The organism is Micromonospora sp. NPDC048169, from assembly GCF_040652815.1.
Lineage (GTDB): Bacteria > Actinomycetota > Actinomycetes > Mycobacteriales > Micromonosporaceae > Micromonospora.
The window spans coordinates 1-47678 of sequence record NZ_JBEZMS010000038.1; the positions used below are offsets into that span (position 1 = coordinate 1).

A 47678-nucleotide genomic window follows, 5' to 3' on the forward strand; every position below is an offset into this window, starting at 1 on the left:
CAGTTAGCCAGGGTCCCGTCGTTGATCCCCAGGTCACGCGCCACCTGAGCGATCGACTTACCCGTCTCCCGCACGATGCGCACCGCGCCCGCCCGAAACTCCGGATCGAACCGACGTCTCGTCTCAGCCATGAACCTCTATCCCTCAAGCTCCGGCCTCCACGCTACGAGGGGAACCGCAGCCCGAGTGTTAACAAGGGGCCCTTCCTCTGCCTGAGGCGTTAAGAAGGGGCCCTTCCTTCCCCCCGCCGGGGGCGGTGGATCAGCACGGCGGCGAGCACCGCGCCGGCGAGCAGCAGCCCCGCGCACCACGCCAACGCCCCCCGGTACGCGCCAGCGAGCGCCCCCTTCTGCTCGTACCCGGTGCCCGAGAGCCCGACCAGCAGCGGCAGCGCGGCCACCGCGAGCAGCCCACCGGCCCGGGAGGCGGCGTTGTTGAAGCCGCTCGCCACCCCGGCGAACCGGTCCGAGACCGCGCCCAGCACCGACGTGGTCAGCGGCGCCACCACGAGCGTGAGCCCGGCGCCGAACAGCGCCACGCCCGGCAGCACGTCCACCCAGTACGACGCACCCGGCCCGACCCGGCGCAGCAGCAGCAGGCCCACAGCGGCGATCACCGGGCCGACGGTGAGCGGCAGCCGGGGGCCGATGCGGGCCGACAGCGCGCCCGCGCGTGGCGAGCCGACGAGCAGCAGCACCGTCATCGGCACTGTGGCCAGGCCGGTGAGAAGCGCCGACCAGCCGACCACGTTCTGCAGGTAGACGGCGAGGAAGAAGGTGAACCCGCCGAGCGCCGCGTACACCACCACCGTGAAGACGTTCAGCACGGAGAACAACCGGCTGGAGAACAGCCCGGTGGGCAGCATCGCGGCGTCCCCGCGCCGCCGCTCGACCAGTACGAAGACCACCACGGCGACCACTCCGAGCACCGCCGAGACCAGCACCGCCGGGGAGTCCAGGCCGCGCGCCGGGGCGTCGATCAGCGCGTACGTGACACCGCCGAGCGCCAGCGCGCCGAGCAGCGCGCCCGCCACGTCGAACCGTCGCCCGCCTCCGGTACGCGACACCTGCTCGTCGCGGCTCTCCGGCACCCAGCGCAGCGCGGCGAGCACCACGCCGACGGCCAGCGGCAGGTTGACGAAGAAGATCCATCGCCAGGAGAGGGTGTCGATGAGCCAGCCGCCGAGCAGCGGACCGAGCGCGGTGGACACTCCGGACAGACCGGACCAGGTGCCGATGGCCCGGCCCCTGTCGTCCGGGTGGAAGCTGGCCTGGAGCACCGACAGCGACCCGGGGGTGAGCAGCGCCCCGCCGGCGCCCTGGAGGAACCGGGCGGCGACGAGCCAGCCGGTGTCCTGCGCCAGCCCGCAGAGCACCGACGCCGCCGCGAACCAGACCACGCCGAGCAGGAAGACCCGCCGCCGCCCGAACCGGTCCCCGAGCGCGCCGCCGAGCAGCACGAACGCGGCGAGCATGAGCAGATAGCCGTTCACGGTCCACTGCAGACCGGCGACCGTGGCGTCCAGCTCGGCGCCGAGGCGCGGCAGCGCGACGTTGACGACAGTGCTGTCCAGGAACACCATGCCGGAGGCGAGGATCGCGGCGAGCAGCGTGCCGCGACCGGCGGCGGTGCCGGTACGCAACGCGGGAGCGGGTGCTGTCACGTCTCACCACTCTGCCCGCCGCCCACCGTCGACGCCACGAATCGCGGAAACCGCCGCCGGGTACTGTGCGGACTCGCCCGGAGCACGCAAGCTGGAGAGGTGTCGTCTGTGCGTACGAGATCAGGAGCCCGAGCCGGACTGGCCGCCGCGCTGAGCGCGGTGCTCGCCCTCGGCGTGGCCGGCTGCGACGTGTCGGTCAGCGAGCCGGAGGCGCCGCCGAGCGCCTCCGGGAACGTGAACAAGCAGCTCGGTGAGCTGACAGTGGCCACCGCCGGGTCGATGAAGGGCTACAGTCGCTCCCGCTTCCCGCACTGGCGGAACACCGGCAAGAACTGCGACGTACGCGACAGCGTGCTGCAACGCGACGGCGAGGGCATCAAGCTGTCCGGCTGCAACGTGGTGGGTGGCCGGTGGGAGAGCGTCTACGACGGTGTGGTCCTGAACGATCCGTCGGGCGTGGACATCGACCACACCGTGCCGCTGGCCGCCGCGTGGCGCTCCGGCGCGGACGAGTGGGACGACTCGAAGCGCGGCGACTTCGCGAACGACCTGACCCGGCCACAGCTCATCGCGGTTTCGGCGCGGTCCAACCGGGCAAAGGGTGACCAGGATCCGTCCCAGTGGAAGCCGCCGAACAGGTCGTCCTGGTGTCAGTACGCGGCGGACTGGGTGACGGTCAAGCACTACTGGAAGCTGACTGTGACAAGCGCCGAGAAGGCCGCTCTCACCGACATGCTGGAGGGCTGCACATGGGCGAGCAAGCCGTGACGGGGCCGGACGCCACACCGACCCCGCAGACGGGTACGGAACCCGCCGGCCCGGCCTCGGCCGGGATGACGGCGGACGGCCGGCAGCCCGAACCCGCCGACGTCTCCGGGGCGGGCATGGCCGCCGACGCGGTGCCTGGTGCGCCGGCCGGCGGCGCGCCGGGCGGACCTGCGGAACGCACCACTGACATCACCCCCGGTCTGGGCGGGGTGATGACCGACGAGGTCGGCGTGGTGACCGGCGAGTTGACGCTGCGCACCGAGCACGCCGACGGCCGGGTGACGCTGCGGGTGCAGTACAAGGACGCCGACGAGTGGTACGCGGTCACCGGCGGGTCAGCGCCGCTGGCCGACCCGGCCGCGCTGGACGCGGTGCACACGATCGCGGTGGGTCTGCTCGACCGCCCCGAGGGCTGAGTCCGGCGGACGCGTCGGCCCTCCGATCGAATGGGCCGACGCGTCCACGCGTCACGGGGTGGGGATGAGTTCGCCGGTCTCGCCCGGTGCCGCCCCGTCGTCCGGCCGGACCAGTTCCGGCTCGACCTCGTGCGGCCGGATCCGGCCGTCGGCGATGTCCTCCGCGTAGTGGCAGGCGACCCGGTGCCCGTCGAGCACCTCGCGCAGCGCGGGCCGCTCCTCGGCGCAGCGGGTGGGCTGGGCCCACGGGCAGCGGGTGTGGAACCGGCAGCCGGCCGGCGGGTTCGCCGGTGACGGGAGGTCGCCGGCGAGCAGGATCCGTTCCCGGCGGTCCTCCACCTGCGGGTCGGGCACCGGCACCGCCGACATGAGCGCCCGGGTGTACGGGTGCATCGGCGCCCGGTAGAGGTCGTCGCTGGACGCCTCCTCGACCAGGCCGCCGAGGTACATCACCCCGACCGTGTCCGCGATGTGCCGGACCACCGCCAGGTCGTGCGCGATGATCAGGTACGTGAGACCGCGCTCCTCCTGCAACTCGTCGAGCAGGTTGAGCACCTGGGCCTGAATCGACACGTCCAGCGCGGAGACCGGCTCGTCGGCGACGATCAGGTCCGGTTCGAGCACGAGCGCGCGGGCGATACCGATGCGCTGGCGCTGGCCGCCGGAGAACTCGTGCGGATACTTGCTCAGCGCCGACGCCGGCAGACCGACAGCGGAGAGCGCCTCGCGGAGCCGCTTGCCGACGGCCGCCTTGTCCTTCGCCAGGCCGTGCGCCTTGAGCCCTTCGACCAGCAGCGACTCCACCGACTGTCGGGGGTCGAGGCTGGACAGCGGATCCTGGAAGATCATCTGGATCCGGCGGCGGATCCGGCGCATCGGCTCGTCCTTGAGTGAGCGGAGGTCCGTACCGTCGAAGACGATCTCGCCGTCGGTCGGCTCGACCAGCCGCAGCAGGCCCCGGCCGAGCGTGGACTTTCCGCAACCCGACTCGCCCACCAGCCCGTACGTCTCGCCCCGATTGATGGTGAGCGAGACTCCGTCGACGGCGTAGACCTGCCCGATCGTGCGGTCGAACAGGACGCCGCTCTTGATCGGGAAGTGGACCTTGACGTCGCGCAGTTCGACCAGAGGTCCGGTCGACTCGGTCGGCTCGGTCACGGAACCGCCACCTCCTCGGAAACGGGGTTGTTGCAGCGCAGGTCGCCGCCGTTCGCGGTGGGCTCCAGCGGCGGGGTCCCGTCCAGGCAGGCGTCCACCACGTTGTCGCACCGGGGAGCGAACGCGCAGCCCTCGACCCACGGAATGTTGTCGGCCACCGAACCACGGATGGCGTGCAGCCGCTCGCCGCGGGGCGAGTCGAGCCTCGGCACGGAGTTGAGCAGCCCGTGGGTGTACGGGTGCCGCGGCCGGGCGAACAACTCGTGCCGCTCCGCCCGCTCGACGATCTTGCCGCCGTAGAGGACGTTCACCGTGTCGCAGAGGCCGGCCACCACGCCCAGGTCGTGCGTGATCATGATCAGCGCGGTGCCGGTCTCGTCGACCAGCTGCTTGAGCAACGTGAGGATCTGCGCCTGGATCGTCACGTCCAGCGCGGTGGTCGGCTCGTCCGCGATCAGCAGCCGTGGCTTGCAGGCCAGCGCGATGGCGATCAGCGCGCGCTGGCGCATGCCGCCGGAGATCTGGTGCGGGTATTCCTTCAGTCGCCGCATCGGGTCCGGGATGCCGACCGCGTCGAGCAGTTCCCGGGCCTCCTTGAGCGCCACCTTGTGGTCCATGCCACGGTGCCGTTCGAGCACCTCGGCCACCTGGATGCCGATCGGGATCACCGGGTTCAGTGAGGAGAGCGGATCCTGGAAGATCATGCCGATGTCCCGGCCACGCCGGTCCCGCAGGTCCTCCGGCCGCAGCTTCAGCAGGTCGGCGCCGTCGAAGTTGACCTCGCCGGTGACCTTGTTGCCGCGCTTCGGCAGCAGGCCCATGATCGCCAGGCTGGTGACGCTCTTGCCGCAGCCGGACTCGCCCACCAGGCCGACCGTCTGCCCCGGCTCCACGCTGAAGCTGACCTCGTCGACGGCGGTGAACGGCCGCTCACCCTTGCGCTGGAACACGACGCTCAGGTCGCGTACGTCGAGCAGGCTCATCGGGTCACTTCCTCACCGTGCCGCACATATGTCCACATCGCCGTCACCGCCGGCTCTTCGGGTCGATCGCCTCGCGCATGCCCTCGCCCAACAGGGTGAAGCCGAGCGCCACCACGATGATCGCGGCGGCCGGGAAGTAGGCCAGCTCGGGCCGGACCTCGAAGTAGCGCTGACCGTCCACACCGAGCATCAGGCCCCACTCCGCGCGGTTGATGTCGGGGTCACCGAGGCCGAGGAAGGACAGCGACGCGGCTTCCAGGATCGCGGTGGAGAGCGTCAGCGTCGCCTGCACGATCACCGCCGTCATCGCGTTCGGCAGCATGTGCCGCAGCACGATCGCCCCACGCTTGACGCCCAGTGCCCGGGCAGCCAGCACGTGGTCGCTCTCCCGCTGGGCGAGCATCGAGCCGCGTAGCAGCCGGGCGAAGATCGGCACGTTGACGATGGCCACCGCGAGGATGACAGTCCATTGGCTGGACCGGCTGGCCAGGGCCACCAGGCTGATCGCCAGCAGCAGGGCGGGCAGGGCCAGCATCACGTCGGTGAAGCGCATGAGGATGTTGTCGACCCAGCCGCCGAACGCGCCGGCGATCGCACCCACCAGCACACCCAGGATCAGCCCGATCAGCGTGGCGAGCACGCCGACGAACAGTGTCTGCCGGCTGCCGTGGATCATCCGGGACAGGAAGTCCCGGCCGAGCGGGTCGGAGCCGAGCGGGAAATCGCTGCTGGCCCCGGGGATGTTGTCGACGGTCAGGTTCTTGGTCAGCTCGTCGAAGCGCTGCGCCGGGTCGTGTGGTGCGAGCAGCGGCGCGAAGATCGCGACGAGCACGAAGAGCGCCACGATCGCCGCGCCGACCATCGCGGTCGGGTTGCGGCGCAGCCGGCGGAGCGCGTCCCGGACCAGGCTCACCCCGCCCTTTTCGGCGGTGGCCTGAGCCAGCTGCTCCAGCCGGGCGCGCTTGCGCTCGCCGAGCCGGTCCAAGCCGCGGGGCAGGCTGCCCTCGGGCTTCTCGGTGACGGCCGACGGGTCCACGCTCTCGCGCGGGGTGCCCACGACGGGCCGGGTGATCGGATCGCTCATCGCACACGCACCCTGGGGTCGATGAAGGCGTAGGAGAGGTCGACCAGGAGGTTGACCAGCACGAATACCAGCGCGGCCAGCAGGATCAGCGCCTGCAGCACCGGGTAGTCGCGGCCGCCGCTGATCGAGTCGTAGATCAGCGTGCCGAGCCCGCCCCAGTTGTAGACCCGCTCGGTGAGCACCGCGCCGGAGAGCAGCGCACCGGTCTGCAGGCCGATGGTGGTGACCACCGGCAGCAGCGCGTTGCGCAGGATGTGCCGGCCCCGGATCGTACGGTGCCGCAGACCCTTCGCCTCGGCGGTGCGGACGAAGTCCTCGTTGAGCACGTCGAGCACGCTGGCCCGGGTGATCCGGACGACGACCGCGAGCGGGATGGTGGCCAGCGTGATCGCCGGCAGGATCAGGTGCCACAGCGCGTCGCCGGCGGCGTCGAACTCCCGGGTGAGCAGGCCGTCCAGCACGAAGAAGCCGGTCACGTCGGTGTTGTCCAACCCGGTGCTGATCCGGCCCGACGGCGGGAACATGTGCATGTTCTGGGTGAACACGTCCTTGAGCAGATAGCCCAGGAAGAAGATCGGGATCGAGATGCCGAGCAGGGTGCCGCCGATGCTCAGGTTGTCGAGCAGCCGGCCGCGGTGGCGGGCGGCGAGGTAGCCGAGCGGCACACCGAGCCCGATCGCGATGATCATGGCGGCGGCGGCCAGCTCGACGGTCGCCGGGAAGGCACGGCCGATCACCTCGGTGACCGGGTCACCGCTCCGGATCGAGTTGCCGAAGTCGCCGGTGATCAACCGCTGCATGAACTTCGCGTACTGCACCAGGACCGGCTGGTCGTAGCCCAGCGCCTTGATCAGCAGCGCGCGGCGCTCCGGCGTGGCCCGCTCACCGAGCAGCGCCTCGACCGGGCCACCGGGCAGATTCCGCAGCCAGACGAAGACCAGAGCGGACAGCCCTATCAGGGTCACCACCAGCTGGAGCAGGCGGCGAACTATGACTCGCAACATCTCTCACACACCAGATTCTCGGTTGAACAGCGGGTCGGCCCGGGCCGGGAGCGAGCGCCCGGCCCGGGCCGATTCCGCGTGGAACGTCAGCGGTGGATGTCGCGTCAGCCGACGCTGACGGTGTTGAACCGCTCGTCGGTCAGCGGGCTGGCGACGAGACCCTTGACGTCCTTGGTGACCACGATGGCCGGCGGGGCGTGCCAGACCGGCACGGCCGGCAGCCACTTGGCGGCGATGTCGCGGTTGACCTGCTCCCAGGCCGCCTTCTTGGCGGTCTCGTCGACCGTGCCGTCGGCCTTGGCGATGGCCTCGAACATGTCGGTCATGCCCGCGGCGCCGAACTCGACCTTCGCGCGGCCGAAGAACGTGCCGACGAAGTTGCCCGGGTCGTTGTAGTCACCGGTCCAGCCGAGCAGGTGCAGGTCGTGCTTGCCGAACTGCTGCACGTCGTCCTTGTAGCCACCGTTCCACGGGCGGGCCACACCGTTGACCGTGATGCCGACGGCCTTCAGGTCGTTGGCGAGCACGGTGAAGATCTCCTGCGGGTTCGGCATGTACGGCCGGGACACGTCGGTCGGGTAGTAGAAGTTGAGCGTCAACTTCTCCGCGCCGGCCTCCTTGAGCAGCTGCTTGGCCTTCTCCGGGTTGTAGTCGTACTTCTGCACGTCCGGCGCGTAGCCGAGCACGCTCTCCGGCATGAACTCGTCGGCGACCTTGGTGCCACCCGGGCCCTTGGTCTGGACGAGCTGCTGACGGTTGAGGGCGTGGGCGATCGCCTGCCGCACCCGCAGGTCCTTCAGCTTCGGGTTCTTCTGGTTGAAGCCGAGGTAGAGGATGTTGAACGCCGGGCGGTCGAGGACCTGGAAGCCCTCGCCGGCCAGCGCCTTGCGGTCGGCCGGGGCCGGGAAGTCGATGCCCTGGACGGTGCCCGCCCGCAGTTCCTGCTTGCGGGTGTTCTCGTCCTTGATGACCTTGATGATCAGCTTGTCGACCTTGGCCTTCTCGCCCCAGTAGTCGGCGTTGCGCTCCAGGGTGATCTCACCCTTGCTCTTGTCCCAGCCCACGAACTTGAACGGGCCGGTACCGACCGGGTGCTCGCTGGCGAACGCGCTGTACTCGAAGGAGTCGCCGTTCTGCTTGACCGTGTCGGCGTCGTACTTCTTCAGCGCGTCAGGGCTGGCGATCGAGAGCGCGGTGAGCGCGAAGGCGCCCGGGAAGGCACCCTTGTACTTGTTCATCGTGACGACGGCGGTGCCCTCGTCCTTCGCCTCGCACTTGTTGTAGATCGGGTCGCCGGTACCCTCGGCCTCGTTCTTGGCGAAGCCGCCGAAGACGTCCGAGTAGTAGATCATCTGCGACTGGGCGGCAGCGCCCTTCATGTTGAACCAGCGGTCGAAGTTGAAGCAGACCGCCGCGGCGTTGAAGTCGGTGCCGTCGTGGAACTTCACTCCCTTGCGGAGCTTGAAGGTCCAGACCTTGCCCTCCGGGTCGTGTTCCCAGCTCTCCGCCAGGGCACCCTGCAGATCGGCGGTGCCGGGCTTGTTCTGCACGAGGGTGTCGTACATCTGGCGGATCGGCCGGAAGGTCTCGCCGTCGTCGTTGAAGATCGGGTCGAAGTTCTTCGGGTCCCCGGCACCGGCGAAGACGAAGGTGCCGCCGCTCTTGGCCTCCCCACCGCCTTCTTCCCGGTCGCTCTTGGCGCAGCCGGACGCACCGACCGCCAGGGCGGCCGCGGCCGCGAGGGCCACGGCCGTTTTCAGCCTGCTCGCCTGCATCTCTCACCTCTGTGTATGCGCATGTGTACACGCCGAGCTGTGACTCAGTCCGTGTGCGGGAGGTTATGGCATGTCACAGAGAAGAGGAACGGGCGAGGGGCAATCGCTATCAAGCCGACACCTTCGCATGGTTTCCTCACCGGACGGTGCGGGGTATCGACCGGCGCTCATCGGCACGGGAGCGGTAGCCCGGTGGTGGGAGGAGACGCCGCCCACCACCAGGCCACGGCATCAGACCGCGCGGCGCCCCTCGAAGGCCCGGCCCAACGTGATCTCGTCGGCGTACTCCAGATCGCCGCCGACCGGCAGTCCACTCGCGAGCCGGGTCACCGCAATCCCCATCGGCTTGACCATCAGCGCCAGGTAGGTGGCGGTCGCCTCGCCCTCGGTGTTCGGGTCGGTGGCGAGGATCAGCTCGCGGACCGTCCCGCTGCCGAGGCGGGTCATCAGCTCACGGATCCGCAGGTTGTCCGGCCCGATGCCCTCCAGCGGATTGATCGCGCCGCCGAGCACGTGGTAGCGCCCGCGGAACTCGCCGGTCCGCTCGATCGCCACCACGTCCTTCGGTTCCTCGACCACGCAGAGCACCTCGTCGGAGCGCCGTGGGTCGCGGCAGATCCGGCACTGCTCCGACTCCGCCACGTTGTAGCAGGTCGTGCAGAACCGGACCAGGTCCTTGACCTTGCGCAGCGCGCCGGCCAGACGGTTGACGTCGGCCGGATCCGCCGACAGCACGTGGAACGCGATCCGCTGGGCACTCTTCGGGCCCACGCCCGGAAGCCGGCCCAGCTCGTCGATCAGATCCTGGATGGCACCCTCGTACATCTGCCGGCTCAGAACCCGGACAGGCCGAGGCCGCCCATGCCGCCCGCGACCGGGCCCATCTTCTTCTCGGTCAGCTCGCGGGCCGCCTCGGCGGCGTTGTGCACCGCGGCGACCACCAGGTCCTCCAGCGTCTCGACGTCCTCCGGGTCGACCGCCTTCGGGTCGATCCTGATCGCCTTCAGCTCACCGGTGCCGGCGACCGTCGCGGTGACCAGGCCGCCGCCGGCGGTGCCGGTCAGCTCCGCCTCGGCCAGCTCGGCCTGGGCCTTGGCGATCTGCTGCTGCATCTTCTGCGCCTGCTTCAGCATCTGCTGCATGTTCGGCTGTCCACCTGGGCGCACGGACCGCTCCTTCTTCCACTCGTCTGCTCGGCCGCGCCCAGCCTAGTCGGGCCACGGCACCGCTGAATCGCGGTCGACGCGCGCTCAGCGCGCGTCCACCTCGTCGATCTTCTCCGCGCCGAACGTCTCGCGCAGCAGCTGCACCGCCTGCTCCTCGCTCGACTGCCGTGCCGTCCGCTCGTCGATCACTTCGTCAAGCGGCTCGTCACCCGGATCGAAACCCTCGTAGGCGGGCGCCGCCACCGCCGCGCCACCGCCCCGCACCGGGCCGTCGAAGTCCGGGTCGTAGGGCGGCTCGCCCGCCCACTCGGCATCGGCCGTCTTCCGCGCCGGCTGCGCCGCGCGCGGTCCCTTGCCGGGACCACCGCCCGCGGCGGCCGCCGCCGCTGCCGCACGCGCCGCCGCGATGGCGCTGTTCTTCGCCCCACCGCCCGCGGATCGCGGCCCACCGGCGGGTGCCGGCACCGTCGCGGGTGCCGCCGGCTCGGGTACGACGACAGGCGCGGTGGCGGTCGCCGTGCCCCCGCCCGGACGGGCCGCCGCCGGCCAGTCCCCCCCGTCGCCGGTGCTCGCCGAGGCGGTGCCGGTGGTCGAGGCCGTGCCGCCGGGGCGGGCCGGCTCCGGCCAGTCGTCCTCGCCGGCATGGTCCACGGCAGGGGTCGCCATCGGCCGGGGCGAGGCATCAGGCGATCCCGCGCCGGCACGACCCGCCGCTCCCCCGGCCTGGCTTCCCGCACCTCGGTTGCCGGTGGCCGGGTCGCCTGTGTCTCGGCTACCGGTGGTGCTGCCCGGGCCGGACACCGGCTGTCCCGGGGCGCCACCGGCCGCATCACGTCCGGCGACGCTGGAGTCCGGGCGACCGGGCGCGGCGTGGACCGAACCCGGGCGGCCCGGGCCGGTGTCGGAGCCGGGACGGTTCGGTCCCGCGTCGGCTACGGCCGAGCGGCCGTCAGCGGTGCCTGCCGCCCCGGAGTCCGGGCGACCGGACGCGGTGTCGGACGCCGGGCGGGTCGGGGCGCTGTCGGACGCGCTGCGGGCCGGTGCGGCGTCGGCCTGCGCGCGACTCGCTCCGGACGGGCGGGACGGGCCACCGAGCGAGGCCGCGCCGCGCTCGCCGGCCACCTCGCAGCGGATCTGCCAGCGCCCGCCCAGCTCCTCGTAGAGCGCGTCGGTCAGCACTGCGGCGTGGTCGGCCATCATCTTCGCCAGCACCGTCGACTTCACGGTCAGCACCAGCGTGTCGCCGTCCAGGTCGCGTACCACCGCGTCACGCATCAGCGCGGCGATCCGCTTGTTGCTCCGGTTGACCTTGCCGACCACCTCGGACCAGACCCGGCGCACGGCGACCGCGTCGAGCGCGCCGGGATTCGCCGCGCCGGGGCGGGGCGGTTCGGGCGTGGCCGGGTCGGGCATCACCGCGGACGGCGGTACCGGGCGTCGGGCAGCGGCCGGACCGGAGGTCGTCGAGCCGGCGGCGGCCGGCGCCGGGAATCCGGCGTCCGTGCCGGGGTGAACTCCGGCGGGCGCTTCGGTCGCCTGGGCGGGACGCGGGCCGGACCCGGCAGCGGCCGTGCCGGAGTCGGCTGTCGCACCGGCCGGGGCGGGACGGGAGCCGGTAGCCCCGGCGGCAGAGCCGGGGCGGGAACCGGGTGCGGTGCTCCGGGCGCCTACCGCAGCCGCGGCGGCGGCCCGTGCGGCGGCGGCCCCGGTCGGGGCACCGGCAGCCGCCGGCGTGCCGGCGGTGTCCGGCTGGATCGCGGCGGCAGCCGCGCCCGGGGCGGGAGCCGCTTGGCGTACCCCAGGGGTCTGGGTGGGGTGCGCGGAGCCGGCGGCGGCCGGCGGCAGCTCGGCGCCCCCGAGCGTCAGCCGGCGCTCCATCCGTTCCAGGCGCTGGAGCAGGCCGCCGGAGGAGTCGTCAGCGCCGGGCAGGAGCATTCGCGCGCAGATCAGCTCCAGCAGCAGCCGGGGCGCCGTGGTGCCGCGCATCTCGACCAGGCCGTTGTGCACGATGTCGGCGCAACGGGACAGCGTCGCCGGGCCGAGGCGCTGCGCCTGGGCGGCCATCCGCTCGATCTGGTCGGCCGGGCCGTCGATGAGGCCCCTGGCGGCGGCGTCCGGCACCTGCTGCAGGACGATCAGGTCGCGGAGGCGTTCCAGCAGGTCGGAGGCGAAGCGACGCGAGTCGTGCCCGGCCTCGGCGACCCGGTCGACGGTGGCGTACGCGGCGGCGCCGTCACCGGCGGCGAGCGCGTCGCACATCTCGTCGATCAGCGCGGCGTCGGTGACCCCGAGCAGCGCGGCGGCCCGGGCGTAGTCGACGCCCTCCGGGCCGGCGCCCGCGATGAGCTGGTCGAGCACGGAGAGGCTGTCGCGCATGCTGCCCCCGCCGGCGCGCACCACCAGCGGGAAGACCGCCGGCTCGACCTTGACGCCCTCCGCCTCGCAGAGCTGCTCCAGATAGGGGCGGACCACCTTCGGCGGGAACAGCCGGAACGGGTAGTGGTGGGTCCGCGACTTGATCGTGCCGAGGACCTTCTCCGGTTCGGTGGTGGCGAAGATGAACTTGACGTATTCCGGGGGCTCCTCGACCAGCTTGAGCAGCGCGTTGAAGCCGGCCGACGAGACCATGTGCGCCTCGTCGATGATGTAGATCTTGAAGCGACTGCGGGCCGGGGCGAAGAACGCCTTCTCGCGTAGCTCACGGGCGTCGTCCACACCACCGTGGCTGGCCGCGTCGATCTCGATCACGTCGATCGAGCCGCCACCGTCGGGAGCCAGCCCGCGGCACGAGTCACACTGCCCGCACGGCTCGGGGGTGGGGCCCTGCTCGCAGTTGAGGGAGCGGGCCAGGATCCGGGCGCTGGAGGTCTTGCCGCAGCCCCGCGGACCGGAGAAGAGGTAGGCGTGGTTGAGCCGCCCGCTGCGCAGCGCCTGCGACAGCGGCTCGGTGACCTGCTCCTGGCCGATCATCTCGGCGAACGTTCGCGGCCGGTACTTGCGGTAAAGGGCCAGTGCCACCCGTCCCGCCTCCTCTCGACCGAGCCATTCTGCGCCGGTCGGCCCCGGGTGACCACCCACCACCCCGTGACCCGACCCGCAGCGACGTTACCCGGCCCGGGAGACAGAAAGGCCTCCCGTGCACCCGGCAGAGCTCGCTTATCCTTGCTGCCTTCCGGCCCTGGGGAGGTTCACGAGGTACCGCCGCACGGGAGGTGACGCCAAGCCTACCCGAAGGGTTGTGGATCTTCCGGGAGGGTGGGGTGGCCCGTCGTCGCGGGACCTGTATCCTGGCTCGCGGAGGATTCGCCTAGAGGCCTAGGGCGCACGCTTGGAAAGCGTGTTGGGTTCACACCCTCACGAGTTCGAATCTCGTATCCTCCGCTCTCTTGAGCAGCACGAACGGAAGGGCCGGCCCCGTCAGGGACCGGCCCTTCCGTTCTGTCTGCGATCGATTTCGTTTCAGCGGATTCCGACGGCGAGCTGCGTGTTGACCTGACGCACCTGACTCGGCAGCGTGAACAGGTCAACCAGCACTCCGACGAACAGGAGGCCACCGGTGAACAGGTAGAGCAGGCCCCGGCCCGTCTTTCCGAGGTAGAACTGGTGAACGCCGAAGACGCCCAGCAGCAGCCAGAACAGGTAGGCGAGGCCCAGCGACTTCTGGCGAACCTGCACGAGTACCGGCTGGGGCGCGGCAGCTCCCTGAGACATATCAGCTCCTAAAGTAGGCATGGTGGCGGGCTCGGGTCGCACCGATGCACACGACGCTAACCGTGAAGATCAACGACAGGGTGGTCCCGCCCTTCCGGAGCTCGTCGGCGCGCCTCAGCTGCCGCCCAACTGGTCCCGTCGCCGCCTCAGGTACGCCGTCTCCGCGCTGTTCCCCGCCGACTCGATCGCCCGGTCGTACGCCACCCGCGCCTCGGTGCCACGGCCGAGCCGGCGCAGCAGCTCGGCGCGCGTGGCGTGGTACGCGTGGTAACCCTCCAGCGGAAGCCCGTCCACCTCGGCCAGCGCCACCTGTGGCCCGTCCAGTTCGGCGACCGCCACCGCCCGGTTGAGCCGTACGACCGGCGACGGGTCGACGCGTACCAGATGGTCGTAGAGCGCGGCGACCTGCGACCAGTCGGTGTCCCGCGCGTCGCGGGCGTCGGTGTGGACGGCGTTTATCGCGGCGAGGATCTGATAGCGGCCCGGCGGCCGGCCGGCGGCGATGCACGCCCTGACCAGGGCGTGCCCCTCGGCGATGAGTGCGCGGTCCCAGGCGCTGCGGTCCTGCTCGGCGAGGACGACGAGTTCGCCTGTCGCGGAGACGCGGGCGGGCCGGCGGGCCTCGGTGAGCAGCATCAACGCCAGGAGGCCGGTGGCCTCGTGGTCGTCGGGCAGCAGCGTACGGACGAGCCGGGCGAGCCGGATCGCCTCGGCGGTCAGGTCGGCGCGCACCGCCTCCTCGCCCGGGTCGGAGGCAAGGTAGCCCTCGTTGAAGATCAGGTAGAGCACGGCGAGCACGCCGGTGACCCGGGCCGGCAGGTCCTCACGCGACGGCACACGGTACGGGATCCCGGCCGCCTTGATCTTCGTCTTGGCCCTGGTGATCCGCCTGCTCATGGCGGCCTCCTGGACCAGATAGGCCCGCGCGATCTCCGGCACTGTCAGCCCGCCGACCAGGCGCAGCGTCAACGCCACCCGCGCCTGGACGGCCAGCGCCGGGTGGCAGCAGGTGAAGATCAGGCGAAGGCGGTCGTCGTCGATGACACCGAGCGGTTCCGGGGCGTCGGCCAGCATCAGCGCCTCCCGGTGCTTGTCCTCCCGCCGGCTCTCGCGCCGGATCCGGTCGACGGCCCTGCGGTACGCGGTGGTGGTGAGCCACGCGCCGGGGTTCGGCGGTACGCCGTCGGCCGACCAGCGCTCGACGGCGGCGGCGAACGCCTCGGCTGTCATCTCCTCCGCGACGTCGAGGTCACCGATGCGCCGGGCGAGCGTGGCGACGACCCGGGCCCACTCCTCGCGGTGGACCCGGGTGAGCGCCTCGCCGACGTCTGTCACGCGCCCAGGAACGGCCGCAGCTCGACCCGCCTGTTGCACCGCTCCGAGGCCAGCGCGGCGAGCGGCAGCGCCACGTCGAAGTCCGGCGCCTCGATGATCCAGAACCCGCCGACGTACTCCTTCGTCTCCAGGTACGGCCCGTCGGTGAGCAGCGGACTCCCGCCCCGCGCATCAACGACGGTGGCCGTCTCCGGCGCCGCGAGCCCACCGGCGAAGACCCAGTGGCCGTCGGCTCGCAACCGCTCGTTGAACTCACCGATCGCGGCCATCTCCGCGTCGGTGGCCGAGCCGGTCGTGTCGTCGAGTACGGAGATCAGGTACTGCGCCATCGGTTCCTCTTTCGCTCTGGTCGGCCGCCGACCGGGCCGCCGTCACCCCGGCTACGAACACCGCCACCCCGATCCGACAGCCTCCGAGGAGGTCGATCACACAATCCTCGTACGTGGCACGTCAAAGCTCTCGTCCTAGTCATGACCGGTTATGCGTTGCATGTATAACCGAAAGTCACTGAGCGGGTTGAATAAGTGAGTGATCGCGGAATCGAGGCCGAGCAGGTGTGCGCGTTGCGGCGCCAACCTGGCTGCCGACAACGACTCGGGACGGTGCGCTCCCTGTCAGCGAGCGGAGCGGGACCGCATCGTCGCTGCTCCCGACGTTCCACCCAGCTTCTGGTCCCATGAACCGCTTCGCCATGCGCTTGCGGATCGGCACCTCGGTCGCGTTGTCCGCGCCTACCGTCACCATCCCTATCACGGGCGACAGCCGCTGCCGCAGGCCACTGTCGCCGGCTGGTTCGGGATCACGCAGGCGCAACTGAGCCGCATCGAGAACGGACCGGCGGTGGTGCACCTCGACCGACTGGCGCACTGGGTCCGCGTGCTGCGGATACCCGCGCATACCTTGTGGTTCCGACTACCGGCCGCGCCAGGCGACACCTCCGTGCCAGCCGATGTCGTGGAGGTGGGTCCTCAACTGATCCGCGCACTCCGGTCCGCAGATCGTCAGGTTGGCGGCAAGAACCTCTACAGCACTGTGCTGGCGCACCTCGCCACCTTCTCCAGGCCGACAGGTCGTCCTCCTGCCATGTCCTCGCAGGTGCTCATGGCGACCGCTGCCCTGCACGAGATGGCCGGTTGGATGGCACACGATTCCGGGGACAGCACGACGAGTAGACGGCACTTCCTTGACGCCTTGGCGCTCGCCGTCGACAGCAGAGATGCGCTGCTGGTGGCGCAGGTGCACGGAAGCCTGAGCCACCTCGCCTGCCACGGTGGAAACGCGGGGGCCGCGATCTCACATGCCAGCGACGGGCTCGCGGCCGTCGCCCAAGAGGACGCCGGTGCTCTGATACGCGCCCGTCTTCTTGCCTTGCAGGCGCGCGGTCTCGCCGCAGCGGGTCTCACCGCCGACTGCCACGCTTCCCTTCAGCGGGCCGAGTCCGCCTTCGCGGAGGCGGCACCTGCACCCACCGAATGGCTGAGTCCATTCGACCGCACCTCGTTCGATATCGAGTCGGCACGTTGCCTGCTTCGCCTCGGTGACGTCACGGCCGCTCTTCGCATCCTCAACGGCAGCGTCGCCGAGCGGCCGGGCGGCCGGGTGCGGAGTCAGGCGCTCGCCCGGATGCTCCTGGCCACCGCGCTCGTCGGGCAGGCCCGGATCGAGGAGGCGTGCGACCTGACACATCAGACCGTCGATCTCACCCACGGTCTGGGCTCGGCCGTCGTCCTCGACCAGCTCAGACATCTCGCACTGCTGCTGCGGTCGCATGCCGTCCGGTGCCCGGACGTGCCACAGCTTCTGGACCGGCTTCGCGACACCATCCGGGAGCGGAGATGGGTGGCGCTGCCGCTGCCGACGGGGTGAGGACAGCCGACAATCGTCGGTATGGCCGACGAGCGTCCCCTGTACGAGCGAGATCCGGCAGCCTGGCAGGCCCACCTCGCCGAGGGCAACGCGCGGCAGCCCCGGAAGCGGGTGGGAGCCGACGTACTGCTGCGCAACGGTGACGGCGACGTCCTGTTGGTGGATCCGCGCTACAAGCCGGACTGGGACCTGCCGGGCGGCATGGCGGAGGCGAACGAGCCGCCGCACCTGGCCGCCGAGCGGGAGGTACGCGAGGAGTTGGGTCTCGAACTGCGCGTCGGACCGTTGCTGGTGGTGGACTGGGTGGCACCGCACGGCCCGTGGGACGACAGCCTGATGTTCATCTTCGACGGCGGCGCACTGCCGCCCGCCGAGCCGTTGAAACCGGCTGACGGCGAACTGGCCGACGCTCGATTCGTTGCGCTCGCTGATGCGCAGGCGTTGCTTCGCCCGTACGTTTGGCATCGGCTGCGTCACGCGGTGGCCGCGCTGAGCGACGGACGCCCGAGGTACCTGACCAACGGAATCACCTGAAGCCGTCGTACACATGTTCCATCCACAGCCTGTGGACGCCGAGAGGACCGGATGAGTTACCAGCTCAGCGCCGTGGTCGCCGACGTCGAGTTGCTGCGCGAGCAGACCGCCGACCTGGACCACGCGGTGCTCGCCGCGCTCCGCCAGGACTTCGCGCTGCTGCCTGTCACCCCGCAACTGGTGCAGGAACTGACCGGCGGCCTGCCGGACTACGCCACCGACGAGCCGCACGCCGAGCGTCCGTTCCGTCTGGTGCTCTCGCCGCCACTGGCGGAGGTGCTTGCGCGCTGGTCGAGGAGCGGCCCGGTGGCGTACCTGGAGGCGGAGTTCGCGGGCGGGCTCGGCCACCAGTCGGCGGTGGTCTGGCTGGGTGGCGAGGTGAGCTGGGGTCCGCGATACGACGCCGCGCTGGACCGGCCGCGTACCGAGTGGCCGATCAACACCGCGCTGGCCCGGCTGGGCGCGGAGCCGGGCGCGTGGATCGACCCGTTCGCCGAGCTGGGCCTGCATCTGGAACGTGACACGGACGGCTGGCTGGCGCACGGCCGCCGCGGACTGTCCGCCGACTACTGGGACGAGCTGGCCGAGGAGTGGGAACTACGCCAATCCGACCAGCACCAGCAACCTCATCGCCCCGGTCCCGTTGGTGACTGGGGGATTGCATGAAACTACGACAATTCGGCTTTATTGCCGCACTGCTTGTTGCCGCGTCCGCAGCCGGCAGCGGCGTTCATCCACAGTGGGCCACCCGCCCGGTCGGCGCGGCCCAGGTGGTCGGCCTGGACGGACTGCGCAACGCCGGGTTCGGCGACACCGAGGAGGACCTGACCCGGCGCGGTGTGCTGCGCGCCGACGAGGCGGCCTGCGGGCCCGCGCTGTTCGGGCACGGTTCGGTCAGCCCGATCTTCGTCGACGGTCGTCTCGTCCTGCTCTGGCTCGACGACCCGATGAGCACACCCGAGGGCATCAGCGCCGGCTCCCCGGTGGGCGAGGCCCGCGCCGCGTACCCCGGCGCCGTCGACCTGCCGGCGCCGCCGGGCAGTCACCGCTTCGCCGGGCTGCTCGCCCGCGACGGCGACCGCGCGTACCTGTTCCTGCACGACGGCGTCACCGTCCGGGAGATCATCGCAGGGTACGCGGACTGGGCCCGCCGCCTCTTCGACGAGGGCTACGGCCCCTGCTGACCCGACCCGCCGGGACTCCGGTGTGACCGATACGGCGACTCGACCGGTCTCTTGGAGAGGACGTCGTCGGACACCGGGAGCGAGCTGTGGACCAGAAACTGCATGTGCTCTTCGAGCGGGCACTCGGGGTGGAACCCGCACCCCTGACCGGGGAACTGGCCCGGGAGGCCATGGCCGGGGGCACCGCGCTGCGGCGCAGGCGCCGGCTGGTCACGGGAGGCGCGGCGACCGGTCTCCTCGCGGTCGCCGCCGTCGTGGTCGGGCTGAACCTGACGCCGGCACCGAGGGAACCGGCACCGCCGGTGGTGGCGGCCGGCGCACTGATGCCCTCCGCCGGCTCCACCTGTGAGCGGCAGTGGGGTGACGAGCCGGTCGACATCCGCGTCTTCCTGCGGCGGGAGATCACCGATCGGCAGCGCCTCGACCTGCGTGACGCGCTGCGATCGGATCCGATCGTGCGGAGCGTGACGTTCCAGAGCCGGGACGAGGCGTACGCCAGATTCAAGGAGATGTACCGGAACAGCCCGGACCTGGTCGACGCGGTCACACCGGAACAGATGCCCGAGTCCTTCGAGGTCACAGTGACGAAGGCGAGGGACTACTCCCGCCTGGTGGCGAACTTCCACGACCGGGACGGCGTCGATCAGATCCTGGGCGGTCCGTGCCCGGCGCGCTCCGGGTCCGGGGAGGGTGAGTGACCAGCGGGCAGATCGACGTACGCGCGACACCGTCCGTCGAACGCCCGGCCGGTCCGCTGGCCCGGTGGAGCGCCGCCCGCAGGCGTGAGCGCAGCACCCGGGACGACGACTTCAGCGCGTTCGTCGCGGCGACCGCACCCCGGCTGAGACGCATCGCCTACCTCATGTGCCGGGACTGGCACCTCGCCCAGGATCTGACCCAGATCACGTTCACCCGGATGTACGCCTCGTGGACCCGGATCCGGCACACCGCGAACCTCGACGCGTACAGCCGCCGGGTGCTCATGAACGCCGTCTTCGACCAGCGGAGCCGGCGCAGCGGCACCGAGGTGGTCTGCGCCGACCTGCCCGAGCGGCCGGAACCGGCGGCGACGACGGACCTGCACGTCGCGTTGATGACTGCACTGGCGACGCTGCCGATCCGGGACCAGGCGATAGTGGTGCTGCGGCACTGGGAGGACCAGAGCGTCGCCACCGTCGCCAAGATCCTCGGCATCTCCGCGTCGGCGGTGAAGATGCGCGACGCCCGGGCGTTGGGCCGGATCCGCGCGTTGCTCGGCGACGACTTCACCGGGAGTTGACCCGGAACGCGGAAAGCCCGGTGCGATCCTCGCGGATCGACCGGGCTTTCTCGCTGTTCACGAGCGGTGGCGGCGGGATTTGAACCCGCGGAGGGCGTAAACCCTCACACGCTTTCGAGGCGTGCTCCTTAGGCCACTCGGACACGCCACCGCCGACGAGGGTACAGGACCGCCGGGTTGGACGCCGAACCGGTATCCCTCGGCCCGGCCTGGCAGGATCTTTGCCATGAGTACGCACATCGGCGCTGAGCCGGGAGAGATCGCCGAGCGGGTCCTGATGCCGGGCGACCCGCTGCGGGCCAAGTGGATCGCGGAGACCTACCTGGAGGGGGCCCGCTGCTACACGACGGTGCGCGGCATGCTGGGCTTCACCGGCCGGTGGAACGGTGTCGACGTGTCCGTCCAGGGTTCCGGCATGGGCATGCCGTCCGCCTCGATCTACGCGCACGAGCTGGTAAACGAGTACGGCGTGAAGTCGCTGATCCGGGTCGGCTCCTGTGGCGCCCTGACCGAGGATCTGCAGCTGCGGGACGTGGTGGCGGCGATCGGGTCGTCGACCGACTCGAACATGAACCGGATGCGCTTCGACGGGCTGATCGACTACGCCCCGGTGGCCGACTTCGGGTTGCTGCGTACCTCGGTCGAGGTGGCCGAGCGGCGCGGCATCAGCATGCGGGTGGGGCCGATCCTGGCGGCGGACGCCTTCTACACGGACCGGCCGGACCTGTACGACCGGCTCGCCGACTACGGCGTGCTGGCGGTGGAGATGGAGTCGGCGGCGCTCTACACGATCGCGGCGCGCTACAAGGCCCGCGCGCTGACCATCCTGACCGTCAGCGACCACATCAAGACCGGCGAGAAGACCACGTCGCAGGAGCGCGAGCAGACGTTCGGCCAGATGGTCGAGATCGCGCTGGACACCATCATCGCCTGACCTGATCGACCCCGGACCGCCCCGTCGCCGCAAGGTGGCGGGGCGGTCGCGCGTTACCGTCGTCACAAAAATAAATACGACCGGTCGTGCTTGTTTCCTCTAGGCTGATCGCATGACCTCCGACGGCCGCGTCGCCCGTGGCGACCGCACCCGCACCGCGGTGCTGGACACCGCGGTGGCGCTGGCGACCGAGGTCGGCCTGCACGGTCTGTCCCTGGCCCAGCTCGCCGACCGGCTGGAGGTGAGCAAGTCCGGCCTCTTCGCGCACTGGCGCTCCAAGGAGGCGCTGCAACTCGCCACAGTCGACCGGGCCGTGGCGCAGTGGCAGGAGATGATCGTCGCCCCCGCCCTGCGGGCACCCCGGGGCGTACGCCGGCTGCACGCGCTGCACGAGGCCCGGATCGAGTTCTACGCCGCCCGGGTGCTGCCCGGCGGCTGCTTCTTCGCCAACACCGAGTTCGAGTACAACGCCCGCCCCGGCCCGGTCCGGGACCGGCTCGCCGACGCGTTGTCCCGGTGGACCGCACTGCTGGAGCGCCTCGTCCAGGAGGCGGTCGACCTCGGCGAGCTCCCCGCCGACCTGGACGTGCCGCTGCTCGCGTACGAGATCGACGCGCTGGGGATCAGCGCGGTGATGCGGTCCCGGCTGCTCGACCCGGACGCCTCCTACCGGCACGCCCGCCAGGGCCTGCTGAACCGGTTGCGGGCGCTCTGCCCGGATCCGGCCCTGCTACCGGAAGGCCAGTCATGAGCCACACCACCGCCGACCTGCCGGTCGCCGAGTTCGGGCACGTCGAGCACGTGCCGGTGCACTTCGACGATCTGGACGCGATGGGCATCCTGCACAACGCGCGCTACGCCGTGCTGCTGGAACGCGCGCTGACGCCCTACTGGGCGGAGCGGGGCGTCGCCTTCCGGGGCGACGTGCACGCGACACCCGACGTGTTCCACGCCGTCCGGGAGTTCACCATCACCTATCGGGCGCCGGTCATCGGCGTCGGCGCGGTGGCTGTGCACTTCTGGCTGGAGCACTTCGGCGCCAGCAGCGCCCGCTACGCCTTCGAGTTCCGCTCGACCGACGGCGCCACAGTGCACGCCACCGGCACCCGGTCGATCGTCCGGCTCGACCCCGCCACGCTGCGCCCGACCGCCTGGACCGAGGTCGCCCAGGGGGTGGCCGCGACGCTGCTGCGCCCCGCGCCGGCAAGCGCCTGAGCCGAGAACTCTCAGCGGAAGAACGCGCGCAGCAACGCCGCGCTCTCGCGTTCCAGCACGCCGCCGTACACCTCGGGGCGGTGCGTGACGCGGCGGTCGCGCAACACGTCCCAGAGCGACCCGACGGCGCCCGTCTTGGGTTCCCAGGCGCCGAACACCACTGTCGAGACGCGGGCCAGCGCGATCGCCCCGGCGCACATGGTGCACGGTTCGAGCGTCACCACGAGCGTGCAGTCGTCCAGCCGCCAGCGGCCCAGCCGCCGCGCGGCCCGGCGCAACGCCAGCACCTCGGCGTGCGCCGTCGGGTCGCCGGTCAGCTCCCGCTCGTTGCGGCCGACCGCCAGTTCGGCGCCGTCGGGGCCGTAGAGCACCGCGCCGACCGGCACGTCGTCGGCGTCGCGGTCGGCCGCCGGGCCGGTCACCGCGATCTCAAGGGCACGGCGCATCCACAGCTCGTGCCGCTGCCGGCGGCCGATCGCGCCCGGGTCGGCGAGCGCCTCGTCCGCGCCGGGACCGGCACGCCCGGCCCGGCCGGGGGTGGGCTGCCCCGGGCGTACGGTCTCCAGCGCCGGATCGGTCGCGTCGGCCGGTTCGGCGGCGCCGGGCGTCAGGGACTCCCCGGGCTCAGACCTCACGCAGCTCCTCGACCTCGTCCACACAGCCCAGTACCTGGCAGATCTCGGATGTCACATCGGCCGGCATGGAGCCCTCGTGCGCGCAGAGCGCCAGCAGCTTCTGCGCCGGGATGCCCAGGTCGGCGAGGAGGTCCGCGTCGCCCACCGGGTCGGCCTCCGGGTCCACAGCGGGTTGTTCGGTCTCGTCGTCGCCGCCGGAGGCGCGCGGCTCGTCGACCTCCTCCAGCCCGGTCACCGAGGTCTTCAGGTCACCGACGAGCAGCGCGCCCAGCCGGGACTCCTCCGCGTACGCCGAGTCCGAGCCGAAGACCCGCAGGTCCTCTCCCTCGTCCAGGCGCAGGAGGACCAGGTACGTGTCGTCGGCCTCGACGAACAGCAGCGACAGGTCGGCGTCCGGCTCGACGTCGCGCAGCCGGTCGGCGACCTCCTCGATGTCGGTGACGCCCCGCAGGCTCACCTCACCGGCGGTCCAGCCGCCGTCGACGCGCGCCACGGCAGCAGCGAAGTACGACACGGTCCCCCCAAATTGGCTCAGCAGCATGCCGACACGTCACGCGATGCACGTTAACCGGTCGGGTCGGCGGGCGAGCGGTCAACGCCCCGGATGAACCGGCCGTTCTGAGAGAGAAAGCTGGTCAGCCGACGACGCGCCGGCGGGTGGCGATGAGTTGGCGCAGCCGCTCGGTGCGGGCCCGCTGCGGCCGCTGGCGCTGCTGTACCGCACGGGCACCGGCCAACTCGGCGAGGAGTTGCAGGCGACGGCGGCTCCGATCGGGGTCGAGCCGCGGCGGTGTGGTCCAGGCCATACCGCGAGGGTGGACCGTCCTCGTGCGTACGTCAAGGTGGCCTTCGCTACGCAGCGAGACCGGCACCGAAGGTCACCAGAGCGGCCAGTCTCCGGTCTGCGCCCACCTGGTCACGACTATCGCCGCGGCGATGCTCCAGCCACCCGCGGTGACGATCGCCACGCCGGTCGCCACCCCCCGGTCGCCGTGACGGACCAGCACCGCGGCGGCCACCCACGCCAGACCGCCGGCCAGCAGCGTCCACCAGGCGTAGCCGGCCACGCCGCCGCCGAACAGCCCGAACAGCAGCAGCCAGGCGAACGCGACGAGCGCGCCGACCGCCACGCCGGTGCCGGTGACCGGGTACGGCTCGCGGTAGCTGGGCCGCATCGACGTGTGCGACGGGAACAGCCCCGAGGGCGTACGCGGTGGCGGGAACGCCCCCGGACCGGTCCCCTCGGGTCCGCCGTGCCATCCGTGCGTCACCGCCGCCCCCTCTCCGGACCATCGGTCCCGCGTTCGGCTTTCGTCCCTACGGTAGTGGTCTGTCAGGATGACCGGATGCGCTCGCCATCGATCGGACGCCGCACGCTGCCGGCGTACCCGGTAGTGCTGCTCGTGGCGGCGCTCGCCGCCGGGTGCGGCACCCCGGCCGGGCGTGCCGACAGGTGGCAGGAGCCGAGCCCGGTGGTGACCGCCGCGCAGCCCGCCGACCCGACGGCGCCGCCGGTCGGCTCCTCGTCCGCCGCGCCGTCGCCGTCGCGCGCCGACGTGAAGCGGGTCTTCCCGGTACGGGCCGGCGACGTCGACTACCACCCGACGCACGGCGGCTACCCGGGCACCGACGTGTTCGCCGACTGCGGGGAACCGGTGGTGGCGGTCACCGACGGCGTGGTGCTGGAGGTGAGCCGCGTCGACCGGTTCGACAGGCGCGGGCCGCTGGGCCCGAACAACGGCGGGCTCTCCGTGTCGCTGCTCGGCGACGACGGCGTGCGCTACTACGGCTCGCACCTGAGCGCGATCACCGTCGGCGTGGACGCCGGGGTGCGGGTGCGTGCCGGGCAGCAGCTCGGCGAGGTGGGCCGTACGGGCAACGCGAACAACGTCTGCCACCTGCACTTCGGGCTCTCCCCGAAGTGCACCGGCGCCGACGACTGGTGGATCCGCCGGGGCGTGGTCTGGCCGGCGCCGTACCTGAACTCCTGGCGCAAGGGCGGCAACCGCTCGCCGGTCGCCGAGATCACCGCCTGGCAGCGCAAGCACGGCTGCCCGGCCGCGCCCGGCCGGCCCACCAGCGGCGGCTGACGATGCGGGGCCACCCGCCGGACGGCGTGAGCGCGTAGGTTCCAGGACATGACTGCCCGGGATCCCCTCGCCGACCTGCGCCGGATCGCGTTCCTGCTGGAACGGGCCAACGAGGCCACATACCGGGTCCGGGCGTTCCGGTCGGCGGCCAAGACGCTCGGCGCGCTGCCCGCCACGGAGGTGGCCGAGCGGGCCCGCACCGGCAAGCTGACCGAGCTGTCCGGCGTCGGTGACGTCACCGCCCGCTGCGTGGCCGAGTCGCTGGCCGGCGAGGAACCGGTCTATCTGCGCCGGCTGATGGCGACCGAGGGCACCGACCTGGACGAGGCGGCGGCGAAGCTGCGGGACGCGCTGCGCGGCGACTGCCACACCCACTCGGACTGGTCCGACGGCGGCTCACCGATCGAGGAGATGGCGCTGGCCGCGGTCGAGCTGGGCCACGAGTACATGGTGCTCACCGACCACTCGCCCCGGCTCACAGTGGCCCGGGGCCTGACCGCCGAGCGGCTGCGCGAGCAGCTCGACCACGTCGCCGCCGTCAACGAGGCGCTGCCGAAGGGCTTCCGCATCCTCACCGGCATCGAGGTGGACATCCTCGCCGACGGCTCGCTCGACCAGGACGAGGAGCTGCTGGCCCGCCTGGACGTGGTGGTCGGCTCGGTGCACAGCGGCCTGAACGACGACCGGGCGAAGATGACCCGCCGGATGCTGACCGCGATCGCGAACCCGCACCTGGACATCCTCGGTCACTGCACCGGCCGGATGGTCTCCTCCCGGCCCGCCGGGGTGACCGGGCCCGGCGACCGGGGGCACCGGGCGCGTACCCGCAAGGAGAGCGACTTCGACGCGGACGCCGTCTTCGCCGCCTGCGCAGAGCACGACGTGGCCGTCGAGATCAACTCCCGGCCGGAGCGGCAGGACCCGCCGAAGCGGCTGATCCGCCTCGCGCTGGAGGCCGGGTGCCGGTTCGCCATCGACACCGACGCGCACGCCCCGGGTCAGCTCGACTGGCAGCGTTTCGGCTGCGAGCGGGCCGCGCTGTGCGGCGTACCGGCGAAGCGGGTGGTGAACACCTGGACCGCCGACCGCCTGGTGAAGTGGACCGCCGGCCGGAGCTGAGGGTCAGCCCCGGGTGGCCGGTTCGGCGGCGGGGACGGCGGGCGCCACCGCCTCCGGGCGACGGCGGCGCCGCCCGAACAGGCCCTGCGCGACAGCCACGCCGACGAGCACCACGAACGCGCCCACAGGCTGGTGCCAGTTCATCCGCTCGCCCAGCACCACCGCGCCGACGAGCACCGCGAACACCGGGACCAGGTATGTCACTGTGGACGCCGTGCTCGCCCCGGCCAGCCGGATGTTGCGCATGTTGATGACGAAGGCGAGGCCGGTGCCGAGCGCGCCGAGCGCCAGCACGCTCGCGACCACGCGCGGGGAGAGGCCGGTCGGTGACGGCGGCGTCCCGGCGAACGGCGCGACCAGCGCGAGCTGCGCGGTAGCCACCAGCAGCTGGGCCGCCGACAGCGACAGCCCGGAGTACGCACTACCCGCGACGAACCTCTTCTGGTAAGGAATGGCCAGCCCGTAACAGGCCGCCGCGCCGAAGCACATGAGCTGGCCGACGAAGTGGGCGCCGCCGACGCCCTCCCAGACGCCGAGCACCACGAGCACACCGGCGAAGCCCAGCCCCAGCCCGACCGCCCGCCGGGTGGTGAGCCGCTCGGTGCGGAACACCAGCACCGCCAGCGGCAGCACGATCAGCGGTGTGGTGGCGTTCCAGATGCCGGCGAGCATCGACTCGACCCGCTGCTCGCCGTAGCCGAACAGCGTGAACGGCACGGCGACGCCGAACGCGGCCACCACGAGCATGTGCGCCCAGACCCGGAGGTCGCGGGGCAGCCGGTCGCGCAGCATGGCCAGCACCACGAGCAGCGTCAGCGCGCCGGTGGCCACCCGGTAGAGGGTGAGGTGCACGGGGTGCAGCTCGGTCACGCCGACCTTGATGAACAGGAAACTGGAACCCCAGATGGCGGCGAGCGCGACGAAGCCGGGCAACCAGGCCCGCACCGGTGCCCGGTCAGGAGTGATCTCGACGTTCACCCCTGACACTCTGCCGCAGGGGTACGACGAAGTCGCGCGGTATTCCGGATGCGCGGTCACGTAGGGTCGCCTCGTGGGACGAATCGATGACCTCGCCAACCGGTACGTGGCCGAGTGGGCCCCGCTGAGCCCGACCGGTGCCACCTACGTCGGCATCGCCGGCTACGACGACCAGCTCGACGACCTGTCGCCCGAGGGCTACGCGGCGCGCGCCGAGCTGGCCCGCCGTACGCTCGGCGAACTCGACGTGACCGAGCCGGAGACCGAGGCGGAGCGGACCGCCCAGGAGGCCATGCAGGAGCGCCTCGGCCTGGAGCTGGCCCGCCACGACGCGGGCGAGACCGGCAGCGAGGTCAACGTGATCTCCAGCGGCCTGCACGAGATCCGGATGGTCTTCGACCTCATGCCGACCGACGGCGAGGAGGCCCGGGCGAACGTGGCCGCCCGGCTCAACCGCTTCGCGTCCGCACTGGACGGCTACAAGCGCACGCTGCGCGAGGCCGCCGCCGCGGGCCGGGTCAGCTCACAGGTGCAGCTCGTCGAGGTCGCCAAGCAGTGCGACGTGTGGGTCGACCCGGAGGGCGACAACTTCTTCCACGGGCTGGTCGAGCGGCTCGACGCCGACGGCGCGCTCGGCGCGGAGCTGCGCAAGGGCGCCGCCGCCGCGACCGCCGCCACCGCCGAGTTCGGGCAGTTCCTGCGCACCGAGCTGGCGCCGGCCGGGCGGGAGAAGCAGGCCGCCGGGCGGGAACGCTACGAACTGGCCTCGCAGTACTTCCTCGGCGCGAAGGTCGATCTGGACGAGACGTACGCCTGGGGCTTCGCGGAGCTGGCCCGGCTGGAGGCCGAGATGCGGGCGGTGGCCGCGCGCATCGCCGGTCGCGGCGCGTCGATCGACGACGCGGTACGCGTGCTCGACGCCGACCCGGCGCGGACGGTACGCGGCAAGGAGGCGTTCCGGGACTGGATGCAGGCGCTCGCCGACCAGGCGGTCAACGACCTGAACGGCACCCACTTCGACATCCCCGAGCAGGTACGCCGGATCGAGTGCTGCCTCGCGCCGACGAGCGACGGCGCGATCTACTACACCGGGCCGAGCGAGGACTTCTCCCGGCCGGGGCGGATGTGGTGGGCGGTGCCGCAGGGCATCACCGACTTCTCCACCTGGCGCGAGGTGACCACCGTCTACCACGAGGGCGTGCCGGGTCACCACCTCCAGGTCGCCCAGACGGCCGTCCGGGCCGACCTGCTCAACCGCTGGCAGCGGCTGCTGTGCTGGGTCTCCGGGCACGGCGAGGGCTGGGCGCTCTACTCCGAGCGGCTGATGGACGAGCTGGGCTACCTCGCCGACCCCGGTGACCGGCTCGGCATGCTCGACGGGCAGGCGCTGCGCGCGGCCCGGGTCATCGTGGACATCGGCATGCACCTGGAGCTGGAGATCCCGAAGGACAACCCGTTCGGCTTCCACCCGGGCGAGCGGTGGACGCCGGAACTGGGCTGGGAGTTCATGCGGGCGCACTGCCGGGTGCCGGACGAGAACCTGCGCTTCGAGCTGAACCGCTACCTGGGCTGGCCCGGTCAGGCGCCGTCGTACAAGGTGGGCGAGCGGATCTGGTTGCAGGCCCGGGAGGACGCGAAGGCGCGCAAGGGCGCCGACTTCGATCTCAAGGAGTTCCACCGCCAGGCGCTCGACCTGGGCTCGCTGGGGCTGGACCCGCTGCGCAAGGCGCTGGCCCGGCTCTGAGCCGGTGGCGGGTGCCGGCGATGACTTTCGCCGGCACCCGTCCGGTCAGGCGCCGAGCGTCAGCCGCAGCGTGGGCCGGCCGGTGAGCGTGTCGCTGGTGACGTACGCCAGGTCGATGACCGGGTCGGTGAACGTCACCGGGATGGGCAGCGTGACCGGCAGGCCGTCCGGGAACGGCAGGTCCGGGGTGAGCGTCAGCTTGATGCCGGCGAGCTTGCCGACGAACCGGGTGCAGTAGAACGCGACGTCGTCGCGGACCGTGAGCCGGTCGGTCGCGTACCGCTGGGTGCGGCCGCGCGGGCCGTCGGCGACCAGCAGGAAGTCGTCGGTCACGGCTTCCTTCATGCTGAACTTCAGCACCTTGAGCGCGCCCCGCTCGGTCTGCAGGTCGGTGATCCCCTCGAACCGCAGCCCGGTCATCGTCACCTTGGTGCCGGTGAGCTTCGACGGCGTCTGGGCCACCTTCGGCAGGCTCGGGTCGGCGGCGATCCGCGGCAGCGGCTTGCCCGGTTCCACTTTGCCGGGCTTCGCCGGGTCCACCTTGCCGGGCTTGTCCGGCGCCGGGCAGTCGGCCGATCCGGGCCGGGTCGACGGCTTGCTCGTCGGGGCCGCCGATCCGTTCGCGGTCGGTGTGGGCGAGGGCGTCTCGCTCTTCTTGCTGCCCTTGAACAGGTCACCGATCCCGTCGAAGAAGTCGGTGATGATGTTGCCCTCCCGCGTCGGGCTCGGGCTCGGCGACGGGGTGGGCGTCGTTGTGGGCGCGCTCGCGCCGGGCGCCGGCGTGGCGGGCTTCGACGGGCAGGCGCTCGCGGCGGGCTTGTTCGGGGCGGCCTGCACCGCCCTCGGCTGTACGGCCAGGCCGGCGGTGGCGAGGCCGAGCACCACGAGGACGATGCCGAAGGCGCGCGGGTCCGCAGAGCGGCCCGCCCACTCCGGCGGACCGCCGTCGGATCCGGCGGGCTTCCCGTTCACCGACTGCCGAGGGACCGGCCGCTCCCCGCCCGGCCACTCGGCAGTCGGCTGCTCGACGGCCGGTCGCACTCCGGCCGGCACCTCGACTGTCGGCCGCTCGTCCGCGGCCGGTTCGTCCACCGGCTGCGCGTCCACGACGGTGTCGGGCTCGGCGTCGGTTCCGGCGGCGCGCTCGGCGTCGGTCTCGGCGGCGGACTCCTCCGCGCCGGCGGCGGACTCCTCCGTGCCGGGAGCGGCCGGACGGGCCGGCACCCAGGCGAAGGCGAGGGCGCTGCCCACGATGCCGAACAGCAGGCCGAGGAAGAAGCCGCCGAGGTTGAGCCCGATCAGCGAGTAGATGGTGGTGATCGCGGCGACGATCGAGTAGAACAGCCGCTGCGCCGGGCTGAGCCAGAGCAGCACGCCGCAGGTCACCAGGATGGCCGGGATCAGCAGGGCGAGCAGGCCGGTGGCTCCGCTGCTGAAGCTCAGGCCGTTGAGGGTCAACCGGGTTGAGGCGAGCATCTCCACCCCGGCCAGGATGATGAACAGGCCACCCCAGAACGGCCGGCTCCGCTGCCAGCGGCGGAAGGTCCGCCACGCCCGGGCCGCGGTGCCGGTCCGGGTGTGGGACGGGTCGACGGTTGTCACGTACTCCTCCTGGCGGAGCGGGAACGGGAACGGTGGGGCGGGCCCGCGGTGGTCGGCCACCGCGGGCCGTGCTCAGCTCAGAAGCACTCCTTGCCCTTGGCGTCGTCACCCACGTTGACCTTGAGCCGGAGCCCGACCAGGTTGAACGTCGAGGAGGTGGTGTAGCGGGAGACCTGCTTCAGGTCGCGGATGGTCACCCGGTCGGAGTTCTGGCCGAAGGAGCCCCGCTGCGCCGTCGGGTTGAGGTCGCTGGCGTCGCGGCCGATCTGGATGTTCGTGAAGGTCGCGTTGCCCTCGAGCGAGTCCATCGCGATCACGAGGTCCTTGGCCCGGGCCGGGTCCTTGCCGTCACCGGCGTTGATGGTGAGCACCACCGGCAGGCCGGGCAGGTCGGCGCGGACGGACTGGCAGAGCTTGTACAGCTCGGCGCTGCTGATCTCGGCCATCGCGACCGGGTGCGTCGCGCCGGCCTTGCCGTTCTCGCCCTTCTCGCGGACGATGCCGCCGTACTGCTTGAAGCCCTCACCCTCCAGGCGGTCGGCGCCGATCTTGAACGTCTGCCCGGACACGGTGATGTCGGAGGCGATGGCGCCGGTCGACATGCCGAACAGGATGGCACCGGCGGCGGCCGTGGTGGGCACGATCATGGCGGCGAAGCGCCGCCACCGGGTACGACCCTGGTTGTCGAGCCGATTCTGCACGGGTTCCTCCTCGAACGAATGTGCGCGGCGGCCGGTGGGGAACCGGTGGCACGCGCTGGACCCGCCCCTCTGTTACCGACGGGTAACGATCGAGCCTGATCGTGCACCCGATGCGGTGTAGCTCACAACCCCCCGATTACCGGGCGGTAATACGAGGGCGGGAGTGCGAGGTGACCCGGTGTCACGAAACGCCAGCCCAGGCGGGATGCCCAGGGCGGCATCTCGTCTCAAAACCGGCATAGATGACGGTGAAAGCGACGGAAAGTTACCGGACATCCGCCAGTTACAATCGAGTAACAAATGTAAAGTAGCTTCGCCCGCATGGGAGATCTCCACGACGGAGGGGTGGGCCGCTGTGCGGCCCACCCCTCCGTCGTGCTTCCGGCGTACCGGTCAGCGGCGCTCCACGTCGCCGGCGCCCGAACGCTGGGCCGGCACCTCGTCGGACCGCCAGTTCGTCGACGCCGGCGGGATCTCGTCGTCGAGCGGGCCACCCACGGGCTGCTGGTCCACCCGCGTCGCCGTCGGGTCGGAGGTCGGCGGGTCCGCCCGGTGCCGGGCGCTGCCGTCGCTCTTGGGCCGCGTCACCAGCCACACGCCCGCGATGAGGGCGATCAGGCCGAGCACACCGGCGATGATCGGGCCCCAGAGGCTGATCATGCCGATCTTGAAACGGTTGTCCTTCACCGTCTCGACGCTGCGGCTGATCGTGGCGTCGTTGTAGTTGAAGTCCGCGTCCAGCAGCACGGTCGGGGTGCCGGTGTCCGGGCGCAGCTCCTTGTACTGCTGCTCACGCACCTTGATGTAGGCGCCGGTCACCGGGTCGACCCAGAGCGTCCGGGTGTTGCTGTAGACGACCTGCCCACTGGTCGCGCTGGGCGCGAACTTGCCCAGCAGGGTCTTGACGCTGTCCGCCGGGGTGTTCAGCGGCTCGTTCTCGATCCGCTGCACGAAGCGGTACGTCTCGACGCCCTTGATCTTCTCCGTACCGGTGAACCGCGCCGGGTACGTCTTCTTCAGGTCGCGGTCGAACACCTGGTAGTCACGCTTGCCGGTGCCGAACGGGAACTTGTAGATCTGGCCGGAGTAACGCACGTTGCCGACCGGGGCCTGCTCCGCCCCGGACTCGTTGAGCCACTGCTCGTCCCACGGCGCCGCCGCACCCGAGATCCGGTACAGCGCCAGCTCGGTGCTGTACTGGCTGATCACGTCCTGGTTGTCGCTGCGCTTGACCGTCTGGTAGACGTTCCAGATGACCGCGTCGCCCTTCAGCTCCTTGGGCACGCGGTCCTTGGTGTCCTCCGGCTGCGGGATGACCTCGATGCTGGACACGAGATCGGCCTGCGGCACGTCGATGCTTACCGCGCCGTTCTCCGACTTGATCTGTAGGAACTTCGCGCCCTTCGCCTCGGCGACGGACGTCGTTGGTTCCAGGTCATAGGGCAGCTTGGTCACGGCGGGGGCCACGTAGAACGGCAGCCCAGCCGCGAAGACCAGCAACAAGACACCTAGCCCGAAGAGCGCGGCGCCCACGCGAAGCTTCACTCATCCTCCTGTAACCTGCCGCCCTACGGTCTGTCGTCCGGGGCACCCGATCCTTAGCATTGGCGGGAGGTTACTCCCCAGTCACCTGCAAAAGCGACCCCCTGGATGTCCAGATGTCCACAGCCACCACGCCAACAACGCCGGAGCCTGCGGTGACCGGCCGCCTTCCCGCCCTCGACGCGCTGCGAGCGATCGGCGCGGTGGCGGTCGTCGGCCACCACGTCGGCTTCCAGACCGCCGTCACCATGAACACCGCGTGGGGCGGCTGGTTGGCGCGCCTGGACGTGGGCGTCGCGATCTTCTTCGTGCTTTCCGGTTTCCTGCTGTTCCGCCCGTGGGCGCTCACCGTCGCGACCGGGCGCCCCCGGCCCCGCACCAAGCGGTACTTCTGGCGCCGCGCGTGGCGGATCCTGCCCGCGTACTGGCTTGCGGTGGTGGTCTGCTTCGTCGTCCTGCCCGGCAACCACCCGGTGTCGGCCGGTGACTGGCTGCGCCATCTCACGCTCACCCAGATCTACGGCCCGGGCCAGCTCCGGCACGGCCTCAGCCAGACCTGGAGCCTCGCCACCGAGGTCGTGTTCTACCTGCTCCTGCCGCTGCTCGCGGTGCTCGCCGTGGGCCGGACCTGGCGTCCCGTCCGCACCGTCCTGCTCGCCTCCTCCGGCGCGCTGCTGACCGTCGCGTGGGTCGCCATGATGGGCGCCGGCTGGCTCGACGGGGCGCTGCACACGATGTGGTTCCCGTCGTACGGCGCCTGGTTCGGCGGCGGCATGGCGCTGGCCGCGGCGCACGTGGCCCTGCGTACCGGCACCGCGCCGGCCGCCTTCCGCCTGCTCGACGACCTCGCCTCGGCGCCGCTCGCCTGCTGGGGGGCGGCGGTCGCGGTGATGGCGATCGCGACGACGCCGATCGCCGGGCCGCGCGACCTGACCAGCCCGACCGCCGTCGAGTTCGGCACCAAGATGGCGCTCTACCTCCTGATCGCCGTCCTCATCACGATCCCGGTGGCGTTCGGCGGGCGGACCCGGGCCAAGGAGGTCTTCAGCAGCGGGTCGGCACGGTGGATGGGCCTCGTGTCGTACGGGCTGTTCCTGTGGCACCCGCTGGTCATCGAGCTGATCTACCTGCTCGACGACCGACCGCTGTTCACCGGCGGGTTCCTCAGCACCTTCGCCCTGACCATGCTCTTCGGCCTGGTGTACGCCGCGCTCAGCTACTACGGCGTCGAGCGCCCTCTCCAGACGCTCGGCACGCAGCGCCGCCGAAGGCCGGCCGGGCGCGGGCCGGCACCGGAGACGCCAGCCGTCGCCGCCACCACTCCGGACGTCGCGGCACCGGCCTGACAGTAACTCCTCGATCACTCCAGGTGACCTGACGACGGCTGTCGGCCCAACGCCGCCGGTCGGGGCATTGCCGGGCGGGGAGCCCAGCCCTTAATGTGACGCGCACCGCTAAATTACTTGAGAGTAGGGTTCGCGTGGAGCGTCGCTTCGGCATGCCCGGACACGTGCTGTTCCTCAACTGGCGAGACACTCGCAACCCCGAGGGCGGCGGTTCCGAGGTGTACGTGGAACGGATCGCCGCCGAGCTGGTGTCGCGCGGATTCCGCGCCACCCTGTTCTGCGCGGCGCACCGCGAGGCTCCCGCCGACGAGGTCAACGAGGCGGGCATCCGATTCATCCGGCGCGGCGGCCGGCACACCGTCTACCTGTGGGCGGCGCTCTGCTACCTGGCCGGAGCAGTCGGCCTGGGCCCGCTCGCCGCACGCCGGGGCGGCCGGCCGGACATCCTGGTCGACGTCTGCAACGGCCTGCCGTTCCTCGCGCCCCTCTGGGCCCGGCGCCCGGTGGTCAAGCTGATCCACCACGTGCACCGCGAGCAGTGGCCGGTGGTCCTGCCGAAATGGGCCGCCCGATTCGGCTGGTGGGTCGAGTCGTCGCTCGCGGTACGCGTCTACCGGCGGTGCCGGTACGTCACCGTGTCCGAGGCGACCCGGCGTGAACTCGGCACCCTCGGCGTACCGCCGGAGCAGGTCTCGGTGGTCTACAACGGCACGCCGGAGATGCCCCGCACCGACGCCGAGCGCGCCCCGTTCCCGCTGCTCGTGACGCTCAACCGCCTGGTGCCGCACAAGCGGGTGGAGGTGGCGCTGCGCGCGGTCGCGGCGCTCGCCGACGAGCTGCCCCAGCTGCGGCTGGTGGTCGCCGGGCAGGGCTGGTGGGAGTCGCACCTGCGCGAGGTCGCCGCCGAGCTGGACATCACCGACCGGGTCGACTTCCGGGGCTTCGTCACGGAGGAGGAGAAGGCCGCGCTGCTCGCCTCGGCCTGGGTCGCCCTGACGCCGTCGCTGAAGGAGGGCTGGGGGCTGACGATCGTGGAGGCCGGCGCGGCGGGTACGCCGACAGTGGCGTTCCGGGAGGCGGGCGGCGTCGCGGAGGCGGTGGTCGACGGCCGTACCGGCCTGCTGGCCGACGACATCGACGACTACCTGGCCAAGGTGCGCGCGCTGCTGCACGACGACGAGATGCGTCAGGAGATGGGCGCCCAGGCCCGGCGGCACGCGGCGAACTTCACCTGGCCGGTGGCGGGGGAACGCTTCGCGACCCTGCTGGAGACCGCGGACTCGCCCCGCCGGGTGCAGCGGCGGGGCGATCCGTCCTACCTGTTGCCGTAGACCTCAGGGGCGTACGGGTCCTGCTTCCCGGCCCGCTTGGCCGCCTCCGAGGCGCTGCGAGCCTCGGCCGCGGCCTCCTCCGGCGTGGCGGTCGCGGCGGCCGAGATCCCGCCGAGGGCCAGGATCCCCAGCAACGCCGCCACCAGGCCGGACACGACAAGGGTCAAAGCTCTACGCATGCCATTCCTCCAGTGGTGAGACGTGCGAGCGGACGTTACCACGCAGTAGCTCGTCGGCGTAGGGTCGAAAAGGCGGCAGCCATGACCGCCAGAACGGCAGTTCCGCACGCGAACACGACAAGCCAGCGGCCCGCCCCGGCCCGCTGCGGCGCGCCCGACGCGGCCGGGTTCCGGTAGAGGCTCAGCGACTCCCCCTCGTACCGGAGGTCGAGACCGGCCAGCACGGCCGGGTCCACTGTGCTCGGCGTGCCGTGCTGCACCACCACCCAGCCCACCCCGGTGGCCGAGACCGGCCGCCCCTCGGCGAGCATCCGGCGCACCTCGCGCAGCCGCGGATTCTCCCCGGCCACCGCGACGTCGTCGACCACCAGCGTGTCGTCGGTGAGCACGGTTCCGGGCAGGTAGCGGGGCGCCGGGTCCAGCACCACCCGGCCCGGGTTCCACGGATAGGCCCGGTAGGCGGTCAGCGGCAGCGCGAGGACCTCACCCGGGTCGTCGGGCAGGCGCTCGGCGACCGCCCGCCAGTCCGCCGGGTAACGCACCGGACTGATCCGGCCGGCCCCGCCGAACGCCAGGTCCGGCATCGCGGCCACCGGCAGGAGCAGCAGCCCGGCCAGCACGATCCCGCCGACCTCCCGGTCGATCCGGGCCACCAGTCGCTCGGCGCCCAGCGCCGCGCACACCACCAGCACGAGGGCGTACGGCGCGAGGAACTTCTGCCCGTCGCGGAGCAGCCCCGCCCCCGGCACGTGCGCCACCGCCCAGCTCAACGCGCCCTGCCCACCGGGCAGCACGGCGAGGGCGGCCAGCAGGTACCCGCCACCGGCCAGCACACCCAGCCGTACCGCCGCGCCCGCCGGCAGCCGGCGTCGCAACAGGCCGGCGCCCACCACGGCCAGGACCACGAGCACCACTGTCGCCAGCGGAGCCAGCGCGGCGGACCGGCTGGACGGGGTGGCCTGCGCGCTCCAGATGCCGCCGGTGCCCGCGAGCGCCACCAGCGGGCCGGCCCAGTTCTCCGCGCGCGCCGCGAACGCCGCCACGCCGGCCGGATCGGACGTGCCGCCCGCGCCGGTGACCAGGGCCGCCACGATCCACGGAGCGTTCAGCAGCGCGACACCGCCCACCGCAAGCGCCGACCGCCGGAGCCGGCGATCCGCCGCCAGCACCAGCACCGTCGCCAGCGCGATCAGGCCGCCGGTCGGGGTGATCGCGGCGGGCGCGGCGAGCAGCACCACCCGGGCGAGCGCGCCGTCGCGGCCCGCCCGCAGGTTCAGCGCCGCCCGCGCCAGCCAGGGCAGTGCGGCGTACGCCAGCAGCAGCCCCCACTGGCCGATCAGCAGCCGCTCGGCCAGGTACGGCGTCCACGCGTACGCCACGGCGGCGACGAGTCGCACCGCACGCCGCTCGGTCGGCACCAGCCGTCCGGCGCCCACCGCGGCGAACAGGACCGCCCCGGCCAGCGCCACCCGCTGCACCACCCAGCCCGGCACGAGCTGGGTCACCAGCGAGACCAGCGCGTCCATCGGCACCGCCCGGGGCAGGCTCTGCGCCGGGGCCACCAGATCCCAGCTCAGCGGCTGCCGGGGCACGAACACCATGTCGTACCGCAGCGCGTAGCCCGGCGCCGCGAGCGGGGCCAGGATCAACGCGGTGGCGGCGACCGCCACGAGGTACAGCGGAAGCGACTCCCGCCACCGCCGGACCGCGGGGCCGCCGCCCTCGGCGGTACGTCCGGTCATTGCGGCTTCGGCACCGCCTTGCCGATGGTGATGAGGTTGGTGCACAACCTGACCCCGGGGGTGTTCACCGTCAGCTCGACGGCGGACCCGGCGCCCTCCAGCATGAAGAACACGTCGTTCAGCCCGCTCTTCAGCGTGATCTCGCGGGTGGCGTCGCCGAGGTTGAACACCGCTGTCGAGTCGCCGGAGCCGACGTAGCCGAAGTGCACCACGTACGGCCACTCCACCAGGTAGCCGTCCATCGGGATCCGGACGGTCCGGCCGCCCTCGGCCAGGTGCCCGCAGCCCTCCACGGGCCCGGGCGCGACCTTGCGCCCCTCGACCACGACCGGACGGATCCGGCCGTTCTCGTCGAACGTCGACGGCTTCTCGCTCATCGTCACGAACGTCGGCTTGCGCGGCGCCGGCCGGAAGAAGTGGGACTGGAGATTGTCCGGCCAGAAGTACCCGGCCACCACCCGGTCCGGCACGGTGGTGTCGAAGAAGACGGTGCCCGGCGGCGCTGCGGCCAGCTCGGCCTGCGTCGTGGCCAGGTAGTCCCGCCCGTGCTTGGTGCTCCAGTTGTCGCCGAAGCGCGCGGTGCTCCACAGCGTGCCCACGCCGATGGTGGCCAGCAGCACCACCATGGAGACCAGACCGACCGCGAAGGCCCCCGGCTCCCGCAGCACCGTCGGCAGCGGCCACGCGGAGACGTCGTCCTCGTCGCTGTCCTTCATCCCGAGCAGCGCCACCCCGACGCAGATCGCGGCCACCAGCACCACGTCCGCGACGTACCGGGGGACGACGCCGACCAGCGGCCCGAGCGGCCCGCCGAGCCGGGTCACCGCGAACAGCGCCGCGACCAGGCCCAGGTAGCAGGCGAGCAGCAGCCAGGCCCGCCCGGCGGACGGCCGCCGCCGCACGGTGACCACGATCAGCGCCGCGAGCACCGCCCAGGACAGCCACTTCGCGATGTCGTACGGGTCGGACAGCGGCGGCCCGTCACCGGCGTACGTCCAGCGCCACGGCCCGCCGAGCAGGCCCGGCACCACCGTGTCGCCGATCAGGTCGCCGAGGAAGGTGAAGACCTGCCCGACCGAGGTGGGCTCGTCCAGCCCCCGGGCCGGGCGGGTCAGGTAGTACGCCAGGTACGCACCGGACAGCGCGGTGAGCATCAGCCACGCCGGCCAGAACCGCACGACAGTGTTCACGAGGCTGCGCCACGCGCGTCCCTTGGTGAACAGGAACGCGGTCAGCAGGAACAGCAGCGGCACGATCAGCAGCGCCTTGGTGTCGAAGAGCAGGCCGAACACGACCCAGAGCGCGACCAGGACGAGGTGCCGCTTCCGCCCGGTGCGCACGTACCGGACCTGGGCCGCCACCGCCAGGACAAGCGCCAGCTGCGGCGGCAGCACGAGCAGCCCGACCAGCCACAGCGACGACACCTCGAGCGTCAGCGGGCTGAACAGAAACAGGCTCAGCGGGACCAGCAGCCCCCAGCCGGGCCGCAGCAGGTCACGGAGCAGCCGGTACAGGGCGATCCCGACCGCCGCCTGCCCGGCCGCCAGCAGCAGGATCCACGGCCACCCGGCGAAACCGGCCGCCCGGACCATCAGCCACGCGACCGCCAGCCCGGCCGGCATGAGGTGGTTGTTGAAGGTGCCCAGGAGGTAGTCCGGGTCCAGCCGGGTGTCCAGCACCTGCGCGGCGATGACGAACTCGTCCTGCGAGAACCAGCCACGGGCGGCCAGCCCGGCGCGCGACGCGACGGACACGACGATGAGGGCGATCGCGACCGCGCGGACGCGGTCGGCGGCTATCCAGCGACCGATCGGTCCGGGTCCGTCGTCCTCCGCGCCGACGGCTGCCGGACGCGTCTCGGCCGCTGCTTGTGGCATTGACATGGTCGGCAGCCTGCCACACGCTTACCTGCCGTGGGGACGGCCGTTCCGCCGATAACGCCCAGCACCGGCCCCCGGTCGCCGCTGCGGGCCGGTTCCGGATAACGTCGCGCGACACGCGTCATGTGCGGGTACGCGTACGGCCGGCGGAGACAGGAGCCGAAAATGCGGGCGGACGGGACGACAACGCCGCCGACGGGGACGGATGCCCCCGTCCGGGAGACCGGCCGTGCCCGGCAGACGGCACGGCGGTTCCGGCACCTGACGATCTGTCTCGCACTCACCGCCCTCGCCTTCCAGCAGGCGCCCGGGCAGGTGGTCCCGGACACCAAGGTCGACCTGAACGTCAATCCGGCCGGGTGGCTGCTGCGCTCGCTGCACCTGTGGGATCCCACCGGCACGTTCGGGCAGCTCCAGAACCAGGCGTACGGATATCTCTGGCCGATGGGCCCGTTCTTCCTGCTCGGGACGGAACTGGGTGTCGCGCCGTGGATCGTCCAGCGGCTCTGGTGGGCGCTGCTGTTCTGCGTCGCGTACCTCGGTGTGGTGCGGCTGGCGGGCCGGCTCGGCATCGGCAGCCCCGCCGGCCGGATGATCGCCGGTGTCGCGTTCGCGTTGTCCCCGCGCATCCTCACCCAGCTCGGCTGGTCGTCGGTGGAGTCCTGGCCCAGCGCCGTCGCGCCGTGGGTGCTCATCCCGCTCGTGGGCCTCGCCCGGGGCGCCCGGCTGCGCCGCGCGGTCGCCGGATCGGCGGTGGCCGTCGCCTGCGCGGGCGGTGTCAACGCCACCGCCGTCGCCGCCGTGGTGCCGCTCGCCCTGCTCTGGCTCGCCACGCTCAAACCGCTGCGCCGCCGCGTCACCGCCCTCGCGGCCTGGTGCGGGGCGGTCGCCCTGGCCACCGCGTGGTGGCTGATCCCGCTGCTGGTGCTCGGCCGCTACAGCCCGCCCTTCCTGGACTACATCGAGACCGCCCGCAACACCACGAGCGTCACCGACGGGGTGACCACGCTGCGCGGCACGTCCTACTGGGTCGCCTACCTGGCCTCCCCGTTCGGCGCGACCATCCCGGCCGGCGCCCGGCTGGCGAACGACACGCTGCTCGTCGTGGCCACCCTGGCGGTCGCCGCGCTCGGGGTGCTCGGCCTGTCCCGGCGCGGAATGCCGCACCGCCGGTTCCTCATCACCGGCCTGCTGCTCGGCGTCGCGCTCGTCGGCCTCGGGCACACCGGCGACCTGCCGAACATCCTCGCCGGGCCGCAGCAGCAGTTCCTCGACGGCATCGGCGCCCCGCTGCGCAACGTGCACAAGTTCGACGTGCTGCTCCGCCTGCCGCTGGCGCTCGGCCTGGCCCACCTGGTCAGCCTCGCGGTACGCGCCGCCCGGACCGCCCCCGAGCAACGCCGTGGCCGGGCCACGGCCCGCGCCTGGCTCACCGCCGGCACAGCCATGGTCGCGGTCGCGGGCGTCGCCTCACCGGCGCTCGCCGGTGGCCTCGCCACGCCGGGCGCGGTGAAGGACGTGCCCGGCTACTGGCACGAGGCCACCGACTGGCTGGACGCGAACACCGGCCGTGGGCGGGTGCTCGTCGTCCCCGGCGCGCGCTTCCCCGCGTACGACTGGGGCAGCACCACCGACGAGATCGCCCAGCCGCTGCTGGACAGTCGGTGGGCGGTGCGCAACGCCATCCCGTTCACCCCGCCCGCCACGATCCGGCTGCTGGACGCGATCGAGTCGACGCTCGCCACCGGCGCCGGTTCGGCCGGCCTGGCCGACCTGCTCGCCCGCTCCGGGATCAGCCACGTCCTGTTCCGCGCCGACCTCGACCACGGCCGCTCGGACACGGCCCGCCCGGCGGTCGTCCGGCAGGCGCTGGAACGCTCGCCCGGCCTGAGCCGCGTCGCGTCCTTCGGCCCGGTACGCGGCGGCTCCGACACCCCCGACGAGTTCCGCGACCAGGGCCTGGACGTGCCCGGACGGGCACTTGAGGTGTACCGGGTGGACCGGCCCGTCCAGCCGGTGGTCGCGTACGACCGCGACGACGTGACCACTGTCGTCGGCGGTCCCGAGTCGCTGCTCGACCTGGCCGCCTCGGGCCAGCTCGGCCCCGCGCCCACGGTCCTGGCCGGCGACGCGAAGGCCGGCGAGTCCACCGGGCGGGTCGTGCTGACCGACGGGCTGCGCCGGCGCGACGTGTCGTTCGGCCGGCTGCGCGACAACTCCTCGCAGACACTCACCGCCGACGACACCTTCGCGGTGTCCGCGCCCGCGCACGACTACCTGCCCGACTGGGGGCCGGAGTGGTCGACTGTCGCCCGCTTCGAGGGCATCAGCGGGATCCGCGCCTCGACCGCCCGCTCCCAGATCGACGCCACCGGCGGCACCCGGCCCGAATACCAGCCGTACGCGGCGATGGACGGGAACACCACCACGTCCTGGCGGTCGGCGCCGCACTCCCGCAGCGACAGGCAGTGGATCGAGGTGAACCTGGCGAACCCGACCCGGGTCACCCGGGTGGAGGTGTGGTTCGACCTGAAGGCCGACGCCCTGCCCACCACGGTCACCGTGACCGCCGGGTACGAGAGCCGCACCGTCGAGCAGTTCGGCGACCACATGGTCTTCGAGCTGCAGGGCGTGCACGCCACCCGCAAGGTCGAGGTCTCCGTCGACGCCGCGTTCGACCTGCGCCCGTTCGGCGACAAGACGGTCGGCATCACCGAGATCAAGATCCCCGGCATCCAGACCAGCCGGACCCTCCAACTGCCCGCCGCACCCGCCACCGACCAGCCGGCCGGCGTCGTCGTGTCGGCGGCCCCGACCACGCCCGCCTGCTTCACCGTCGACGGCCGCCCGCGCTGCTCCACCGACGCGGTCCGCGGCTCGGAGGACGCCTCCACCATCGACCGCACCTTCACCCTGCCGGTTGCCGGGACGTACGACGCGAAGCTGTGGGCGCGGCCGACACCCGGCCCCGAACTGAACGCCGCCCTGGACAAGCTGGTCGCCGAGGCCCAGCCGCTGCGCCTCGCGCCGCAGGTCACCGCGTCGTCGACGGCGGTACCCGACCCGGCCGGCCGGCCCGGCGCGGTCCTCGACGGCAACCCGGCCACGAGCTGGTCACCGGCGCTCAACGACGAGGCGCCGATCCTGCGCCTCACCTGGCTCGAACCGCAGGTCATCAGCCGGATCCGGTTCACCGTCGAGGAGGGGACCGCCGCCACCCGGCTCGGCAGCGTACGGGTGGTCGGCAACGACGGGTTCCGCAGCAACCTGCTCACGAACGACGGTGTGCTCACGCTCGACCCGCCGATGCGAACCGACTCGATCACCATCCAGTTCCTGGACAAGCCGTCCGCCACCAGCACCGACCCGTACGGCCTGCGGCTGCCCGAGCCACTGCCCATCGCCGTCGGCGAGGTGACGGTGCTGCCCCTCGGCACCACAGTCGCACCCCGTCCGGAAACGCCGCTGAAGCTGGCCTGCGGCTCGGGTCCGACGCTTCAGGTCGGCCCGTCCCGGATCACCACCACGCTCACCGGCACGGTCCGTGACCTGCTGGAACTACGCGAGATGCCGGTGACGGCCTGCGGCCGGACCACGCCCAAGCAGCTCGACCTGGGCAGCGGGGAGCACCGCGTCGTCACCACCGCGAGCACGCTCGCCACCGCCACCCGGGTCGCGCTGACGCCACGGACCGCGACGCCCGCCGCGGCGGCCACCGCCGGCGACATCGAGGTGCGTTCCTGGTCGGCCACCGAGCGGCGGGTACGCGTGGCCGAGCACTCCGGCGACCGGGTGCTCGCGGTCCGGGAGAACACGAACACCGGCTGGCAGGCCACCATCGGCGGGAAGACGCTCACCCCGCTCGTGGTGGACGGCTGGCAGCAGGGCTGGATCCTGCCCGCGGGTGTCTCCGGGGAGGTGGTGCTGCGCTTCACGCCGGACACCCCGTACCGGATGGGCCTGCTGCTCGGCGGCGTCCTGCTGGTGGTGGTGGTCCTGCTCGCGGTGCTGCCTGATCGCCGCCCCGCCGGGGATCGCGCGGTCGCCGCCGTGCCGGCTACCCGGCGCCGGCTCACCCGCTCGCTGCCGCTGCTCGCCGTCGGCGCCGCCGCGCTCGTGCTCCACAGCGGCCTGCTCGGCGGCCTGCTGGTCGCGGCGGGCTTCATGCTCGCCGTACCCGGACCGCGTCGCCTGCCCTGGGGCAGCGACCCCCGGCGGGTCAGGCGGCTCGTCCGGGCCGCCGAGACGTGGCTTCCCGGGGCGCTCGTGGTGCTCGCCGGATGGATCTACCTGGAGTCGGCCGACCGGCACACCGACGCGCTGCCGCAGCTCGTGACGGTCGCCGCCCTCGGCGCGCTCTGGCTCTCCACCACCGCCCGGCGGCGGCCCGTACGCCGGATCCGCCCGGCGGCGACCCCGGCCGTGCCGGCACCCCGCGAGCCGGAACACGACGCCGCGCCGGTTCCGGATCGGGAGGCGGACCGCGACGATCGCGCCGAGCCGGACGGGCGACCGGCGCCGGACGCCGCCCCGGTGTCCCGCGTCTCGGAGATCACGTGAGCGACGGGCGGCCGGACCCCGCGCCCGAGCCGGCGGACGGCCGCCGGAGCGGGCTGGGCGCGGCGGGCGTCGCCGTCACCCTCGCCGGTGTCCTGGTGAACGGCCTGGCCTACCTGGTGCCGGTCCTCGCCGCCCGCAAGCTCGACGCGGACGACCTCGGCGCGCTCGCCACCGCCCTCGGGCTGGTCGCCATCGCCGGTGTGCCCGGGCTCGGCCTGCAACTCGCCGTTGCCGTGCACCACGCCCGGCACGGCCCGTCCGACACCCGGCGGCTCACCGTGCTGACCGCCGCCCTGTGCGCGGGCGCGCTGGTGCTGGCGACGCCGGTGCTGGTCGCCGCGCTGGACCTGCCGGTCGTGGTGCCCGCGCTGCTGGCCGTCACCACGGCCTCGGTGGTGCTCTCGTCGCGCTCGCTCGGCGAGCTGCAGGGCGGCCAGCGCTTCCTGCGGCTCGCCACCGCGATGGCGCTGCTCGCCGCCGCCCGCTACGGCGGGGTGATCGTCGGGCTGCTGCTCGGCGCGGGCCTGACCGGCGCGCTCGGCGCCGGGGCGCTCACCGCCGCGCTGGCGCCCCCGGCGCTGGCCTGGCTCACCGGCACGCCCCGGCGTCCCTCTGCCGCCCCGCGCCTGACCGTCGCGCAGGTGACCGCCGGATGCGGGGCGACGCTGGCGATGCTCGTCGTCTCCTACGCCGACCTGCTGCTGGCCCGCCAGCTGTTGCCGCCCTCGGGCTCCGGCGCGTACTCGGTGGGGACTGTCCTGACCAAGGGCGCGCTCTGGGCGCCGCAGGTCGCCGCCGTCCTGGCCCTGCCGCGCCTGGCCCGAGGGGACCGCCGCAGCCGCACCGTCGCGCTCGCGGTGACCGGCGCCTGCGGTCTGGTCCTGGTGGGCGCGTCGGCGATGGCCGGCGGGCTGGCCTTCCGGCTCGTCGGCGGACCCGACTACACGGCGCTGGGCCGGTACGCGCCGCTGTTCGCCGCCGTCGGCGCGCTCTACGCGGTCACGTTCGTGCTGCTCAACGACCGTCTCGCCGGGGGCGTCAGGTGGGCGGCGGCACCGCTGTGGTTGGGCACCGCCGCGCTGGTGACTGTCGCCGCCGCCGTGCGCCCGCGCACCGTCGGCGGCCTGGTCGTCGCGGCCCTCGTCACTGCCGCGGTCACCACGGCGCTGATGGCCGTACCGGCGCGCCGGCGCACGGCCGGACCTCCGCCCGCCGCTGTCCGTGCGACGCTGCCCACCGCGGCGCGACCCCGAAACGGGTGATCGGTGCGACACCGGCGGTCACCCGACACGACCTCCGGGCCGGACACTCCCGGTGGGCCCGAGCGTTGGTTACCGTAGGTGTCTCCCGTGGGGGAAGCGGTCCCCGCGTGTACTTCCGATCGAGGTTGCAGTGACGATGTACGGCGAGAAGATGCCGGCTGCCGACGACCGACCCACCATCAAGGTGGCGGCGGTGAGCTGGCCCGGCGTCGAGATCGAGCCGGTCGCCACACCGCCCGGGGGCGACGCGGCCAAGCCCACACGCTCGCGACGGACCCGGCTGCTGCTGGCCGGGGGGATCGTCGCGGCCGTCCTGGCGGGCGGCGTCGGCCTTGGCGCCTACGCGTACGCCGGTGACGTGCCCCGCGGCACCACGGTGCTCGGCACCGAGCTGGGCGGGCGCAGCCGCGCGGAGGCGGCCCAGACGCTGCGCGCCGAGCTGGAACGCCGGGCCGAGAAGCTCAACGCCCCGCTCGCGGTCACTGTGGGTGAGAACAAGGCCGAACTGAAGCCCTCCGACGTGGGGCTCGCCATCGACGTGGACGCGACAGTGGCAGCGGCGGCCGAGGCCGACGCGCACGCGGTGAGCCGGCTCGTCGGCTCCCGTACGGTCGAGCCGGTGGTCACCGTCGACCAGGCCAAGCTGGGGGCGGCCCTGCGCAAGGTGATGGGCCCGCAGGGGCGTGAGATGACCATGCCGGCGATCATCTGGACCGGCACCACACCGAAGCCGGTCTACCCGAAGCCGGCGCTGACGATCGACACGGACGGGGCCACCGCCGTGGTGAAGGCCGGCTGGCTGGCCGCCGAGCCGGTCACCGTGCCGCTGGTCGAGAAGTGGCCGGCCACCACCCGCGAGGAGGTGGATCGCCTCGTCGCCGAGCTGGCCCGGCCCGCGGTGGCCGCGCCTGTCACGCTCACCACCGACGGCGGCTCGGTCACCATCCCGCCCGCCGCCATCGCCCGGTCGCTGCGCTTCTCCGCCGACGACGCGGGCACGCTCACCCCGAAGGTCGACGTCAAGCGGCTGCGTGCCGCGCTCGGCGACCGGCTCACGAAGCTCGAGGTGGAGCCGAAGGACGCCGGCCTGACCATCAGCGGCGGCAAGCCGAAGGTGGTGCCCAGCAAGGCCGGGCGCCAGGTCGACGCCGCCGCGCTCGGCCCGGCCCTGCTCGCGGTGCTTCCGAAGACCGAGGGCCGTACGGTCACCGCCGAGCTGAAGCCTGCCGCCCCCGAGCTGACCGAGGCGGAACTGGCGAAGCTCGGCATCAAGGAACGGGTGTCGAGCTTCACCACCCAGTTCACCGGCGGTCTCTCCTCGCCGCGCAGCCAGAACATCGTGCGGGCCGCGAAGGACGTGGACGGTGCGCTGGTGAAGCCGGGCGAGACGTTCTCGCTCAACGGGCACACCGGCGAACGCGGCTACGACCAGGGATACAAGGACGCGCCGACGATCGTCGGCGGGAAACTCGTGCCGGGTGTCGGCGGTGGTGTCTCCCAGTTCACCACCACGCTGTTCAACGCCACCTACTACGCCGGGCTGGAGGACGTCGAGCACAAGCCGCACTCGTTCTACTTCAGCCGCTACCCGGCGGTGATCGAGTCGACCATCTACTGGCCGCAGCTCGACTTCAAGTTCCGCAACAACACGCCCTACGGGGTGCTGATCGACACCTCGTACACGTCCAGCTCGATCACCGTCTCGATCTGGAGCACGAAGATCTACGACAGTGTGAAGACCGAGTACGGCCCCCGCCGCGACATCACCCAGCCGAAGACGGTCTACCTGACGCCCGGGCCGACCTGCATCGCCGCCGCCGGCAGTGTCGGGTTCGCCCAGGACGCGTACCGGGTCATCAAGAAGGACGGCAAGGTGGTCAAGCGGGAGAAGTTCAGCTGGCGCTACGACGCCGAGCCCCGCTTCATCTGCGCCCCCAAGCCGGGCGACGACTGATCCGCTCACGCAGAAGGCCCCGCCGGCATGTCGCCGGCGGGGCCTTCTCATGCTTCTCAGGGCCGCGCCGCGGCCAGCCCTTCGCGTACGCCGTCCGCGTCGCGGTCGGTGCCGTAGACGGGCGTGTCCGGCTGCTGCCGCCAGCTCTCGTCGAGAGTGCCCGCGTCGACCGGGTCGAAGCCCAGCTCGTCCACAAGCCCCATGACGATCCGCTTGGCGTCGGCCTCGTCACCGGCCACCGGCAGCGCGATCCGGCCCGCCGTACCCGCCGGCTTGCCCTCGTCCATCAGGTGCGCGGCCTGGATGTTGTTGAACACCTTCACCACCCGCGCGCCCTTGAGGTGGTCGGCGGTCCAGCGGCTGGAGCTGAGGCTGCGGTCCAGCAGCTCGGGGATGTCCCCGTCGCGCTGGGGGTAGTAGTTGTTGGCGTCGACCACCAGCTTGCCGTCGAAAAGCGCCGCCGGGAGCTGCGGCACCGCCTTCAGCGGGATCGCGACGACGACCAGTTCCGCATCCCGCACGGCCTCCTCCACGGAGACGGCCCGGGCGCCGGTCTCGGCGGCGAGGTCGGTCAGGCTCTGTGGGCCGCGGGAGTTGGCCACCGCGACGTCGTGACCGAGTGAACGCAGACGACGGGTGAGGGTGCCCCCGATGTGCCCTGACCCGATGATTCCGATCTCCATGCCCACTCCTGTACCCCGTACGGTCGGACCTCATCACGGCCCCGGCGTACGGCACGTCACGTTTCGCGCCGCCGAGCCGGCGGGCGGGCCGACGTGTGTCGGCGGTCCCGGCTCGACGGTACGAGACGGAGGCGGCCCGGCGTGGTGATTCCGGGGGAGTACGCAATTCAGGGCCACCCCGTGCGGGGTGGCCCTGAATTGAAAGATTGTCCGGCGGTGTCCTACTCTCCCACACCCTCCCGAGTGCAGTACCAT

At 72.2% G+C, this 47678-nt stretch carries 44 protein-coding genes, 2 tRNA genes and 1 other RNA gene; 20 read left to right on the forward strand and 27 right to left on the reverse strand.

What is annotated here, in order from left to right:
• Both AB0D28_RS24985 and AB0D28_RS24990 read right to left on the reverse strand, forming a co-directional pair.
• Window positions 1–131, reverse strand: a 131-nt coding sequence (locus AB0D28_RS24985) for a transposase (protein ID WP_357389579.1), incomplete at its 3' end; no start/stop codon positions are given.
• An 89-nt stretch (window positions 132–220) separates the two neighbouring features.
• Entirely contained in the window at window positions 221–1663 is a 1443-nt protein-coding gene (locus AB0D28_RS24990) for an MFS transporter (protein ID WP_357389507.1), read from the reverse strand.
• A gap of 108 nt (window positions 1664–1771) precedes the next feature.
• Here AB0D28_RS24990 and AB0D28_RS24995 point away from each other — a divergent pair, with 108 nt between their 5' ends.
• Together AB0D28_RS24995 and AB0D28_RS25000 are read left to right on the forward strand one after the other, a co-directional pair.
• Complete coding sequence (locus AB0D28_RS24995) at window positions 1772–2431, forward strand: HNH endonuclease family protein (protein WP_357389509.1); 660 nt, start codon at window positions 1772–1774, stop codon at window positions 2429–2431.
• Complete coding sequence (locus tag AB0D28_RS25000; protein WP_357389511.1) at window positions 2413–2847, forward strand: hypothetical protein; 435 nt, start codon at window positions 2413–2415, stop codon at window positions 2845–2847. The genes AB0D28_RS24995 and AB0D28_RS25000 overlap by 19 nt, the downstream gene beginning before the upstream one ends.
• 51 nt (window positions 2848–2898) lie before the next feature.
• Here the strand turns inward: AB0D28_RS25000 and AB0D28_RS25005 are convergent, their stop codons facing one another.
• The 9 genes from AB0D28_RS25005 to ffs all read right to left on the reverse strand — a co-directional run bounded on the left by AB0D28_RS25005 (window position 2899) and on the right by ffs (window position 13232).
• A complete protein-coding gene (locus tag AB0D28_RS25005) occupies window positions 2899–4005 on the reverse strand; it encodes an oligopeptide/dipeptide ABC transporter ATP-binding protein (RefSeq protein ID WP_357389513.1) in 1107 nt (368 codons plus the stop codon).
• The gene (locus AB0D28_RS25010; RefSeq protein ID WP_357389515.1) at window positions 4002–4988 is read right to left on the reverse strand and encodes an ABC transporter ATP-binding protein; all 987 of its coding nucleotides are present in this window, start codon (window positions 4986–4988) and stop codon (window positions 4002–4004) included. The genes AB0D28_RS25005 and AB0D28_RS25010 overlap by 4 nt, the downstream gene beginning before the upstream one ends.
• Before the next feature lie 43 nt (window positions 4989–5031).
• Window positions 5032–5973 (reverse strand): ABC transporter permease, encoded by a 942-nt coding sequence (locus AB0D28_RS25015; RefSeq protein WP_357389581.1) that lies wholly within the window; start codon window positions 5971–5973, stop codon window positions 5032–5034.
• A gap of 95 nt (window positions 5974–6068) precedes the next feature.
• Window positions 6069–7076: an ABC transporter permease gene (locus tag AB0D28_RS25020; RefSeq protein ID WP_357389517.1), complete on the reverse strand. Its 1008-nt coding sequence runs from the start codon at window positions 7074–7076 to the stop codon at window positions 6069–6071.
• A gap of 104 nt (window positions 7077–7180) precedes the next feature.
• Window positions 7181–8851, reverse strand: coding sequence for an ABC transporter substrate-binding protein (locus AB0D28_RS25025; RefSeq protein WP_357389519.1), 1671 nt, complete (start codon window positions 8849–8851; stop codon window positions 7181–7183).
• A 231-nt stretch (window positions 8852–9082) separates the two neighbouring features.
• Window positions 9083–9676, reverse strand: coding sequence for a recombination mediator RecR (recR, locus tag AB0D28_RS25030; protein ID WP_357389521.1), 594 nt, complete (start codon window positions 9674–9676; stop codon window positions 9083–9085).
• Between the two features lie 8 nt (window positions 9677–9684).
• Window positions 9685–9993 carry a YbaB/EbfC family nucleoid-associated protein gene (locus AB0D28_RS25035; RefSeq protein WP_357389583.1) on the reverse strand — a complete coding sequence of 103 codons (309 nt, stop codon included), beginning with the start codon at window positions 9991–9993 and terminating at the stop codon, window positions 9685–9687.
• A gap of 108 nt (window positions 9994–10101) precedes the next feature.
• Complete coding sequence (locus AB0D28_RS25040; RefSeq protein WP_357389523.1) at window positions 10102–13035, reverse strand: DNA polymerase III subunit gamma and tau; 2934 nt, start codon at window positions 13033–13035, stop codon at window positions 10102–10104.
• A 107-nt stretch (window positions 13036–13142) separates the two neighbouring features.
• An RNA gene (gene ffs, locus AB0D28_RS25045) (signal recognition particle sRNA small type) lies at window positions 13143–13232 on the reverse strand.
• Window positions 13233–13313: 81 nt separating this feature from the next.
• On the opposite strand from ffs, the gene AB0D28_RS25050 reads away from it, so the two are divergent.
• A tRNA-Ser gene (locus tag AB0D28_RS25050) sits at window positions 13314–13398 on the forward strand.
• Window positions 13399–13476: 78 nt separating this feature from the next.
• Here the strand turns inward: AB0D28_RS25050 and AB0D28_RS25055 are convergent.
• From AB0D28_RS25055 to AB0D28_RS25065, 3 genes are all read right to left on the reverse strand, one after another.
• Window positions 13477–13728, reverse strand: coding sequence for a TM2 domain-containing protein (locus tag AB0D28_RS25055; protein WP_357389525.1), 252 nt, complete (start codon window positions 13726–13728; stop codon window positions 13477–13479).
• 114 nt (window positions 13729–13842) lie between these two features.
• Entirely contained in the window at window positions 13843–15063 is a 1221-nt protein-coding gene (locus AB0D28_RS25060; protein ID WP_357389527.1) for an RNA polymerase sigma factor, read from the reverse strand.
• Window positions 15060–15392, reverse strand: coding sequence for a YciI family protein (locus AB0D28_RS25065; protein ID WP_357389529.1), 333 nt, complete (start codon window positions 15390–15392; stop codon window positions 15060–15062). The genes AB0D28_RS25060 and AB0D28_RS25065 overlap by 4 nt, the downstream gene beginning before the upstream one ends.
• Window positions 15393–15591: 199 nt before the next feature.
• Between AB0D28_RS25065 and AB0D28_RS25070 the strand changes: the two genes are divergently transcribed.
• The 6 genes from AB0D28_RS25070 (at window position 15592) to AB0D28_RS25095 (ending at window position 19926) form a co-directional block, all read left to right on the forward strand.
• Window positions 15592–16929, forward strand: coding sequence for a DNA-binding protein (locus AB0D28_RS25070; protein WP_357389531.1), 1338 nt, complete (start codon window positions 15592–15594; stop codon window positions 16927–16929).
• A 21-nt stretch (window positions 16930–16950) separates the two neighbouring features.
• Entirely contained in the window at window positions 16951–17463 is a 513-nt protein-coding gene (locus AB0D28_RS25075) for an NUDIX hydrolase (protein WP_357389533.1), read from the forward strand.
• Between the two features lie 51 nt (window positions 17464–17514).
• Window positions 17515–18129, forward strand: a complete 615-nt coding sequence (locus AB0D28_RS25080) for a hypothetical protein (RefSeq protein WP_357389535.1) — start codon at window positions 17515–17517, stop codon at window positions 18127–18129.
• Window positions 18126–18647 carry a hypothetical protein gene (locus AB0D28_RS25085; RefSeq protein ID WP_357389537.1) on the forward strand — a complete coding sequence of 174 codons (522 nt, stop codon included), beginning with the start codon at window positions 18126–18128 and terminating at the stop codon, window positions 18645–18647. The genes AB0D28_RS25080 and AB0D28_RS25085 overlap by 4 nt, the downstream gene beginning before the upstream one ends.
• 86 nt (window positions 18648–18733) lie before the next feature.
• The gene (locus AB0D28_RS25090) at window positions 18734–19345 is read left to right on the forward strand and encodes a permease-like cell division protein FtsX (protein ID WP_357389539.1); all 612 of its coding nucleotides are present in this window, start codon (window positions 18734–18736) and stop codon (window positions 19343–19345) included.
• Window positions 19342–19926 carry a SigE family RNA polymerase sigma factor gene (locus tag AB0D28_RS25095; protein ID WP_357389541.1) on the forward strand — a complete coding sequence of 195 codons (585 nt, stop codon included), beginning with the start codon at window positions 19342–19344 and terminating at the stop codon, window positions 19924–19926. The genes AB0D28_RS25090 and AB0D28_RS25095 overlap by 4 nt, the downstream gene beginning before the upstream one ends.
• A 64-nt stretch (window positions 19927–19990) precedes the next feature.
• Here AB0D28_RS25095 and AB0D28_RS25100 read toward each other — a convergent pair.
• Window positions 19991–20077: transfer RNA gene (locus AB0D28_RS25100), tRNA-Ser, on the reverse strand.
• A gap of 75 nt (window positions 20078–20152) precedes the next feature.
• On the opposite strand from AB0D28_RS25100, the gene deoD reads away from it, so the two are divergent.
• The 3 genes from deoD to AB0D28_RS25115 all read left to right on the forward strand — a co-directional run bounded on the left by deoD (window position 20153) and on the right by AB0D28_RS25115 (window position 22075).
• The gene (gene deoD, locus AB0D28_RS25105; RefSeq protein ID WP_357389543.1) at window positions 20153–20860 is read left to right on the forward strand and encodes a purine-nucleoside phosphorylase; all 708 of its coding nucleotides are present in this window, start codon (window positions 20153–20155) and stop codon (window positions 20858–20860) included.
• A gap of 112 nt (window positions 20861–20972) precedes the next feature.
• On the forward strand, window positions 20973–21611 hold the full coding sequence (locus AB0D28_RS25110; RefSeq protein ID WP_357389545.1) for a TetR/AcrR family transcriptional regulator: 639 nt from the start codon (window positions 20973–20975) through the stop codon (window positions 21609–21611).
• Entirely contained in the window at window positions 21608–22075 is a 468-nt protein-coding gene (locus AB0D28_RS25115; RefSeq protein WP_357389547.1) for a thioesterase family protein, read from the forward strand. The genes AB0D28_RS25110 and AB0D28_RS25115 overlap by 4 nt, the downstream gene beginning before the upstream one ends.
• Before the next feature lie 11 nt (window positions 22076–22086).
• On the opposite strand, the gene AB0D28_RS25120 is transcribed toward AB0D28_RS25115, so the two are convergent.
• The 4 genes from AB0D28_RS25120 to AB0D28_RS25135 form a co-directional block, all read right to left on the reverse strand.
• Window positions 22087–22551 (reverse strand): nucleoside deaminase, encoded by a 465-nt coding sequence (locus AB0D28_RS25120; RefSeq protein ID WP_357389585.1) that lies wholly within the window; start codon window positions 22549–22551, stop codon window positions 22087–22089.
• Between the two features lie 148 nt (window positions 22552–22699).
• Complete coding sequence (locus tag AB0D28_RS25125; protein ID WP_357389549.1) at window positions 22700–23224, reverse strand: tRNA adenosine deaminase-associated protein; 525 nt, start codon at window positions 23222–23224, stop codon at window positions 22700–22702.
• Between the two features lie 121 nt (window positions 23225–23345).
• A complete protein-coding gene (locus AB0D28_RS25130; RefSeq protein ID WP_018786529.1) occupies window positions 23346–23516 on the reverse strand; it encodes a hypothetical protein in 171 nt (56 codons plus the stop codon).
• A gap of 72 nt (window positions 23517–23588) precedes the next feature.
• Entirely contained in the window at window positions 23589–23885 is a 297-nt protein-coding gene (locus AB0D28_RS25135) for a hypothetical protein (protein ID WP_357389587.1), read from the reverse strand.
• 171 nt (window positions 23886–24056) lie between these two features.
• Between AB0D28_RS25135 and AB0D28_RS25140 the strand changes: the two genes are divergently transcribed.
• Both AB0D28_RS25140 and AB0D28_RS25145 read left to right on the forward strand, forming a co-directional pair.
• Window positions 24057–24800 (forward strand): M23 family metallopeptidase, encoded by a 744-nt coding sequence (locus tag AB0D28_RS25140; RefSeq protein WP_357389551.1) that lies wholly within the window; start codon window positions 24057–24059, stop codon window positions 24798–24800.
• A gap of 48 nt (window positions 24801–24848) precedes the next feature.
• Entirely contained in the window at window positions 24849–25919 is a 1071-nt protein-coding gene (locus tag AB0D28_RS25145) for a PHP domain-containing protein (protein ID WP_357389553.1), read from the forward strand.
• 3 nt (window positions 25920–25922) lie between these two features.
• Here the strand turns inward: AB0D28_RS25145 and AB0D28_RS25150 are convergent, their stop codons facing one another.
• Entirely contained in the window at window positions 25923–26897 is a 975-nt protein-coding gene (locus tag AB0D28_RS25150; protein WP_357389555.1) for a DMT family transporter, read from the reverse strand.
• Between the two features lie 73 nt (window positions 26898–26970).
• Here AB0D28_RS25150 and AB0D28_RS25155 point away from each other — a divergent pair, with 73 nt between their 5' ends.
• Entirely contained in the window at window positions 26971–28641 is a 1671-nt protein-coding gene (locus AB0D28_RS25155) for a DUF885 domain-containing protein (protein WP_357389557.1), read from the forward strand.
• Window positions 28642–28686: 45 nt separating this feature from the next.
• Here the strand turns inward: AB0D28_RS25155 and AB0D28_RS25160 are convergent, their stop codons facing one another.
• The 3 genes from AB0D28_RS25160 to AB0D28_RS25170 all read right to left on the reverse strand — a co-directional run bounded on the left by AB0D28_RS25160 (window position 28687) and on the right by AB0D28_RS25170 (window position 32489).
• A complete protein-coding gene (locus tag AB0D28_RS25160) occupies window positions 28687–30243 on the reverse strand; it encodes a DUF6114 domain-containing protein (RefSeq protein WP_357389559.1) in 1557 nt (518 codons plus the stop codon).
• A gap of 77 nt (window positions 30244–30320) precedes the next feature.
• Window positions 30321–30944 carry a DUF6230 family protein gene (locus AB0D28_RS25165; RefSeq protein WP_357389561.1) on the reverse strand — a complete coding sequence of 208 codons (624 nt, stop codon included), beginning with the start codon at window positions 30942–30944 and terminating at the stop codon, window positions 30321–30323.
• A gap of 393 nt (window positions 30945–31337) precedes the next feature.
• Window positions 31338–32489: a porin PorA family protein gene (locus tag AB0D28_RS25170; RefSeq protein WP_357389563.1), complete on the reverse strand. Its 1152-nt coding sequence runs from the start codon at window positions 32487–32489 to the stop codon at window positions 31338–31340.
• 113 nt (window positions 32490–32602) lie between these two features.
• Between AB0D28_RS25170 and AB0D28_RS25175 the strand changes: the two genes are divergently transcribed.
• Together AB0D28_RS25175 and AB0D28_RS25180 are read left to right on the forward strand one after the other, a co-directional pair.
• Window positions 32603–33832, forward strand: a complete 1230-nt coding sequence (locus tag AB0D28_RS25175; protein WP_357389565.1) for an acyltransferase — start codon at window positions 32603–32605, stop codon at window positions 33830–33832.
• A gap of 152 nt (window positions 33833–33984) precedes the next feature.
• Entirely contained in the window at window positions 33985–35163 is a 1179-nt protein-coding gene (locus tag AB0D28_RS25180; RefSeq protein WP_357389589.1) for a glycosyltransferase family 4 protein, read from the forward strand.
• Here AB0D28_RS25180 and AB0D28_RS25185 read toward each other — a convergent pair.
• From AB0D28_RS25185 to AB0D28_RS25195, 3 genes are read right to left on the reverse strand one after another with little or no spacing between them, the layout of a single operon-like run.
• Window positions 35148–35342, reverse strand: coding sequence for a hypothetical protein (locus AB0D28_RS25185; protein WP_357389567.1), 195 nt, complete (start codon window positions 35340–35342; stop codon window positions 35148–35150). The genes AB0D28_RS25180 and AB0D28_RS25185 overlap by 16 nt on opposite strands.
• 35 nt (window positions 35343–35377) lie before the next feature.
• Window positions 35378–37084, reverse strand: a complete 1707-nt coding sequence (locus AB0D28_RS25190; protein ID WP_357389569.1) for a hypothetical protein — start codon at window positions 37082–37084, stop codon at window positions 35378–35380.
• Window positions 37081–38967, reverse strand: a complete 1887-nt coding sequence (locus AB0D28_RS25195; RefSeq protein WP_357389571.1) for a hypothetical protein — start codon at window positions 38965–38967, stop codon at window positions 37081–37083. The genes AB0D28_RS25190 and AB0D28_RS25195 overlap by 4 nt, the downstream gene beginning before the upstream one ends.
• 162 nt (window positions 38968–39129) lie before the next feature.
• Here AB0D28_RS25195 and AB0D28_RS25200 point away from each other — a divergent pair, with 162 nt between their 5' ends.
• The 3 genes from AB0D28_RS25200 to AB0D28_RS25210 all read left to right on the forward strand — a co-directional run bounded on the left by AB0D28_RS25200 (window position 39130) and on the right by AB0D28_RS25210 (window position 46740).
• Window positions 39130–43524, forward strand: coding sequence for an alpha-(1->3)-arabinofuranosyltransferase (locus AB0D28_RS25200; RefSeq protein WP_357389573.1), 4395 nt, complete (start codon window positions 39130–39132; stop codon window positions 43522–43524).
• Window positions 43521–44786, forward strand: coding sequence for a polysaccharide biosynthesis protein (locus AB0D28_RS25205; protein ID WP_357389575.1), 1266 nt, complete (start codon window positions 43521–43523; stop codon window positions 44784–44786). Before AB0D28_RS25200 ends, AB0D28_RS25205 begins: the two co-directional genes overlap by 4 nt.
• Window positions 44787–44922: 136 nt before the next feature.
• A complete protein-coding gene (locus AB0D28_RS25210; protein ID WP_357389591.1) occupies window positions 44923–46740 on the forward strand; it encodes a VanW family protein in 1818 nt (605 codons plus the stop codon).
• Window positions 46741–46796: 56 nt separating this feature from the next.
• Here the strand turns inward: AB0D28_RS25210 and AB0D28_RS25215 are convergent, their stop codons facing one another.
• Window positions 46797–47423: an NAD(P)-binding domain-containing protein gene (locus AB0D28_RS25215; protein ID WP_357389577.1), complete on the reverse strand. Its 627-nt coding sequence runs from the start codon at window positions 47421–47423 to the stop codon at window positions 46797–46799.
• Window positions 47424–47678 lie beyond the last annotated feature (255 nt).

Coding starts and splice junctions, on each gene's coding strand:
- AB0D28_RS25000 (WP_357389511.1), top strand. CDS start 2,413: ATGGGCGAGCAAGCCGTGACGGGGCCGGACGCCACACCGACCCCGCAG.
- AB0D28_RS25010 (WP_357389515.1), bottom strand. CDS start 4,988: ATGAGCCTGCTCGACGTACGCGACCTGAGCGTCGTGTTCCAGCGCAAG.
- AB0D28_RS25020 (WP_357389517.1), bottom strand. CDS start 7,076: ATGTTGCGAGTCATAGTTCGCCGCCTGCTCCAGCTGGTGGTGACCCTG.
- AB0D28_RS25025 (WP_357389519.1), bottom strand. CDS start 8,851: ATGCAGGCGAGCAGGCTGAAAACGGCCGTGGCCCTCGCGGCCGCGGCC.
- recR (WP_357389521.1), bottom strand. CDS start 9,676: ATGTACGAGGGTGCCATCCAGGATCTGATCGACGAGCTGGGCCGGCTT.
- AB0D28_RS25035 (WP_357389583.1), bottom strand. CDS start 9,993: ATGCAGCAGATGCTGAAGCAGGCGCAGAAGATGCAGCAGCAGATCGCC.
- AB0D28_RS25055 (WP_357389525.1), bottom strand. CDS start 13,728: ATGTCTCAGGGAGCTGCCGCGCCCCAGCCGGTACTCGTGCAGGTTCGC.
- AB0D28_RS25065 (WP_357389529.1), bottom strand. CDS start 15,392: ATGGCGCAGTACCTGATCTCCGTACTCGACGACACGACCGGCTCGGCC.
- AB0D28_RS25075 (WP_357389533.1), top strand. CDS start 16,951: ATGGCCGACGAGCGTCCCCTGTACGAGCGAGATCCGGCAGCCTGGCAG.
- AB0D28_RS25080 (WP_357389535.1), top strand. CDS start 17,515: ATGAGTTACCAGCTCAGCGCCGTGGTCGCCGACGTCGAGTTGCTGCGC.
- AB0D28_RS25085 (WP_357389537.1), top strand. CDS start 18,126: ATGAAACTACGACAATTCGGCTTTATTGCCGCACTGCTTGTTGCCGCG.
- deoD (WP_357389543.1), top strand. CDS start 20,153: ATGAGTACGCACATCGGCGCTGAGCCGGGAGAGATCGCCGAGCGGGTC.
- AB0D28_RS25110 (WP_357389545.1), top strand. CDS start 20,973: ATGACCTCCGACGGCCGCGTCGCCCGTGGCGACCGCACCCGCACCGCG.
- AB0D28_RS25115 (WP_357389547.1), top strand. CDS start 21,608: ATGAGCCACACCACCGCCGACCTGCCGGTCGCCGAGTTCGGGCACGTC.
- AB0D28_RS25130 (WP_018786529.1), bottom strand. CDS start 23,516: ATGGCCTGGACCACACCGCCGCGGCTCGACCCCGATCGGAGCCGCCGT.
- AB0D28_RS25135 (WP_357389587.1), bottom strand. CDS start 23,885: ATGCGGCCCAGCTACCGCGAGCCGTACCCGGTCACCGGCACCGGCGTG.
- AB0D28_RS25140 (WP_357389551.1), top strand. CDS start 24,057: ATGCGCTCGCCATCGATCGGACGCCGCACGCTGCCGGCGTACCCGGTA.
- AB0D28_RS25145 (WP_357389553.1), top strand. CDS start 24,849: ATGACTGCCCGGGATCCCCTCGCCGACCTGCGCCGGATCGCGTTCCTG.
- AB0D28_RS25175 (WP_357389565.1), top strand. CDS start 32,603: ATGTCCACAGCCACCACGCCAACAACGCCGGAGCCTGCGGTGACCGGC.
- AB0D28_RS25180 (WP_357389589.1), top strand. CDS start 33,985: ATGCCCGGACACGTGCTGTTCCTCAACTGGCGAGACACTCGCAACCCC.
- AB0D28_RS25185 (WP_357389567.1), bottom strand. CDS start 35,342: ATGCGTAGAGCTTTGACCCTTGTCGTGTCCGGCCTGGTGGCGGCGTTG.
- AB0D28_RS25190 (WP_357389569.1), bottom strand. CDS start 37,084: ATGACCGGACGTACCGCCGAGGGCGGCGGCCCCGCGGTCCGGCGGTGG.
- AB0D28_RS25195 (WP_357389571.1), bottom strand. CDS start 38,967: ATGTCAATGCCACAAGCAGCGGCCGAGACGCGTCCGGCAGCCGTCGGC.
- AB0D28_RS25200 (WP_357389573.1), top strand. CDS start 39,130: ATGCGGGCGGACGGGACGACAACGCCGCCGACGGGGACGGATGCCCCC.
- AB0D28_RS25210 (WP_357389591.1), top strand. CDS start 44,923: ATGTACGGCGAGAAGATGCCGGCTGCCGACGACCGACCCACCATCAAG.
- AB0D28_RS25215 (WP_357389577.1), bottom strand. CDS start 47,423: ATGGAGATCGGAATCATCGGGTCAGGGCACATCGGGGGCACCCTCACC.